Consider the following 57,671-nt stretch of genomic DNA (forward strand, 5'->3'; position numbering starts at 1 on the left):
GTCTTCCAGGTTGGTGATGATGGCCGACACGTGCTGCAGGCCGTCCATGCCCAGGAAGGTCGCACCACCCTTGAAGTCCACCAGGACGAAGTTCAACACCTCGGACGAGTGGGTCATCACCAGGCCGAGCACGAGGGTGCGCAGCAGTTCCGACTTACCGGCGCCGGTCGCGCCGATGCACAGGCCGTGCGGGCCGAAGCCGCCCTGCGCGGCCTCCTTGATGTCCAGTTCGACCGGGCGGCCCTCGGCGTCGACGCCGATCGGCACGCGCAGCCGGTTGCGCGGCGCGCGCGGACGCCAGGACTGCCCGACGTCCAGCCGGGCCGCGTCGCCGACGTTCAGCAGCCGGGTCAGCGTCATCGCCTGGGACAGCGCGTCCAGCTCGGTGCCGCCCGCCGCGGCCGACGCGCGCAGCGGCGCGAGCTGCCGGGCCAGGCCGTCCGCCTGGACGTAGCTGAACTCGTCCGGACGGCCGAGCAGCGTCGGGACGTCCTTTCCGGTGCGGTCGCGACGCATCATCGCCATCTTGTCCGGCGCGACCCGCAGCCTCAGCATCGTGTTGTCGGCGGTGTGGGCGACGTGACCGGTGATGTCGATCACGCAGACGCCCTCGATGCCGTCCGCGCCGATCTGCGAGTCCGGGGTGACCGCGCCGCCGTCCACGATGACGATGTGGTACGGCAGGTCGTTCTGGGACAGGCCGGGCGTGAACCGGGGCCGGTCCTTCACCTCGAAGGCGAGCATCGCCTCGAGCTCCGACAGCGTGTTCGCCATCAGCCGGACGGGGCCCGCCGCGTCGGTCACCTGCGGGTGCATCGAGTGCGGCAACCACTTGACGAAGTCCCAGTGCGCCATGGCCTGCGGCGACGCGCACACGCTGACCCGCATGTCGTCGGGGGAGTGGAACGAGCACAGCTGGGCGATCATCGCCCGCACCATGCCGCGCACCGCCTCGATGTCCCCGGCGGGCAGGATCCGCGAGAACGACGGCAGCGACACCGCGACCGGCAGGTTCGGCACGGTCGAGTGCGCCCGGACGAACCGGCGCAGCGCGCCCGCCGTCATGGGCTCCAGGTCCTCGATCGGCTTGGTCTCCGGCGGGATCAGCTGGACGGCCAGCTTCTGCGGGCCCGCGCCGATCCGGACGTTGCCGAAGTCGGGGTCGGTGGGGCGGCGCTCCCAGATCCGGGCGCTCATCACCAGCGACCACAGCGAGCTCGGGGCGGGGCTGTTCCACTCCAGCGACTCGCGCTGCTGGTCGGCGGCCCGCCGGACCTTGCGCCGCGCCTGCGACAGGTAGCGGAAGTAGTCGCGGCGCGCGCCGTTCAGCTTGAACTTGCGCTCGCCGGAGCCCCGGGTCAGCTGGCCGACCAGCATGCCGAGCATCGCCAGGCCCATGCCGCCGGAGCTGATCGCCGCCATCGGGCCGCGGCTGTTGCCGCCGAGCAGCATCAGCCCCATCATCAGCGGCATCACCGCCATCGGCAGGAAGGTGAGCACCGCCTGCATGCCGCCGCTCTGCTGTTCGGGCAGTTCGGGCGGTGACTCCAGCAGCAGCTCGCCCTTGGGTGCCGGGGGCGGCTGCCTGCGTTCCTTGCGTCGGACGAGGATCGTGCTCACCTGGGAGTTCCCTCCACGGATGCGCCGGTGGCGACGGACTCGGGGTCGGGCGCGGGCCGGGTTTCGGGCGCGGGGTCGGTTCGGTTCGGGCTCGGGTCGGAGTCGGGGCGCGCTCGGGCGCGGGGCGGGTCCGACTCTGATGCGGACGGGGAGGTTCTGGTTCCGGCGGGGGGCTATCTCGGTATCTGGTCGGCCCCGAGGTCGTTACGGGTGAGTCTCGGGGTGACTGTCGGTCAGCGGTTGATTTAGCGTATTGGGACCCAACATCCTAGGCTTCGCGTTCGATCCGACGATCCGGAGGACGGGAGCCCAGTGAATTCCCCCGCCACAACCGAACTGTGCAGGGTGACGATCGTCGCGCCACGGAGGCGGATCGACGTCTCGCTGCCCGCGGACGTGCCCCTGGCGCACATGTTGCCCACCCTGCTGCGCGCGGCCGGGGAGAACCTGGCCGACGCCGGGCTCGCCCACTCCGGCTGGGTGCTGCAGCGCCTCGACGAAGGCGCGTTCGACGCCGCCCAGACGCTGAGCAACCTCGGCGTCCGGGACGGCGAGATCCTGTACTTCCGCCCCCGCATGGCGCAGCTCCCGGAGATGTCGTTCGACGACGTCGCCGACGTCATCGCCGAGGGCATGAAGGAACGCTCCGACCGCTGGAGGCCCGCGTCCACGCGGCGTTTCGGCCTCGGCGCCGCCGCCGCGGCCCTGCTGGTCGGCGCGTTCGTCATCGCGATGTCCGGGCCGCCGTGGATCGCGCCCGCCGCCGCGGCGGGCCTGATCGCGGTGGTCACCGTGGTCGCCGCCGCCGCGCTGTCGCGCGCGTTCGCCGACTCCGGGGCCGGGATGATCCTCGGCTACGCGGCCCTGCCGCACGCGTTCCTGGCGGGCCTGCTCGCGCCGGCCCGCTCGCACGCCACGCTGCTCGACCTCGGCGCTCCCCACATGCTCGCCGGGTTCGGGGTGATGGCGCTGGTCTCGGTGATCGCGATGTTCGCGGTCGCGGACGGCCTGGCGACGTTCCTCGGCGTCACGGTCGCCGCGGTCGCCGGGGCGGTCGCGTCCGGCGTCGAGCTCGGCGTCGGGGGCCTGCCACCGGCCGGCCTCGCCGCCTGCGCCGCCGTGGTCGTGATGATGCTCACACCGGCCGTCCCGTCGCTGGCGTTCAAGCTGGCCCGGATGCCGCTGCCGCCCGTCCCGGCCAGCGCCGACGACCTGCGCCGCGACACCGAGACCGTGGACGGCCGCCAGGTGCTCGCCCGCACCGGCATCGCCGACAAGTTCGCGACCGGCCTCATCGCGGGCGTCGCGCTCTCGGCGGTCGGCGGGATGCTCTTCCTGGCCACCGCGCCCGGCTGGGCGCCCGCCGCGACCATCGGCGCCATGTCGGTCTCGCTGCTGCTGCGCAGCCGGGTCTTCCGGGGCGTCACGCAGCGGTCCTGGATGCTGGTCGCGGGCTTCGCCGGCCTCGGCCTGCTGGAGATCGGCACGGCCTGGCGCGGCGACTCGCAGATGATGATGCTGGCCACCGGGCTGCTGCCGCTGCTGATCGTGGTGGGCGTCGTGGTCGGCGTCTCGATCTGGCTGCCGAGCCACCGGCCGTCCCCGTTCTGGGGCCGGGCGGGCGACATCTTCGACATCATCGTCGTGATCTCGCTGATCCCGCTGGCGCTGGCCGCGCTGGACATCTACGGCCGCATCCGCGGCCTGGCGGGGTGACGCGGCGATGCAGAACCGCCGCGACCTCTACCAGGCCCACAAGCTGATGACCCAGCGGGTCGGACTCGCCCTGCTGCAGGGCGAGCCCGACATCGCCGAGTCCCCGATGCGCCGCCACGCGGTCGGCGCGTTCGCCGGGGTCATGGTCGCGCTCGTGGTCGCCGCCGTGTTCGGCATCTGGGGCGTGCTCGCCCCAGGTGGCGCGAAGGGCCTCGACCAGCCCGGCAAGCTGATCATCGAGAAGGAGACCGGGACCAAGTACATCTACGACGCGAACACGCACAAGATGTTCCCAGTCGCCAACTACGCCTCGGCGATGCTCGCGCTGAACGAGGACAAGGTCGACCGGCGCACGGTCTCCCGCAAGTCGCTGGCGCACTTCGAGCGCGGCCCGATGATCGGGATCGTCGGCGCCCCCGACTCGCTGCCCGACACCAAGCAGCTCATCCGCGGCCCCTGGTCGGTGTGCGTCCGCGAGGCCGCGGGCGCCAACGGCGTCCGCCGCCAGTTCACCGCCCTCGCCGCGGGCCGGGACGTCGGCGGCCGGAGCCTCACCGACAACGAGGCGGTCGTGGTGAAGTCCGGCGGCCAGGCGTGGGTGATCTGGAAGGACCACCGGATGCAGCTGACCGTCCCGCCGGGGCAGGTCACCGCCATCACCGGCGGCCCGGACGCGGTCGAGGTGCCGCCCGCGTGGCTGAACTCGATGCCCGCCTCGGGCAACTTCGGCGCGCCCGACGTCCCGGGCCGTGGCGCGGCGCACGCGGGGCCGGGCGGACGTCCCGCGCGGGTCGGCCAGATCTTCAAGGCCGACACCGGCGACCGGCCGCTCTGGTACGTCATGATGGGCGACGGCCTCGCGCAGATCAGCGACACGCAGGCGCAGCTGCTGCTGCGCTCCTCGGAGACGGTGAAGGCCTACGGCGGCACCGTCGCCCCGATCCCGGTGGACGCCGCGTCCGCGCAGCAGGCCCTCGGCTCCCAGAAGCTGATGGACAACAACCTGCCGCCGACGCTGCCGAAGTTCGCCACCTGGGACGCCTCCGCGCCGCTGTGCGCGGTGTTCCCGACCGGGTCGTCGGTCGCGCGGCTGACGATGGGCGGGACGCTCCCGGCGCCGTCCGCGGCGACGCTGGGCGCGGGCTCGGCCGGGTCGGCGAACGCCGTGGACCAGGTCGTCCTGCCGCCGGGCGGGGCGGCGCTGATGAGCCTCGTGCCGGGCAGCGGCGAGTCGGGCGGCGGGCAGGCGTCCGGGTCGGGCTCGCTGTCGCTGGTGAACGACCAGGGCATCCGGTTCGCGCTGCCGTCGGCGGACGTGGCGAAGAAGCTCGGCTACGACGTGGGCAAGGCCGCCCCGGTGCCGTCCTCGGTGATCCGCCTGATCCCGTCCGGCCCGGCGCTGGACCCGGCGAAGGCCCGCAACCCCATCCCGACGACGGGCGGCTGACCGCCGCTCACGACCGGGTCTCAACGACGGCCGCCGACCTCAGGTTCCCCTGGGACGGCGGCCGTCCGCATCCGGCCACTCCTGCCGCACGCCTTCCGTTCACGGAATGTGCCCCTGATCTTTGGGTTTGGGGCGGTGTGTCGGGAAGGCGTGTGATGTGACGTGAATCACAGAGGGTCCACGGGATCCGAACGATCTCCGAATGCGTCGACACCTTGACAGTAAAACCCATATGATCGCTGACATTTCGGGTCACAGGGCGTACCGCCCCGTCCGATGACGGGGTGGTGCAGAGGGGCGCCCAGCACGGTGCGGCCAGCATGCGCCTGTGACGCGGTGTCAGGACAAGCTCCCCAACTGGAGGTGACACTGTGGCCGGCCAGTCCGCAGTCGACAGAGCAGCAATGGCCCAGGCGGCTACCCGTCTCGAGGATTCCGCCAACCTGATCAAGGGCCTGCAGAGCCAGCTCGAGGGACACAAGAGCAACCTCATGGGCGGCTGGGCGGGTAACGCCTCGGTTTCCTTCGACAAGGTCTTCAACGAGTTCCAGACCGACATGAACAAGGTGCGCACCGCCCTCGAGGGCATGCACCAGAAGCTCTCGCACACCAAGATCCAGTACGAGAGCACCGAGCAGGAGCAGAACGACGCGGTCAACAAGATCAACTCGCTGCTCAACGGCGGCACCTGATCCTCTCGGAACCCCCAGTCCAGACCGGTCTCAGACCACTCGAAGGAAATCCATCGTGAGCGACAGCTACACCAAGGCCAATTTCGGCACGATGCAGCAGGCGCAGGCCGACTTCAGCCTCACCTACCGCGCCCTGGTCGACGAGCTCCAGGACCTGGAGAAGGAGCTCGAGAAGCACCTCCAGCAGTGGGAGGGCGACGCCGTCCAGGCGTACTGGGAGGCCAAGCGCCAGTGGGACGCGGCCGCCCAGCACATCGGCACCGTCCTCAACCAGCTCGGCGTCGTGATCGGCGAGGCGCACTCGAACTACAGCTCCGCCGAGCGCAAGAACCAGGGCATCTGGGCCGGCTGACGCGGTCCGCTGCTCCCCCCGGCCGCGTCGCGCGCGGGCCGCTCCCAGCTGTTGTCACGGTGGGTCCGGCCCGCGCCGCCGCGGCCGGTTCCAGGGCCGTGACACTCCGTCGCCAGGAGAACCAGCAATGAGCAAATACCACCTGACCCCGAGCCAGCTCGCCCAGGTCGACCACACCTACACCGTGGGCTACGGCGAGTACGCGCAGGTCAAGGAGCAGCACGGACTGACCCAGCAGGAGTTCGACGCGCTGCCCGAGTACCAGCAGCGCCAGTACTTCTACGAGTACGGTCCGGGCAAGCACGCCGGGCACCCCGGCGACGCCGACCACAAGCTCCCGAGAGACGAGCCGGACCGCACCTGGAAGGCCGACGCGAACCCCGGCTACAAGGTCGACCCGGAAGAGCTGCGCGGCATCGCCCGCGACATGCAGTACAAGCTCGACGTGTGGCAGCAGAAGCTGAACTCCGTCCAGGGGATCGCCGTCTCCACCGAGCACCTCGGCGGCATCAAGGGGTCCCAGGACTTCGTCGACCTGGTCAACCAGTCGAAGTCCGGTTTCGGGCAGTACATCAACGACATCGTGACCTCGTACAAGGGTGTCATCGGGAAGCTGAACGCGGCCGCGGACGCCTACGAGCAGGCGCACGACACCACCAAGAAGCAGGTGGGCAAGGTCGACACCAGCGGCACCCCGAACATGACGTGAGCCCGAGCCGGGAGACGCTAGGCAATGACTGACAACAAGGGATCGTTTCCGATCCGCGACGGGAGGGCCTGGTCCAGCCAGGACTTCTCGGACCAGGACTTCGACTCGATCAAGAAGCAGCTCAAGAAGATCAACCCGGATCCGGTCAACCACGCCTCGACGTCGTACAAGGACGCTTCCGACGTCCTGGCGGAGATGACCAAGGAGCTGAACAACAACTTCAGGCCGCGCATCATCCAGCACTGGGAGGGCGACTCCGCCCAGAAGGCGCTGGACCAGATGGGCAAGGTGCACGGCACGGCGGGCGCGCTGTCCGACAGCAGCCACACCAACGCCGAGCTGTACAACTGGTACGGCGGTTCGATCCTCAGCTGGTACAAGACCGCTGGGTCGGACATGTCGGACGGCTTCATCCACACGGGTGGGGACGACGACAACGCCCGCGACCTGATCAAGCGCTTCAGCGGCCGCATGGGCGAGGCGTTCAACCACCACCCCGTCAAGATCGACAAGGATCTTCCCGGGGACGGACGCGGTGGCTACGGCGACGATCCCAAGGGTCCCGGGCCCGGTGGCGGCCCGGGCGGAGGCCCCGGCGGCGGTCCCGGTGGTGGGCCGGGCGGCGGCCCGAGCGGCAAGTTCCCGAGCTCGGACCCGAGCAAGGGCTTCCACCCGAGCGGCAACGTGCCGCAGGACCACAACAACCCGTTCAACCAGCGGCACGACAGCACCAACCCGTTCCAGGACCCGAACAGCAAGCACCCCAGCAGCCACTACCCCTGGAACAGCGACAACCACAACCCGTTCCAGAACCCGAACCACAAGACCAACCTGTCGTCGTTCGACCCGACGGGCCTCGGCCCGGGTGGCGGCGGTGGCGGTGGCGGCGGCCTCGGTAGCGGCCCCGGTGGGTTCGGTGGCGGCGGTGGCGGTCTCGGTCCTGACGGTGGCGGCTTCGGCGGCGGTGCCGGTGGTGGCATGGGCGGCGGAGGCATCACCGGTGTCCCGGGCGGGATGGCCGGTGGCGCGGGCTCCGGTGCCGCGGCGGCGGGCCGCAACGGCATGGGCGGCATGCCCATGGGCGGCCAGCACGGCGGCGGGAACGAGGGCGAGAAGGAGCGCGAGCGCTCCACCTGGCTCACCGAGGACGAGGATGTGTGGGGCGCGGACGACGACACCGCGCCTCCAGTGATCGGCTGACCACTGCGCGAGATCGTGCGTGACCCGGGTGGACGGGGGCTACGGCCCCCGCCCACCCTCTTCGCTGTCTGGACTAAGGGAGATCAACTCATGCGACGGCTGACTCGATCGGCGGCGGCTGCGACGGCCGCGGTCGGCCTGGCCGTGATCCCGACCGCATCCGCGGGCGCGACGCCCAACCCCAGTGCCCAGGAATGGTGGTTCAAGGGCTGGAGCATCCAGCAGCAGGTCTGGCCTCTGACGAAGGGGCAGGGGGTCACCGTCGCGGTCCTGGACAGCGGGGTGAACGGCAACCTGCCGGACATGAAGCCCGCGACCCTCCAAGGCACGGACGTGGTGAGCGGCGGGAACGGCTGGAAAGACCACGACGAGCAGGGGCACGGCACCGCGATCGCGAGCGTCATCGCCTCGCGCGGCACGAGCACCGGCTTCGTCGGCATCGCCCCCGAGGCGAAGATCCTCCCCGTCCGGACACAGGCCGACGGCCCCTACCTGTCCAAGGCCATCCGCTTCGCGGTGGACCACGGGGCCAAGGTCGTCAACATGTCGGTCGGTAACCAGGGCGCGACCATGTTCCCCAACCAGTGCCCGCCGGAGGTGTTCTCCGCCATCAGGTACGCGATCGACAAGGACGTCGTCCTGGTCGGCTCGGCGGGCAACACCGGCGACGAGGACAACGCCGTCGAGTACCCGGGCTCGTGCCCCGGTGTCGTCGCCGTGGGCGCGCTCGGGCGGGACGGCCACGCGTGGAAGAAGAGTCAGCGGCAGCCCTACGTCGCCGTCGGCGCTCCGGGCGTGGACGTCGGCGGTCTCAGCCAGACCGGCCACGTCTGGACGACCGGCGAGGGGACGAGTCAGGCGAGCGCGCTCACCGCGGGCGCCGTCGCCCTGATCCGCGCGAAGTTCCCGCAGATGAAGGCCCGCGAGGTCGTCCAGCTGCTCACCAACACCACCAAGGACTTCGGCTCGCCCGACCAGCTCGGACGGGGTGTCATCAGCATCCCTCGGGCCCTGCGCACGAAGGTGCCCGCGAGCGCGCCGAACCCGGTCTTCGCGCGGTACGACAAGGCGGTCGCGCAGGCTCCGAAGGGCTCCGGCGGTGGGAGCGGGTCGTCGTCGGCTCCGGCCGAGGAGAAGAAGGGTTCGAGCTCGACGATGCTCTACGTGGGCATCGGCGTGGTCGTCATCGTCGTCCTGGTGGTCGGCGGTGTCGTCCTCATGAGGCGCGGCAAGGGCAAGGGCGGGGCCGGCGCGCCGCCGCCCGCGCCGATGGGGCCGCCGTCCTTCGGGCAGCAGCCGGGCGGGCAGACGGGGCCGCAGCGGTCGCCGTACGCGAGCCCGCAGCAGCCCGGCGGCTTCGGGCAGCCTGGTGGGCAGCCCGGCGGCCCGCACCTCGGCGGGCAGCCCGGAAACGGAGCCCCGCAGTTCCAGCCCCCGGCAGGCGGACAGGACCCCCGCCAGTAGCCGTCGAGGTCGCCGTACCCAAAGCGGGGTGGTGTGGTCCGTGAAATCGGACCACACCACCCCGCTTTACTCGTCCTCGGCGAGTTCGCCGGACATTCCGTGTATTCGGCTTCGCCCTTACGTCCTGGGAGCTCCGCGGCATTGCAATGAGGCAGGTCTTCCCAGCTCCGAACATGGATCTCCGCGCTGGCCGTGAGCGTGATCGGACGCATTCGGCCACAATCGGCCATTTGATGCGGCGGACCGTGCGTTGTGCGCTACCTGGCCGGACGTAGGGAAGGGGTTGACCATAAGAGACGGCAGGCGATAGCCTTTCCGCAATTTGCTCCTTGTGCAGGAGGAAGCGATGGCTGAGAAATCGGACCACTCAAATCGAATTTCTGACCTGCTCAACAGCTCGACCCCATTTGCTCCGGGGGATAACGCGGAGATACGTGAACGCCTGGTCGTGCCCGCATCGCGGCCGGACGCAGACGGAGAGCGCGCGTTCGCCGAAGCCGACATCCCGGCCCCCCAGGAAGCGGGGGACGACGGTGAGAGGCAGGTGGCCGTGAACGAACCGGCCCCGCCGCCGCCTCTCGTTCCCGCCGATCCGATGGCGGCTCTCGGTGGCCTGTACGAGCTCATCGCCGAAGTCGACGCGTTCAGCTCGTCCCTGCGCATGGCGTCGATGCCGGAGGCGGGGGAGGTCGAACACGAAGGGCGGGACGCGTCCGAGACCGTCTCCGTCGCGATCGCATCTGATGGCGGCCCACTCCGGCTGAGTTTCCTCCGGCCATGGCGGAGGAGCATCACGCCTGAGACCTTCGACGCCGCCGTGATGGAGGCCTATGCGAACGCCTCCATTTCGCGAGTGACAGCCCTCATGTCGGGCTTCGAGGCCGTTGACTCCTCGGCTGTGGCGCCCGGTGCCCCGGGTGTGTCCGCGCCCAGAACCCACGGCGCGCCCGGGTCCGGTGTCCCAGGCGCGCCCGCCGCCAGGCCGAGATCGACCGGGCCGGAGATCGATACCGAGTCGGCGCTCAGGCATGTCAATCTGCTGGCCAACGAGTTCAACGACGCGCTCGCACGGGCGGAGGGCGAACTCGGGTCCATGGCGTCGGAACCGCCGGGCCTCACCGTCCAGAGTGAGAAAAGGCGCGTCACCCTCACCCTCGCCGGGGACGCGATCACGGGAGTGGCCACCCATCAGAGCTGGCTGCGTGACGCCGACGAGTCGCGCATCGCCGAGGAGTTCGCGTCCGCCTTCTCCGCCGCTCGCGAGGCGATCGACAGGGTCCCCGGATTCGCACCCGCCGTCGCGCCGGGGATCGAACAACTGCAGAGGGTGATCCACGAGCTTCAGGAAGTTACCGCCGGGATGGTCCGAATTCCATGGGGTGAAGGTCGATGAGTGAGCTCGAGGCACGACTGAAGGAAATGCGCGAGGACGTCACCGGCTGGGACCAGATCGCCGGTGAGATGCGCAAGGCGGCGCACAACGTCGCCCAGGTCAAGGACCTCAAGGAGGCTTTCGGGTACCTCGGGGAAAAGGCCGGAGTGCCCAGCGCCTACACGACGCTGAACGACACGCTTCGATCGCTCGCCGAACAGGCGGACGCCGCGTTCCGTGACGTGGAGAACAAACTCGAGACGGTCATCAAGGTGTACGAGGGGAAAGAAGAGGAGAATCGGGAACTGGTCAAGGGCGTCAAGGAAGGATGGAACTTCTGAGATGGGTGAGTTCGCGGCGCTCATGACCAATGTCGGCGGCAGCCTGACGCAGCTGAGCTCGATCATCGACGCGATGACCCGCAAGGTCAACAGCGTCCTGTCGAAGGTCCCCGGCTGGCTCTCCTATCTCTTCGGGCCGATCAAGACCGCATGGAACAAGTTCGCGAGCATGTGCAGCAAGGTCTTCAAGGAGATCGGTGACTTCATCGCTCACACGGGTGACTCGGACCGTCTGCGGCAGGTGAGCAAGGACCTGAGCAACAACGTCCAGGCTTCCGTGTCCGCCCAGGCGGGCAAGATCACCGACACCTACATGCACGTCGACGACAAATGGCGGGGCGACGCGGCCGAGCAGTACAAGAAGGTGTTGGAGCCCAACGGTGAGCAGGCCTCCGCCCTTCGCCAGTACGCGAGCACGGTTCAGGAGCTGTGTGGGGCTCTTGACAAGTGCGCCGGAGCGCTCAACCTGTTCTGGATCACGTTCTTCGTCGCTCTCGGAACCCTGATCGGCGCGCTGGTCGCGGCGATCGCGGGCTTCGTCACGATCGTCGGCGCGATCCCGGCGCTCCTCTACTCGGCGGGCGTGATCGCGGTCTTCCTCGGAGCCGTCGCCACCGCCGGTGTGATCGCCTATGACGACATGTCGGACGCGACCTCGACCATGCGGACCCAGAACAACGGAAACGATCACTTGGCCAACGGGAAATGGCCGCCGACCGGAGTGCCTCAGTCGTGACGGCCCGAATCGCGTTCCGTCGTCGCACGCCCGTGCCTCGACGCCGCTATTTGTGGTTCTGTCTAGGCCGGTATGGGATGTTCGCTTCGATCTATGCGGTCTTCTTCCTGCGGGGTGACATCCCCACGGACTCTGAGAAGCTGCCCTTCGCCGTGGCATGCGCCGGATCGTTCACGACCTGCCTGGTGCTCATCCTGGCCGTGGGTTTCGGGTTCGCCGGTCGCTCCCCGGCCGTCCCGACCACGGTGGCCTGGCTTTGCTGGGGGGCCACTGTGGCCGCCGTCATCATCACTGCGGCGACCACCGGCGGCGGTGCCCTGCTGTTCCTGTCGCTGTTCCTGCTGCCAGGAGTGATGCCCGGTTGGCACCTCCGTTCGCTGCCGTCGCGCTGAGGCGGCGAAGGGGCCGCCCGCGTCACCGCCTCGGCTGGACGGCTTCGGGGCGGTACGTTCGCGTTCAGGCGTGAGGACGGCTTGAACTCAGGTCGCCGATCGCGTCGGCGTAGTAGGCCGACTCGGCCAGATGAAACGCGATCTGCCGGAACGTCCAGCCGGTGCCGGGGGAGTCGTCCAGCTCGCTCTGGGAAAGGGAGCCCAGGCGGGCCGACCAGATGAGGCCAAGGCGTTCGAGGCGGCTGTGGGCCTCGTCCAGGTCCTCCTGTGTGAACAGGGCCAGGTCGGCCGGGGTCGTGCTGGCCGAGGCGTGCCAGTGGTCGGGGACGGTAGCCCGGCCGACCAGGCGCGCCTCCAGTTCCGCGAGGTGGTCCACGAGGTGGTCGCCGACGCGGCGGATCGCTTTGTGCGGGGTGTAAACGCGGCCGTCGGTGTGGAACGGACGGCCGTCCCAGACCGTCCAGGTCGCGGCCAGGGCCAGGACGTGCCCGACCATTCCCGTGACGATTTCGGCGGGGTCGCGGTCGTCGGTGACCGGCACTTCATCGGACATGGCCGAACCTCCTCGGAAAGGGCGTGGCCCAACCTAGGCGGCGGGAATCTCGGCGGTCGTCGAAATGTGCTCGTCCCGGTGGACGGCGTCGGGACGGCGCGTCCGGCGGAGGTAGTAGGCGGTGGTGACGATGGCGAGGAGGGGGCCCCAGGCGAGGAGCGGCGCGTAGCAGGCGGTCATGACGGCGGCGGCGACGCCGTGCGGGGCGTCGGGGTCGCCCATCGCGCCGGGGTCCGTCCAGGCCACGGCCCCGATGAGGGTGATCGCGGTGACGGCGAGGGCGCCGAGGGAGGCCGGGACGACGGCCGCGAGCGGGGGAATGTGCCGTCCGCCCAGGAACGGGATCCAGGACGGGACGACCTCGCCCCACGGCCGGACGAGCCCCAGGGTCAGCATCGCGAGCCCCTCCGCGACCAGGCTCAGGACGATCACGTACGGCGTCAGCGTCCAGCCCGGACGGTACAGGTCGGCGAGCTCGCCGGAGAACCCGACCGGGACGCCGACGCCGAGCGCGATCCGCCAGAGCCCGGAGGGAAGCGTGGTGAGGCTGGCGGCGCGGGCCGCCCGTTCGATCCAGCGGGGCGCGGAGGCGTCCATGAGAACTCCCAGGTCGGGGGGTGTTTCGTCATGGACCATGCTGCTGGGAGGAGGTGGCGCGGCACTTCCCCCGCCGGGCCCTGGACCGTCCCCCCGAACGGGCATCTCCCGATCCCCCGCGCGGGGGATCAGACGCGGTGGCGGCAGGTGGAGCAGGCGTTGAGCGCGTTGACGGCGTCGTGGGCCAGGGCGTCCGCGCCGGGACGGGCCGTCGCGGTGTCGAGCGGAGTCTGACCCTTCGGCGCGGGCGTGCCCAGCTCGTCGGCGGGGGCGTTGAACCCGTTGAGGGTGACGGTGAGGATCAGGTTGCGGACGCGGATCGTCTCGCCGGACTCACCGGACCTGCCCAGCGCCGTGGTGCTCGTGCGGTGGTAGTAGTACGCCTGGTCGCCGAGCCCGTTGATCGGCTCGGAGGCGTCCCCGACCAGCTTCCCGCCCCCGATGGTCGAGTTGGACCCGGAGAACGAGACGGCCGTCCGCCAGGCGGAGTCGTACGCGGACTTCGCGGACGCGATGTTCTCGTAGGCGACGATGTCGACCCGGGCCGTCCGGTACACGACCCGCTTGCTGCCGGGCTGCGCGCGCATCGGCCCCGTCCACAGGCACCAGGAATGCTCCTTCGACCCGGACTTGTCGCCCACGGGTGCCTCCGCACGCGGGACGAACTGGTCGAGCGTGGGCTTGGTGACCGTCGCACAAGCCGCGGGGAAGGACGTGTAGCGCTCCTCCTTCGGCTCACCGCCGGACGACCCGCTGACCGCCCAGGCCGCGCCACCGAGGATCGCGACGGCGGCCACACCCGCCGCACCGGCGATCAGAAGGCGCCGTTTCCCCCGTGGGACGGGCGCCGGAGGGACGTTCGGAGCGACGACGTCCTGTGCGGGCGGCTCCGTCACGGGCGGGAGGAACTGGGGGCGTGGCGGCGCCGACGGCCTGGCCGCCACGGTCTCCGCCGGTTCGGGCTCGGCGGGCAGGAACTCCACAGCCGGTGCGCGCGACGTCGTGGGTGGCGGCGGATCCTCCGAAGGCGCGGCCTCCGCGGACGGGTCGTCCGGGGACGAGTCGTCCGGGGAGACGGAGGACGGGGCGTCGGTCATGTGATCGGCGGGGAGGTGAGGAGGCCGTTGGACTTCAGGGTCCGGAGGGCGGCCGAGAGGGAGTCCTTGGAGACCTCGGGGACGTGGCCCGCGTTGGCGCGGATGTGGGCGACGAGGTCCGGGTCCGGGGAGACGGCGTGGGCGCGGAGGTAGTAGGCGGTGGCCTCGGGCCAGACCCAGGTGCCGTCGGTGCGGTAGCCGGACGGGACGACGGCCGGACGGGCGGCGTCCTCGAGGTCGGGGCCGGGGGCGCCCGCCGGGAAGGCGACCGAGGCCTGCTCCAGGTAGGCGAGGACGGTGTCGCGCTCGGCGGGCGCGAGCGGCGGGCGGGGCGGCAGGGCCGGGTCGGGCAGCGGGAAGGTCAGGCGCAGGGACTGCTCGTACCGGGACGCCAGGGCGATCAGGTCGTCCAGGGACGGGGCGTGGGCCTCGTCGGCGTCCGGGGCCAGGGAGCGGATCGCCTGCACGGCCGGGACGCCCTGGGCGAACGCCTCGCGCAGGGCCGGGTAGAGGACGACCGACCGGTTCGTCCCGTCGAGGCCCGCGTCGGGGCGCGCGACGTAGGACGCGGCGTCGCCGGACGCCCACAGGTAGCCGAGGATCAGGCCGCTCTCGGCGACCACCGCGCGGTACACCACCGGCCCGGCCGTCTGCGCGGGGTAGCTCGCGGGCATCTCCACGTGGAGCGGGCCCCAGCCCCTCGAACGGTCGACGGGGGTGCCGTCGGGGAACTCGCCGTCCTGGATCAGCGGGCCCGTGGACGGCGCGAGGTCCGGGTTCGCGAGGCGCTGCACGACGGCGGGCGAGTCGGCCCGCTGCGGGGTCACGCCCGCCGGGACGGCGCCGGCGCGCGGGTCCTCCGGGGCGCCGATCCAGCGGCGGATCGCCTCCCGGGCGGGGAGGTCCTGCTCGCCCGCCTCGGTCAGGCGCTCCGACCAGACGAGCGGGGCCTCGAAGGCGAGCCGGGCCGTCTCCAGGCGGCGGACGAAGCTCGCGGCCGTGTCGGTCTCGCTCGCCCACAGGTAGCCGATCGTCTGGCCGCCGAGGACGACGGGCAGGTACTCGACGGGCTTGCGGGTGAAGGGCTCGTACTTCGGCATGGAGTCCTCTGCCAGATCAGGTTCGGATCAGCGTGACCGCGGCGCCGCGCGTCGCGTCGTCCACCTCGGGCGGCCGGAACCCGTTGCCGCGCGCGTGCGCGACGAGGTCCGGGTCGGGCGCGACACCGTGCGCCCGCAGGTAGTAGCCGACCGCGCCCGGCCACACCCACGTCCCGTCGGTGTGGAAGGTCAGCGGCACGCGCGCGGCGCGCTCGGGGTCCAGCTCGTCCACGTCCAGGCTACGTGCCGCCAGGACGATCGGCGCCTGCTCCAGGTACCGGACGAGCGCCTCCCTCTCGTCCTCGGGGACGTTCGGACGCGCCTCCCCGTCGGTCGGCAGGGACACCCCGGCCATCCGCAGCCCGTCCGCCGCGTCCTGCCCGGCCTGCGCGGACGGGGCGCCCTGCTCGGACGGAGCGGCCTGCGGCGGGGCGGCGTCGTAGGTGATCTCGTGGGTGTCGGGGAAGGTGAGGCGGAAGGACGCCGCCGTCCACGGCTCGGCCGAGCCCTGCCGGAGGACGGTGAACATCTCGTTCAGCGCCGGAGGCCCGGCGAACGCGTGCGTCCGGCCGTCCAGGCCGGTCACCTGGACGGACGAGCCCTCCGGGGTGAAGCGGGCGGTGCTCTCCGCCCATCCGGACGGCAGGAACATGCCGAGGAGCTGCGCGAGGTCGCCGAGGAGCTGGGCCTGCTCGTCCGGGGCCAGCGCGCGGTCGGTCGACCGGGGCGCGCCGCCGAGCCAGACGGGACGCCAGTCGCGCGGGAAGGCCGCCAGGTCGCGCTGGTACGCCTCGCCGCCGAGACCCGGGTCGAGATCGGCGTCGAACCACGTCCGGTACGCGCCGGGCGGCTCCAGCATGAACCGCATCCCGAACCAGGTGCCCTCGCCGGGCCGGTACATCATCGACCGCAGCTCGGCCGCGACCCCGAGGAACTCGCGCGGGGCCTGGTACTCGCGCACCGAGCCGTCCGCCATCACGACCGCCAGCGCGGCCCGCGAGGCTCCGCCGGCCATCGCGACGCGCAGGTCGACGCGCCGCCATCCGCCGGGGGCGAGCGCGGACATCGCCGTCCCCATCCACTGCACGAGCTGGTCGTACCGCGCCTGGTCGTACGGCCACGGCCCGTACCCGGCCGGCGGCCGCTCTCCGGGCCCCTGAGTCATCGCTTCAGCCTCCTCGATCCGCCCGATCCTAGTGCTTTCCCGACAACTCTCCGCAGGTCCCGGACCGTCCTACCGGGCGGGGACCTGGGGCAGGCTCAGGCGCGCGAGGGTGACGGGGGCGTTGGCCTCCCGCTCGTTCCAGGCGCGGTACCGCCACCCCTCCGGGGATGCGATGCCGTAGCCGTCGCGCAACGCGACGACGATCGCCTCGGTGAGGTGCCGGTACGCCGTGCCGGACGCCGGCCAGGGCAGTTCCTGCCACCAGTCGTCATGGGCGCGCCCCGGCTCCGCGCGGTGCCAGCCCGCCTCCTCGATGACCCGCTCTCCCTCGGGCGTCACCTTGTCGGCGGGCGTCATGTAACGGTTGTCGGCCACATAGGCGAGCAGCTTGTCGTCCTCCTGAACGAACTGCGCGTACCGCCCGTCCTCCGGCCTTTCCTCGATGACCAGAAGAGTTCCCGCGGAAAGCAGGGATAGGTCTTCCGCGAGTTGTTCGGCGAATTCCTGCCAGTCCATGCGGCTACGCTTCCTCGGCCCAGTGTGCGAGATAGTCGTTGGGTGCGACGAAAAGGTTGACGCGGACGCGCGTGCGCCAGACGGCGACCGTGGTCTCCGGCCCTTCCCAGCTCACCTGCGCGCGTTCACCGGGACGGCGGTGGGTCGGAGGGCCGAGCCGCTCGGTGCCGATGGTGACGACGCGGGCGAATTCGTCCTGGAGCCATGCGCGCTGCTCGGCGGATTCCTTGTCGATGAAGGCGGAGGTGCCGGCCGACACCATCACGGCCCGCCCGCCGTCGCCCAGATCGACCGACGCGCTGGCCGGGCCGAGCCCGTCGTCCAGCCACACGCTGGTGTCGGTCGCCATGTAGACGCTCCAGCCCAGGCGGTCGGCGAGGTCGCCGACGGCGCCCGCGGTCCAGTCCCAGCTCAGGTCCCGGAAGGCGGTCGCCAGATCGGCGATCTGCTCGTCGGAGAGTCTGGCAGGTGTCATGGTCTGATCCTATCCGCGTGGGTCCAGGCCGGAGACGCGACGGAAATCGAAGTCGATGCCGTTGCGGCGGAGGTCGAATTCCGCCCAGCTCGCCTTGCCGTCCTTGTTGGAATGCGCGTAGAGATATTCGACCTTGAGCGTTCCGGCGGCGAGGTGCTCCTGGAGCTGAGCCTTCAACACCGGGTCCGCCTCGATCGCCGCGCGGAGGTCGGCGTCGAGCGACATCACGAAGTCGAGGTACTCGGGGCTGCCCTGGTTCGCCCTCTTGAAGTCCTCGATCCCCCGGTCCTTGAGGGACGCGCCGACGCCCTTGGCCTCCACCGCGGTGATCGTCGCGGAGTCCGGCCTGATATCGACGCCGGTCAGGTCCAGGGTGCCGGGCGTTCCGGGGCCGTCGTGCGTCGGGGTGAGGATCCGGCGGCCGAGGTGGTGCTCCAGCAGGTCCTTTCCGACCGCCATGCCGAGCTTCTCGCTGACCTTGCGCATCTCGTGGCCGCGGTCGTTGAACGTCTTGCCCTGCTCGGTCAGCCGGCTCGTCTTCTCGAGCACCTCCGGCGTGGGGCCGCGGTCGGCGATGATCTCGTCGACCTTCGCCTTGATCTTGTCGGTGCTGTTGATGTCGTCGAGCTTCTTGATGCCGAACTCGTCCATCAGCGGGCGGAGTTCCTTGAGGATCAACTGCCGCGCGTCGTCGAGCTTCGCGCGTTCCTCGGCGAGCGTCTCCAGCTCCTGCCTGGCCTCCGGGCTCGGCTCGTAGGGCTTCTTCTCGCCCATCTCCTCGCGGAAGTCGACATGCCGGTTGGAGTTCGGCTCGGCGAGCCACCGGCCGTTCTCCCCCTTGATCCGGTAGGGCGGCTCTTCCAGGCGGAAGCTTCCCCGCGGGTCGTTCGGGTGGTGGAGCTTGCCGTCCTCGGTGCGGTAGAAGCCGTTCGGGTCGCCGTCATGGTGGAGCCTGCCGTCGTCGGTGCGGTAGGAGCCCTCCGGGTCGCCGTCCTTGTGGAGCCGTCCGTCCTCGCCCTGCTGCAGGTCGGGGTCGTTGCCGTTGTTGCCGTTGCCGTTGCCGTCGGGGTCGTCGTCGGCGCGGGCCCGGGCCTCGTCGGGGGGCGGCTCCTCGGACGGGTGGCGGACGGGGTCGGAGCCGGGGGCGTGGCCCTGGCCCGCGGGGTCGTGGCTGCCGTCCGGGTAGTGGGTGTTCCACCGGCCGTTCGGGGGCCAGTCGGGACGCAGGCGGCCCTCGGGGTCGTGGTGGCCGGACGAGGCGAACATGTTGCCGTTGTGGTCGGACCACGCGAGGCCCTCGGGGGCGGTCACGCGGACGCCGAGGTGGTGGGCGAGCTGGGACGCGAAGTCGCCCTCGCCGGTGCGGCAGGAGAGGAGGAAGATCTCCTTCCCGTTCCAGTTCGGGTCGTGGTAGATCAGCTCGGCCAGGTCCCTGGCGGAGATCCTGTGGCCGTTGACCGTGATGCCGTCCGGGCCGCCGTGCGCGTCGATCACGTAGCGGTTCGGGTCGGCGGCGATCTGGCGGGCCAGCTCGCGCATCGCGTGGTCCTCGGGACCGTAGAACGAGCGGCCCGACGGGGTCTCGTCGCTGCTGCGCCACACGTCGTGCAGGTGCTCGGGCAGGTTGCGCGGGACGTCGTCGGACGTGTCGTGCGGCTGCCCGTCGTGGTCCGGACGCGGCTCGCTCTCGTTCTCGTGCGGGCGGTTCGTCCCGTCGTGCTCCGAGTGGGGCGACGTCCGCCGGTCGTTGCCGCCGGGGCCGCCGGAGCCCGGACGGTCCCGGTCGGGGGCCGACGACGGCGTCCGCTCACGGTCCGAGGTCGGGGACCTGTCGGGCGTGCGGTCCGAGGTCGGGGACCTGTCCGGGGTGCGGTCCGTGGCCGGGCGGCGGTCACCGCCGGGCGTCCGGTCGGACGCGGGGGTGCGCTCGGTGGTCGGCGTTCGGTCGGTGGGGGTGCGTCCGGAGGGGGTGTGGTCGGTCGTGGGGGACGGGTCGGCGGACGGGGTCCTGTTCGTGGACGGGGTCCGGTCGCCGGCCGGGGTGCGGTCCGTCGGGGACGGGGTGTGGTCCGCCAGGCTCGTGCCGCCGTCGCCCGGGGCGGGGGTGCGGTCGGACGTGGGGGTGCGGTCGGACGTGGGGGTGCGGTCGGACGTGGGCGTCCTGTCCGTGGACGGCGTGTGCTCCGTGGACGGGGTGCGGTCCGTCGGGGTCGGCGTCCTGTCCGTGGGGGACGCGGGCGTGCGGTCCGACGGGGGCCGCTCCGAGGACGTCGGGGTGTGCTCCGGGGGCGTCCGGTCGGAGGGCGTCGGAGTGCGGTCCGTGGCCGGGCCGGGGGTGCGGTCCGGCGTGGACGTGGGTTCCGTGGTCCGGTCGGTCGGACGCGTCGTCGGCGTGCGGTCCGGGGGCGGCGTGTGGTCGCCGGCCGGAGCGCGGTCAGGCGTGGCCGTCGGCTCGGTGGTGCGGTTGGTCGGGGTGCGGTCCGTGGACGGGCTGCTGCCGTCCGCCGGGGTGCGGTCGGCGGGCGGCGAGTGGTCCGTCGTCGCGGTGTCGCGGATCGTGGGGGTGCGCTCGGGGGCCGCCGACGAGTGGTCGGGGACGGTCGGGGTGCGCTCGGGCGTCGCGGACGTCGGGGTGCGGTCCGTGGACGGAGTGTGGTCCGTCGTACCGGGCGTGGGCGAGCCGTCCGTCGTTCCGGACGTGGGGGTGTGGTCCGTCGTCCCGGCGGAGGGCGTCCGGTCCGTCGTCCCGGACGAGGACGTCGGGTCGGGCGTCGCGGACGTGGGCGTGCGGTCCGGGGTCGGGGTGTTGTGGTCGGTCGAGGAGTCCGTGCGCGCCGTCGGGTGGGACGTGCTGGGCTCCGGCGGCGGGCCGTGCGGGACGACCCGGGCGTGGACGTCGAAGGTCGGCCTGCCGTTGTGGTCGTAGCCGGTGTGCGTGACGTCGGTGATCTCGTAGCTGGTGCCGCGCGGGAGGATGAGCTCCCGCTGGTCGTTGTAGTGGCTGTTCTGGCCCATCCAGACGCCGTGGGTGCCCTCGGGCAGCTCGAGGTGCAGCTGGATGCCGAAGGGGCTGTTGTCCACGACGGCGGGGCTGTTGCCCAGGGACGTGGACATGTAGGCCGGTTCGGTCTGCGTCGTCCCGATCAGTTCCCTGGGGTCGCGCGTGCCGAGCGGCGTGCCGTCGCCGGTCTGCATGAACGACATGTCGTGCAGGCCGCGCCGTGCCTCGATCGGCTCGGGGAGCGGGTTCGCGAGCGCCTGGTCGATCTCGTTGAGGCGCTGGTTGAACACCTCGTTCGTCGGATGCCCGCCGAACATCTCGTGGTAGAAGCCGTAGTACCCGGCGTCGTGGTGGATCCCGTTGAGGGTCGCGCCCGGGTCCGGCGAACTGACGATGTAGTCGACGAGCTGCCGCTGGTAGTTGTCGAGGTGGCCCGGGTTGTTCGCCATGTCGAAGACCTGGCGGAGGTTCGGCGGGTACCCGCCGTTGGCGTGGGCCAGCGCGCTCTGGGCGTAGTGCTGGCTGGCCAGGTGGTTGAACATGGCGGCCGGGTCGCCGCCGCCCGGCCGCAGGAAGCCGTTCTGGACCGACTGGACCGTGTACTGGTAGAGCGCGTTGCGGTGCTCGGGCGACAGGTTCTCGTAGACGTCGCGCAGGTGGTTCTCGCCGTACCGTTCGCCGTCCTCGTCGGTGTCGAAGCGGCGGACGCCGTCCTCGTCGACGCGTCCGGGACGCGGGTCCGGCTCCGGCTGCGGCTCGGTGTGCGGCTGGGCGGACGGGTCGTGGCCGCCCGGGGCGTTCTCGGAGCCGCGCGGCTGCGGCTCGTGGGTCGTCCAGCCGGGCGAGGTGGGGGTGCCGTGCTCGTCGATCCGGACCGGGCCGTTCGGGGTGACGACGTTGCGGCCCAGCTCGTTCGCGACGTGCTGGCCGAAGTCGCCGGATCCGGCGTTGTCCGAGAGGAGCAGGACGTCCCGGCCGTTCCACCTCGGGTCGCTCCGGACGCTGTCGGCGACCTCCCGCGGCGTCAGCTGGTGGTCGCCGACGGACGGGCCGTGCTCGTTCCCGGGGGTGTCGACGACGTAGTGGTTCGGGAGCTCCGGGATCCGGTCGGCGTTCTCGTGCCCCGGACGTCCCTCGGAGTCGTGGAAGGACCGTCCGGACGGCGTCTCGTCGCTCTGCCGGACGTGCTCGCGGAGGTGCTCCGGCACGTTCTCGGGAACGGGACGCGGCTCGTTCTCCCCGCGCGGCGTCGCGTCACGCTCGTCCGGCGTCGCCGGGTCGCGGTCCGGGCGCGGGCCGCCCTCGTGCTCTTCGGGCGTGGACGGGTCGCGGTCGGCGCGCGGGCCGGACTCGTGCTCCTCAGGAGTGGACGGGTCGTTCTCGCGGCGCGGCCCGGCCTCGTGCTCCTGCGGCTCCCGCGAGGTGGGCTCGTGGTCCTGCGGGTCCCGCGTGCTCGGCTCGTGGTCCTGCGGGTCGCGGGAGGTCGGCTCGTGCTCTTGAGGGTCGCGCGAGGCGGGTTCGTGCTCCTGGGGGTCGCGGGACGTGGGCTCGTGGTCCTGCGGGTCCCGCGAGCTGGGGTCCTGCTCCTGCGGGTCGCGCGTGGACGGGTCGTGCTCCTGGGGCTCGCGCGTGGACGGTTCGTGCTCCTGGGGGTCCCGCGTGGACGGGTCCTGGTCCTGCGGCTCGCGGGACGTGGGGTCTTGGTCCTGCGGGTCGCGCGTGGTGGGTTCGTGCTCTTGCGGGTCGCGCGTGGAGGGGTCGTGGTCCTGGGGCTCGCGGTTCGTCGGCTCCTGGTCCGGGCCTGGGCCGGACTCGTGGTCCTGCGGGTCGCGGGAGGTCGGCTCGTGGTCCTGGGGCGCGGCCGGGTCCTGCTCGACACCGGGAGCGGACTCGTGCTCCTGCGGAGCGCGGTCCTGTGGCTCCTGCCCGCCGGGGCCCTGCTCCTGCGGACTCTGGTCCTGCGGGTTCTGGTTCTCGGGGAGGTGTTCGACCGGGGGCTGGTCGCCGTGGATGAGGCCCTGGTCGTCCATGCGCGGGCCGGACGTGGGCTGCTGGCCGTCCTCGGACGGCGGGGTCGTGCGTCCGTCCTCGCCCGGGGTGCGGTTCTCGGGCCGGACGGTCGGCTCGTTGCCGGAGCCGGTCGGACGCGTCGAACCGTCGCCCGGCCCGCCGGACGCGCCCGACGGCCCGGACGCACGTCCAGACGAGGGCGAGGACGACGAGGACGAGCCGCCGCTCGATGTTCCGCCGTCGCCGCCCGGCATGAAGACCGGCATCGGCGTGACCGACGGGCCGTTCGCGTTCTGCGGGTCGGTGCCGTTGCCGGTGTGGTCGCCTTCGCCGTCGGCGCCGCGGTTGCGCGTGCCGTCCGCGGACGACGTCGACGGGGAGGCCAGGTTCGTGTTGCGCGGCCCGGAGCCGGACCCGCCGCTCCCCGGCGCACCCGTCGGGTTCGACGACCCTGTGGGCGACGAGGACGGCCCGGACGAGGGCCCGGACGACGAAGGACCGGAGGAGGACGGGCCGGAGGAAACGGGCCCGGCGCCGGACGGCCCCGAGGAGACCGGCCCGCCCGAGGACGGCCCCGAAGAGACGGGCCCAGAGGAGACGGGTCCGGACGAGGACGGTCCGGTGCCCGAGGGCGCGCTGCCCGAAGGGCCGCTGTTCTGCGGCGACGTGGACGGTCCCGGGCCGCCGTCGTTCGGCATCCCGGACGGCGAGGGTCCGGAGGACGAGGGCGACGGCTGCGACGAGTGGTTCGACGACGGGCCCGAATCGCCCTCGGGGAAGGACGAGAGGCTGGTGTGCGGGTTGCTGCCGCCGCCGTTCAGCATCGAGTCGATGCGGTTCCCGCCGCCCGAGTTGTTTCCGCCGGACGAGGAATCCCCGCCGCCACCGTGCGACGGAGACGACGAGTAGTCGCCGCCACCACCGTTGTGGGACGGAGCGGAGGACGGCTCGCTGCTCGGCCGCGAGGACGGCGAGGGCGAGTTGTCGCCGCCACCGTTGCCGTGGGACGGCGAAGGGTCGGACGAAGGCGAGTTCGACGGCGAGTTCGAGGGGGAGTTCGACGGCTCGGACGAGGGCGAGTGCGAAGGCGAGGACGACGGATCCGACGCCGACGATGTCGTCGGCCCGGTGGACGACGGCCCGTTGTCCGAGCCGGACGTGCCCGGCTCGTGCGTGCTGGGCGTGTTCGTGGTGACGGGGTCGGCGGTCGGGGTCGTCGACGGGTCGGTGGACGGCTCGGTGGACGGTTCCGTCGACGGGTTGTTGTCGGCGCCGGGCGGGTTGAGGCCCTGGTTGAACTCGTTGAGGCCGCCCTTGGCGCCGCCGATCGCGCCGCCGAAGCCGCCCGAGGTGCCGCCCTTCGCGGCGGCCTCCAGGTCGATGTCGCGGCCGTGCGCGAGGTCGGTGGCCATGGAGCCGAGCGCGCCGCCGGCCGCGCCGCCGATGCCCTCGCGGGCGGCGCCCTTGAGCATGCTGCCGACCGCGGTGTCGGCCGCGCCGGACAGGCCGGGGATCTTGCCGACGCCGTGCCCGACAGCGCCGCCGACCGCTCCGCCGATGGCGCCGTCCAGCATGGAGGTGCCGACCTGCTTGAGGTCGATGCCGTCGCGGTGGCCCTGCGCGACCTGGATGCCCTGGATGAGCAGGTCCAGGCCGCCGCCCTGCAGCAGGCCCATGATCGCGCCCTTGGCGATCGAGGACAGCAGGTTCTGGCCGAGCCGCTCCAGCAGCTGGGTGGCCATGGTCCGGGCGGTGGCCCACGCGCCCGCCTCGACCGCCGGGATCGCCGCCGTGGACGCGCCGAACGTGGCGAACGCCGCCGCGATCAGCCAGGCGATCTGCGCCGCCGTGATGATCAGCAGCGCGATGAACATGTACTTGCCGTACTCGATCTCGGTGGCGCCCTGCTCGAGCACCTTCCCGAGCGCGTCGCACGCCTCCGCGAGCTTGGGCAGGATCTCCGGGTCGACGGTGGTCCACTTGTCCCAGTTCAGGCGGAACTTGTCGGCCGCGGCGCTGTCCAGGGCGCCGACCACGTCGGCGGCGGCCCGGTTCAGCTCGCCGATCAGGGAGGTCACGTCCGAGGACGCCGAGGCCCAGGCGTCGGCGGCGCGCCGCATGGCGGTCTCGTCGCCTTCGGGCCAGTCCGTGCCGATGAGCCAGGACAGCCACTTGACCTCGTCGGGGATCTCCATGCCCACGGGAAGGCCACCTCAAGGGGAGTTCGGGGGAGCGGGGGGGACGAACTGGCCCATGATCGGCGGGCCGGGGTGGCCCTTTATAGGACCCTTGTCCAGCGGGGTGCAAACCGGCCGCGAACCGTTGCGACCGGCGCGAACCGGCACGACGACCGGTCGCGGATCGGCCGTGCCCCGGGGAGGCGGACCGGCGCGAACCCTGCACGCCCCGTCCGCGTGGACGGGACGGCGAGGTCAGCGGATCTTCGAGTGGTGCTCGGCCTTGTCGTAGTTGTCGGCCATCTCGTCGACGCCGTCCTTGATGTTGCGCAGGCCCTTGCCGGTGTCGCCGAAGGACTTGAGCATGTTCTTCGCGCCCGGCTCGTAGTTCTTGCCGAACTCCTCGCCGGTCTTGTCGTTGCCCCAGCACTTGCCCTCGGCCTGGAGCTTGCCGTTGAGCCGGTCGAAGATGTCCTTCAGGTGGTCCGCGCCCGTGTCGAAGCCGCCGCCCGCCTTGCGCAGGGCCTTGGTGTCGACTTCCAGGTATCCGCCGTCGCTCATTTACCCAGCAATCCGTAGTGCTCGCGAATGGAGTCCATGTCGAACTTCTCGGGCAGCAGCTTGCCCAGGTCCGGGATGCCGCCGGTGGCGCCCTCGCCGGACGGGCCGCTCGGGACCAGGTCCTGCATGGCCTGGCTGATCTCCTCGGCGACCTTCGAGGACGCGTCGCGGGACGCCTCCAGGACGGCCTCGGACAGCTCGCTGGACGCCAGCTTCCGGTACACGCGGGGGTCGAGTTCGAGCGCGGTCAGGCGGCCCTGACGGTCCACGGTCACCCGGACCATCCCGTCGGCCGCCTCCGCGGACGCCTCGATGCCCTCGAGCCTCTCCTGCAGCCCCTTGAGCCGGTCCCGCTGCTCGCGGTACTGGCCCAGCAGCTGGTCGATGTGCGCCTGGTACTCAGCGCGCATGCCGCTCCCTCCGCGTCGTCCGCCCAGATCGTCCCGAAGACGTTACATCGGCACGTGTCGGACTTCGACCTTATGTGTCTCTAGTTCTTCCAGAGCAGGGTGGTCTGCACCTCGACGCCCAGCTCCGACGCCGTCAGGTTGACCGGTCCGGCGGAGCTGCCCGCCGCTCCGCCGCGCGCGTTGTAGGACTGCACGAACACGACGCTGGCGCCCTGCGAGTACGTCCGCGTCCACCGCTCGGGGTCGCCGCGCAGCACCGGGATGCCGCTGCTCCTGGCCGGGCCGAGCAGCTTCGGCTCGGCGTGCAGGTTCACCGACCGGACGACCGTCCGCGCGTCCGCCGCGCTGCCGAACTTCGCGATCGACACCACGGTCACGATCGTCCGGGCCGGGTTGAGGTACACGCCCGACGCCATCCGGCCGCTGCAGGGGTGCGTGCGCAGCGTCGTGAGCAGCCGCGTGTTCGCGCGCAGGACGCACGACTCGTAGCGGGTGCCCGCCTGCGTGAAGGTGTTGCCCTTCGCCGTCTTGATCGTCCGCGTCAGGACGCTCCACGGGTCGACCGGCCCGCCGCCACCGCCACCGGTGGACGGGGAGGTCGGGACGGTCCCGCCCGGAGCGGACGACGGCGGCTTGATCGGCGGCGGCAGGACGGTCGTGTGCCGCTTCGGCTTGTCGTCACCGGACAGCAGGAGGAACGCGCCGATCCCGCCGCCGAGCAGGACCACGGCCGCGACCGCGATCACGATGAAGACCACCGCGCCGCCTCCGCCGCCGCCTCGCGGCGGTCCGGGCGGCGGGAATCCGGGCGACCCCATCGGCCCGGGCGGACCCATCGGCCCGCCCATCGGTCCACCCGGGGGCGGTCCCATCGGCCCGCCCGCCGGTCCTGGGGGGAACGCCTGCTGCGGCCCGCCCATGGCCTGGTTCGGCGGGAATCCCGGCTGGCCAGCGGACGGCTGGCCGGGCCACTGAGGGTTCAATGCGCACTCCGGAGGAGGGTTGGGGGCACCGGGGCTGGCGGGGTTCGGCAAGAGTAACGGCAGACCCTCGGCATGTTCGTCCTGTTTTCGACGGACGGGAGGTGAAATCGGTGCCGTCCGAATTCCGGTGATTCCCGACGTGGACGGGCCGGACCCGGCCCGCACGTCCCCCGGGCTCTCGCCCCGACCTCCCCCGGGACGGCCGGGGGCCGAGATCACGCGATCTCGGGGACCGCGCGCGGTGCGTTGGGCGACGGGAGTCTCGTAGGCTTGCCGATCGAGGGAAGGGAGGCAGGTGACCGACTCCACCTGGCAGCTGGCCGTACTGCGCGACCTCGGCGCGACGCAACGGGGCTTCGCCGACACCGCGCCTGCCGAACCCCGTCCCGCCCCGGTCCAGGGCCAGGATCCGGCCGAGATCGCCGGAACCGCGCAGGTGCCCGCCCAGGTCCCGCCGCACGACCCCGTCACGGGGACGGGCGGTTTCCTCGGCATCCCCTCGTCCGGCGAGTCCGCCGCGTCCGCTTCGTCCATGCCCGCCGCGGGGTCCGGATCGTCCGGAAGCGGCGAGTACCCGACCGGAAGCCGTCCCCTGCCCACCCCGCACGCCGACGCGCCCGTCGCGGGCCCCGCCGCGCAGCCCGACCTCGGCACCGCCACCGGCCCCGCTCCCACGCCCGGCCCCGCGACCACGCCGCACGCCGACGCCCCGGTCGCCGGTCCCGCCGCCGCTGACCTGGGCACCTCCACGGGCCCCGCCCCCACCCAGGGCCAGGACGCGCCGTGGGGCACCCCGCCGTCCACCGGCGACGGAGCCCAGCCCGCCACGAGCAACACCCAGGGCGGATCCGGCCAGTGGGGCGCGCCCACGACCTCCAGCGGCCAGACCGAGAACACCTCCGGCGGCGCACCCCCCGACAACTCCTGGGGCGCGCCAGAGAGCAGCGCGCAGCCCGCAAACGCCTGGGGCGCGCCCGCCGACGGCGGTGCGAAGCCCGACAACACAGGAGGCGCGCCCGCCGATGGCGGCGCGCAGTCCGACAACACGTGGGGCGGCCAGCCCGCGAGCGCGTGGGGCGCGCCCGCTGACGGCGGTGCGAAGCCGGACAACGCAGGTGGCGCGTCCCCCGACGGCGGCGCGCAGCCCGACAACACGTGGGGCGCGCCAGAGAGCGGCGCGCCGCCCGCGAACGCCGGAGGCGGGGAGCCGCCCGCGCAGGACGGGTTCCCCGGCATCGCGGCCCAGCAGAACGCCGAGCCCGCGCAGCCGCTCGGCGCGCCGCCCGCCCCGGACGCGTCGTGGGGCCCGGCCACGGGCGGCGAGGGCCCGTCCGGCTTCCCCGGCATCCAGGGACCGGCCCAGGGCCCCGGACCCGAGAACGTTCCGGGGCCCGGCTTCGAGGGCATGCCGGGCGGTCCCGGGCTCGAGGGCATGCCCGGTCCCGCGCTCGACCACACGATGGGCGGACGGCACGACGGCGCGTCCGCGCAGAGCCCGTCCCAGGACGAGCCGATGTTCAACTCGGACTTCGCCTGGGAGGCGGCGATCAACCCCGTCCTCGGCGGGGGCGGACAGCAGGACGAGGCGCAGGCCCAGGGCGAGCAGCCCGCGCCGTCGCAGCCCGAACAGCCCGTGCCGGACCCGCAGCAGCAGGCCCAGCGGGCCGCCGCCGCCGGGCCGCACCCGGCGGACGAGCTCGTCCGCAAGAACGTGCACGGCGACCGGCTCGGCAAGCGCCTCGGACGCGGCGTGCGGAAGGCGGTCGGCGGCGGGTCCGCGATGACCGCGCAGCAGCAGGCCGCGTTCGCCGACCTGATGGCGCGCGCGGTGCCGAGCTTCCGGCAGATCGCGATCGCGAGCGTGCGCGGCGGCGCGGGCAAGACCACGATGGCCGCGCTGGTGGCGAGCGAGCTGGCCCGGCACCGCCAGGACCGGGTCGTCGCGATCGACGCGGACGCCGAGCTCGGCTCCCTGCCGCTGCGGCTCGGGATCGTCCCGCAGCTGTCGCTGTTCGAGCTGGCGCAGGCGAACCCGACCACGTTCGACGAGGTGGCGCGGTTCCTGTCCCAGACGTCCGAGGGACTGTGGGTGCTGTCGTCCACGCGCGGCGGCCGGATGTCGCGGGAGTTCGACGTCCCGACGTTCCAGCGGGCGCTGAGCTCGGTGAGCCGGTTCGTCAGCGCGGCCGTGGTGGACTGCGGCGCGGGCATCCTGACCGAGGTCAACCAGGGGATCATCGCGCAGACGCACGCGCTGGTGCTGGTCACGCCGGGCACGGTGGACGGGGCGCTGAGCGCGCGCGGGGCGCTGGAGTGGTTCGCCAACAACGGAAGGCAGCACGTGTTCCAGCGCGCCGTGGTGGCCATGGTGTCGCACGCCCCGCAGATCAACGCCGACCTCGGCCGGGCGCAGGAGATGCTCACCCAGTGGGGGCTGCCGGTGGTGCACGTCCCCTACGACCGGCAGGTCGCGACCGGCGCGGCGCTCGACCTGGACAAGGTCGGCGGGGCCACCCGCCAGGCCGCCACCAAGATCGTCTATCAGGCGTTCGCGCGCTCGCTCGGCCTGCCGGGGGTGCAGTGATGAGCGTGGACTACGTCGCCCTCGCCCGCCGCCGCCCGGACGTGTTCGCGGTGGCCGACGGCCTGGCCGCGATGGGCGAGCCGATCCACATCCGGGGCGGCGAGAACGAGCCGCCGACCCGCCTGTTCGACGCCGCCGGACGGCTGCTGGTGTCGATCGAGGAGCCGGTCGAGGTGACCGTCGCCAGCGAGATCGCGCGCCTCCTCGGCGCGGACTTCGCCGCCCGCGTCGGCGCGCCCGTCTGGTGGGTGGACGTCCGCGCCGTCGCCGACATCCCCGAGGCCGCCCGGGTCGCGCGCCGCTTCTCGGACGCGCTCGTCCACTGGGTCGGCGGGACGGTCTACCCGGAGGGCGAGTCCGACGGCCCCGCCCGCAGCTGGCGCGCCGACGACGCCTCCACCCCGGCGTGACCGGCGGCCCCGCCTGACCTGGTCCGGCGGTCTGGGGCCGGCTGCGCGGCTTGGTCGGGCGGCCGGGGTGGGGCGGGTCGCCGGGAGCGTCTGAAGGGCGTGGCCGGGGGGTGTGATCTGTGTCGCGTCCCGCATGGGCGCCGAGGGGGCGGGTAGTTGCGGCCCGGGGTCGGATGTTGGACGAGGGCCGTCACGGAAGTCCGTGACGGCCCTCGGTGTGCCCAGCCCAGCCAGCCCGGTCCCGACCCGTCCGCCGCGTCGCCGGTGGGTGTCAGCGGCGGTCGAGGGACGCGCGGAGGGTGGCGAGCAGCTGGTCGGCGCCGCGCAGGTCCTCCTGGAGGACGTCCGTCGCGTTGCGGAGGCGGTCGCCGATCTGGGCGCGTTCGCGTTCGCCGAAGACCGAGCCGTCCGCCGCGAGGAGTTCGGCGGCGCGGGCGCGTCCGGACTCCTCGGCCTCGGCGCGGGCGCGGCGGATCAGGGCGAGCAGCGTCCCGGCGAGGTCGGCGGCGGGCATCCGCATGGCGCGCGGGTCGATGTCCAGCGCGCGGACGCCCTCGGCCGCCGAGTACTCGACGCGCAGCCGTCCATCCTCGGACGCGGCGGACGCGACCGCCCCGGCGTCCGCCTCGTACACCTCGCGAATTCCGCCGAACAGCCGGTCGGCGTCCGCCGCGAGGCGCTGCGGGTCGAAGCCGAGGATGCGCTTGAGGTCGTCCATCGAGGTCACTCCCATGGATACGTGTAGGACCCGTCCGCCTTCTGGCCTGGGGTGAGGCCGCCGGTGACGGTCTGGCCGCCGGTGCGGACGTCGTTGACGCCCTTCGCCCCTGCGGCCTGGGCGAGGCCGGGTGGCAGGGACGTCCCGGCGCGGTCGCCCGCGACACGTCCCGGCACGCCCTCCTCTGGGAACCTGCCGCCGAGGCCCCAGGCCGTCGCGTCGCGCTCGATCCGGTTGGCGGTGCCCCAGACGAGCAGCGGGCCCTGCGCGATCGTGCCGTCGACGAAGTCCTCGAGGCCGCTGAAGTCGCCCTGCGCCGCGCCGAGGAACACGTCCCCGGCGACGAGGACGCCGAGAATGCCCGCGCAGGCGTGCAGCGTCGTGTTGAGCACGCCTTCGACCGATTTCAGCGTCGCGGTCATCTCGATGATCGCGTTGAGCGCGGCGATCCGGGCGAACGCGGCGCTCAGCGGGAAGACCGTCGCGACGGCGACCCAGGCGGCGAGCGCGACGAGGACGGCGGCGAGCAGCGCCATGAAGAGGATCATGGCCATGGTGAGCATCGCGGTCAGGAACAGCACGGTCGCGACCGCGACCGCGCGGATCTCGATGCTCAGCAGTTCTCGCAGGTAGCGATCCATGCGCTGGTCGAAGGCGCGGCCGTCCTCGCTGTGCCAGGCGTCGCCGTGCGTGACGTCCCCGACGGTCTTCTCGACGTCCGTCCGGGCCTGCCGCATGTCGTGGGCGACCCTGGTCCAGGCCATGCCGCCGTCCCAGAACGCCTGCGGGTCGTACTGGTGGACGTAGAAGGACGGCACGAGCGGCCACGCGGCGGGCAGCCCGAGCGCGGAAAGCGCCAGCGCCGCGCCCGTCGCGGCCTCCAGGCTGTATCGCGCGACGTCTGCGCCCGCGCCGAGGACGGCGGTCACCGGGTCACCGCCACCGCACCGAGTTCCGCTCTTCGGCGGCCTTCCACGACTCGGCGTTCAGCCGGACGCCCTCATGGATCTGGACGGTCTCCTCGGCCTTGTGCCTCAACTGCCGGATCGTGAACGCCTCGACCTCGTTGTAGGCGATCGCGAGCGAGTAGGCGAACGAGGTGTAGGACGCCTCGGAGATCGTCAGCCCGACGAGCCGTCCGGACGCCCGGCCGACGGGCTCGGCCGCGTCGGGCAGCCTCCTGGCGAGGTCGGCCAGCCGGTCGTGCTCGATCCGGACCTCTTCGGGCGAGGCGGGCGGAGGCGGCTGGAACGGGCTCCCGGGCGGCCACGGCGACCGGCCCGGCGGCGGCGTCGTCCCACCCCCGACGCCTGGGGTGTTGATGATGTCGGCGATGCGGTTCACGCCGCCCATTCAAGATCGTCCGCGCGCCGGCGCGAACCCCTCTTCACACGACCTTGACGCCGCTTCCGCCCCTTTTCCCGCCGCTTTTACGCGTGGGGGGTCTGGAGGTGCTGCAGGAGGCGGCGGTGGCGTTGCCAGCCCTCGGGGGAGCGGCCGTCGCCGAGCGCGAACAGGGTCATCGGCGCGCGGGGCGGGCCGACCTGCTGGCCGGGGATGCCCTGCGGCGACGGGACGGCCCCGGCGACGGCGAGCGCGACGGGCGAGGCGGTGCCGGTCCACCGGGGCTCGGTGGTGAGGTCGGCGCGTCCGGGGGTGAGCTGCACCAGCAGGGACGCGACGGGACGGTCGGCCGCGATCGCGCCGACCAGCTGGGGCAGGTGCGCGAGGGGAGGGGGATCCTGCGGGGCGTAGCCGACGGTGACCGTGGTGGCCTCGTTGACCGCGCCTCCGCCCGCCGCGGTGAACGCGCAGACCGCCTGCGCGGGGCGCGGGCCGTCCCCGGCGACGACGACGCGCGCCGACTCCCGGTTGCGGACGTGCTCGGTGAACCGGTCCGGACGCCAGGGCTCGGCGACGGGCTCGGAGGTTCCCCAGCCGAGCGGGGACTTGCCGGTGAGCAGCTGCAGCATGCGCTCGACGGTGCCGCCGACCTCGGGATCGGCCGCGCCGTGCCGGACCCGGTAGGTCAGCCCGAGCTGCGCGCCGACCGGACCCGCCGGGCGGGCGGTGAAGCCGGGCGCGTAGTCGCGCGCGTCCGGGACGGGCTCGAAGGTCGCGCCGTTCCAGCGCATCGGACGTCCGCTGAGGCCCTCGTAGTAGGCGTCCCCGTCGCGGACGACCCAGTGCGGGCCGGAGGCGGCGGCCCCGAGCCGCAGCGGCAGCGTGATCCGGGACTGCGGAGGCGTGACGAGCTGGACCGCGCGCCCCGACGTGGTGGCGTCGGCGAGCGCGTCGACCAGCCAGGCGGAGAGCGGTACCACGGGCCGGTCCTGGAGGACGATCATCGCCCGTTCGGTCAGTGCGTCCACGGTGCTCATCGTTCGCGCAGTCTAATCCCGCCGGGGCACCGTGCCGTGCGGCGGATACCGGTGCATCGGGGGGACGGCACGAATTTCCCGTGATTCGAGGGATGAAAGTCGAAGATGTGCTGAAATGTCCGCGATGTCGGAGGAGAGCCGCGCCCGCCCGGGGACGCGCGCGCAGCCACCCGGCGCGCGGACCGGGACGCATGCGCTGCCACCCGTCCGAATGTCCTCACGCCCGCAACCGCCCCCCTCCGCCGAGCCGCGCGCGCAGGCGTCCCCTTCCCCGGGGGCCCGCCCGCAGGCGTCCGCCCACCCGGGAGCCCGAGCGCAGGCGCCCGTCCAGCGGGAACGGGCGTCGGCCCGGCCCGGGACGCGGCCACCGCCGCCGCCCGTGCGGGGGGCGGCGCGGTCGGTGTTCGAGAGCCCGCCCCCGGGCGCGGAGCAGGAGGAGTCGCCGCGTGCGCGGACGGGACGGGCCTGGCGGGTGCTCGGCGTCCTGTCGGTGATCACGTCGCTCGTCCTGGTGGCCGGGAGCATCACCGCGTACATGCTCTGGCGCCGGATCGACGGGCAGATCGGGCGCGAGGACGTCACCGCGCAGCTGCCGCCGCACCGTCCGCCGAAGCTGAACGACGCGATGAACATCCTGCTCATCGGCTCGGACTCGCGGATGGGCGCGAACTCCCGGTACGGGACCGAGGTCGGCGAACGCTCTGACACCACGATCCTGCTGCACCTGTCCCCGGGCGGGAACCAGGCCCTCGGCATCAGCTTCCCGCGCGACTCGATGGTCCGGATCCCCGACTGCAGGCGCAGGAACGGGTCGGTGATCCCGGGCCGCCTTGACATGATCAACTCGGCGTTCGCGCTGGGCGGGTCCGCCTGCACCTGGGCCACGGTCGAGTCGCTGACCAGGATCCACATCGACCACTTCGTGAAGGTCGACTTCACCGGCTTCAAGCGCGTCGTGGACGCCCTCGGCGGCGTCGAGATCTGCGTCCCGCGCCGCATCGACGACCCGAAGGCCGAACTGCACCTGCGCCGTGGCCGCCAGACCGTGCGCGGCGACCAGGCCCTCGGCTACGTCCGCACCCGGTACGTCCTCGGGGACGGCTCGGACCTCGGCCGCATCCGCCGCCAGCAGCAGTTCATGGCCTCGGTCGTCAAGAAGGCCACCGACAAGGGCATGCTCAAGGACCCGGGCCGGGTCTACGCGTTCCTCTCCGCGGTCGCGAGGTCCATCAAGGTGGACCGGGAGTTCACCATGCAGGCGATGGAGAAGACCGCGAGCGGCCTGCGCGGGATGAGCGCGGGCAAGGTCCGCTTCGTGACCGTCCCGGTCGAGGCGTACCCGGCCGACAGGAACCGCGTCCAGTTCAACGCCGCCCAGGCCGAACCCCTCTTCCGGGCGATCCGCGACGACAACGCCCCACCCGCCCCGCCGGCGCCCGCCCCCGGAGGCCCCGGCAAGCCGGGCGGCCCGCCGAAGCCCGTCACGCCCGCCCAGGTCAGGGTCACCGTCCTCAACGCGACGACCGAACAGGGCCTCGCCGGACGCGTCGGCGACCGCCTCAAGGCCCGCGGCTTCCAGATCGTCCGGACCGGCACGAAGAAGAGCGGCTCGCACGCGAAGACCGAGATCGTCTTCGGCCTGGGCGCCCGCGACCAGGCGGCCGTCCTCGCCGCCGCCGTCCCCGGCCATCCGCCGCGACGGGACCTGCGCCTGAAACCCGGCACCGTCTACCTGGTCATCGGCACCGACGGCGCGACCGTCGGCCGGACCGTCCACCGCCCCGTCCCCAAGATCGCCGGCGAGATCCGCGCCGACCGCGACGCCTGCGGACAACAGGGCTGAGTTCCTGGAAATTGACTCACAAGGTTCACTCCCGACACGAACCGGAACAGCCGTTTGGGGGTATCTTGTCCGCGCGCCCCACTCCTCACCCCCGTCGCGAGAGTCATGCCCATCGAGCCCTTCTGCCTGCTCATGACCGTGTACGGCGGTGACCGTCCGGAGTACCTCCGGGACGCCTTCCGCAGCGCGGTCCATGACCAGGTCCTCCGACCGGACCAGGTCGTCCTCGTCCAGGACGGTCCCGTCGCGCCGGACCTGGCGGCGTGCCTCGAGGAACTGGTGACGACCAGCCCCGTCGAGGTGACCTTCGTCCGCATCGAGGTCAACCGGGGGCTCGGCCCCGCCCTCGACCTCGGGCTCTCCGCCTGCAGGCACGACATCGTCGCCCGCATGGACGCCGACGACGTCGCGATGCCGCACCGTTTCGCGGTCCAGGTCCCGATCGTCCGGGACGGCGCGGACCTGGTCGGCGCGGGCCTGCTGGAGTTCGGCGCGTCGCTGGAGGACGTCGTCGGGCTGCGCACGCCGCCGAGCAGCCCGGCCGACATCAGCCGCTACGCCCGGCTGCACGACCCGTTCAACCATCCGACCGTCGTGTACCGGCGGCGCGCGGTGAGCGCGGCGGGCGGCTACGGCGACCTGCCGCTGATGGAGGACTACTGGCTGTTCGTCCGCATGATCGCGAACGGCGCGCGGGTGGTGAACGTCGCCGAGCCGCTCGTCTACTACCGGGTCGGGGACGGCGCGTACGAGCGCCGCGGCGGCCGTGACCTGCTCCGGTCCGAGCTGCGCCTGCAGCGCGAGATGTACCGCGCCGGACACCTCACGCGTCCGCAGTACGTCCGCAACCTCGTGGTGCGCGGCGGCTACCGGTTCGTTCCGACCTCGATCCGCCGTCCGGTCTACCGGCTGGTCGTCGCCCCCTACGGCGCCCGCCGCAACCGTGCGCGCGCGAAGGCGGACCAGGAGACCTCGCCCGCCATCAACCCCGCACCGCAGTCCTCGCCCCCGGCCGATCCCGTCCTCTGAGGCTGACGCCGGACGTCGCGGCCGGGGCGCGGCCCGGGGCGGACCTCAGTCCTGAGTCCGGGTCCAGAGGACGGGCTGGTCACCGGAGTCGTTCACCGAGCGGCCGACGCCGACGAGCCTGTCGCCGACCGGCGCGAGCCCGGTGATGCGCTGGTCGCCGGCACCGCTCAGACCGGAGCCCTTGGCGTCGCTCGCGGTCCAGCTCTTCCCGTCGGCCGAGCTCAGCGCGATCACGTCGCCCGAGCCGTCCGAGCCCATGGTGCCGGTTCCCGCGAAACCCTTCGGACCGGCGGTGAGCGCGGTGACGACCAGCCCGGCGCGACCGCCCGGAGCGGGCAGCGGGCTCCAGTTCGCGCCGCCGTCGGACGACACGAACCCGAGCCATTCCTGACCCTTCGGCGTCTTCGCGAATCCGGTCGCGACGAGCGTGGCGCCGTGCGCCGCGACCTCCTCCAGGCGCCCCTCGGCGATCCCGGACGGGAGCGGCAGCTGGCGCAGCCGCCACTGCCTGCCGTCGGACGAGGTCCACACGCCGGGCCGGTCGCCGCCGTTGGCCAGGTGGACGCCGCCGACCGCCGTGTACCCCGACGAACCGGCGGTGACGTCCGCCATCCAGCGGCTGTCGCGGCCCGCCGTGAGGTCCCAGCGTCCCGCGCCGCGTCCGCGCTCCCAGCGGGAGAGGTCGGCGGAGAACCAGGTCGCGGCCGAGGTGCCCTCCGCGCCGACGATCACATAGCCGGACGGCCCCGCGGCCACGGCGGCCGTCGCCGGCTGCGCCGACCCCGCGCCCCGGAAGGCGGGAGCGCCGTCGGCGGCCGTCCATCCGGTTCCGTCCGTCGAGGTGGTGACGAGCGGGTGGTTCTGGTCCGAGCCGACCGCGACCCATCCCTTCGCGCCGCCCGCCACGCCGTCGAGTCGCTGCGAGCCCGTCCGGGTGAACGCCGAGCCCTGGCCCGTGGCGGTACGCCAGGTGGAGCCGTCCGTGGAGACCCACGCGGCGGCGTCCCCGCCCGAGCTGCCGACCGCGACCGCGCGGCCGGACCCGGCCCCGATCGCCGTCACGGTGCGGTCGCGGTGCAGGGCCCCGGGCACCCTGGCCAGGTCGATCTCCCGGGCGGTGCCGCCCTCCCAGACCGCCAGCAGCGCGTCGCCGTCACCGCCGTCCGGGCGGCGGCCGACCGCGACCGCGTGCCCGCCGACCGACGCCGCGTCCTCGACGACCTGCCCGGACCGCGCGGCGAGCGGCCCGGCGTCCTGCCAGGACATGCCGTCGGAGCTGCGGGACACCAGCAGGCTGCCGCCCCGGTCGATCAGCGCGGAGTAGCCCTGCGCGTCGCCGAGCAGCCGGATCGTCTCCTGGTAGCCGCCGGGCGCGAGCCGCCCCGCCTGCTTCCAGGACGTCCCGTCGGGCGAGGTGAACACCTGGCCGAAGTTCCGGCCGCCCTGGTTGACCTCGCGGACGGCGACGAACCCGGCCGGGCCGCCGCCGACGACCAGGCCGTGCGAGCCCTTCGGCGCGGGGGCGTCGGCGGCCGTCCAGGTCCGTCCGCCGTCGCTGGAGCGCCACAGCCGCCGGATGCCGCCCTTCTTCGGGTCGGGGGTGACGAGGCTCTCCATGACGACCGACTTGTCGGTGGCGACCGCCTCGAGGAGCCGCACCGCGCCCTTGCGGATGGTCATGCCGATCTGCCGGACGCCCCGGCGCGCCTCCCAGGACGTGCCGTCCGACGACACCCACACCACCGGCTGGGCGTCGGACTGGTCGCCCTTCACCGAGGTCTCGCCGACGGCCACGTAACCGGTCGCGGTCGCGGCAATCCGCTGGACGTGGGCGTGCGGGCCGAACACGTCGCCGACCGCGTCGGGACGGCGCTGCCAGGTCCGGCCGTCGGCGCTGGTCCACACGACGGCGGCGCCGCCGGGCCGGGTGCCGACGGCGACCCAGCCGCGGGCGGACCCGCCGACCACGCGCGGGACCTCGCCGCGTCCGGGCGTCGCGCCGTCCGAGCCGCGGACCGTCCCGGGCGCGAAGGTCCTGCCGCCGTCCGAGGACACCAGGAACAGGCCGCGGGCGCTCCGCGGGTCGCTCTCGCCGCCGACCGCGATCACGGTCGACCCGGACGAGGCGACCCCGGCGAGCTCCTGGTCACGGCCGTCCGATCCGGCGCCGCCGGACAGGGGGAACGCCGCGTCGCCGACGCGCGCGCCGTCCTTGGCGTCGTCACCGCCACCGCCGCCGAATTTGACGAACGCGAACACGCCGCCCGCGGCGACGGCCGCCAGGGCCAGACCACCGGCTCCGAACACGAGCGCCTTGCGGCCCGCGCCTCCGCCCTCGGACTTGGTCTTGGACTTGTTCTTCTTCTGCTTCTTGCCGCTCTTCTCCTTGCCCGGGGCGCCGCCGGCGGCCGGGTTCAGCCAGGGCTCGTCGAACTGAGGGGGCGGAGCGGCGGCGCCTTCGGGACGGGCCATGTCGAAGCGCGTGGCGTCCGGCCGGGGGATGTCGTTCTGCGTCACATCGCGCGGCGGGGACGACGAGAGCGCGCCCGGCGACGGACGGCGGTCCGGGATCTCCTGCGCGAAGGGGAACGGCTCGGCGGCCGTGGGCTTCGCCGCGGGGATCTCCTGGGCCCAGGGGAAGGGCTCGGCCGCGGGCGTCTGGGGGGACGGAGTCTCCGGCGCGAGCGGGAACGGCTGCGCCGCGGGGATCTGCTGGGCGTACGGGAACGGGTCCGACGCGGCCGGCGGCGCGGTGGGAGGCTGCGCGGCGGGCGACGGCGCGGCGGCGTGGGGCGCGGCGAGAGGCTGCTCGGGTTGAGGGTGCTGGGCCGGGGGCCGCTGCGCGGGAGGCTCGGGCGCCTGGGGCGCCGGTGGCACTTCCTGCGCGTAGGGGAAGGAGCCGGGCAGATCAGGCAGCAGCCCGGCGTCCGGACCCGCGCCCGGCCCGAACGGGTCCTGCGGGTCCTGCCAGTGCGGGGGAGGAGGGGCGTCCGGGGCCTGCCAGCCGGCCTCCTCGCGCTCCCGGTCGTCGTCCGGCCGCTGGTTCGGAGTGCCGGGTGAAGTCACGCCCATCTCCCTGGTCGCCTCGGTCGTCGCCCCCGGATCATAGCGAGGCGATCCGGATGAACGGGCATGGCTCGGGCGTGGTCAGCGACGTCGGGCGCGCTCAAGCAGCGTCAGGACGACCCCACCCGACCGCCACTCCCCGGCGTTCCGCCAGGGGCCTGCCCCGTCCAGCGCCGCCTTCCGCCGCGCGATGGGATCGCCCGGCCGCGAGCGGACGGCCCGCGTCGTCATCACCCACACCCGTCCGGCGGCCCGCAGCGCGGCCCGCGTGTCCTCGGGGCCGCGTTCCAGCCCCGTGTAGTTCCCGGCCCGCACCGGATCGACGACCAGCCCGGCGTCCCGCAGCCGCCGGAACGCGTCCGGGTACGCCGACGCGCCGAACCGGACGATGCCCGACATGTACAGGACGGCGTCCCCCGGCCTGGCCTGCCGCCGCACGACGTCCGCTGCGGAGCGCAGGTCGAGCCTGCTGTCCTCGCGCCGGATCTGCCCCTCCCGCGGCACGGTCAGGACGGCCAGCAGCACGACCATCGCCACCAGCGCCGTCACCCCGAGCCAGGGTCCGCACGTGCGGCGGCCGAAGCGCGCCAGCCGGGCCAGCCCGAGGCCGAGCAGCAGCGCCAGCGCGGGCACGCAGAAGAACACGTACCGGGTGAGGAACAACGGGGTGCCGACCAGCGACCACGCCACCAACGCCACAGGCGGAAGCACCAGCCACGGGACGGCTAGCGCCGTCGCGGGCACACCGCCAGGCCCCGGGCGGCGTCCGGTGACGGCCCCCGCGCCCGCGAGCAGCAGGACCGGCAGGATCATCGACGTGGACCCGGCGAGGAACTCGACCAGGTCGACCAGCGTGGCCGCGTCGGGCCGCTGGAGCCAGTCCACCTGCTGCCGCTGGTCCGCCGCAGCCAGGATGAACGGGGTCAGCCCGGTGAACGCCGCGACGGCGGCCGTCGCCCAGCGCCACCACAGCGCCGTGTTCCGGCGGCGTGTGAGCGCGAGGGTCACCAGATGCGCCGGAACCAGCAGCAGCGCGGCCAGGTTCAGCAGGCCGAGCAGCAGCACCGCCGCCGTGTAGGCCGCGAGCCAGGGCCCGCGCCGGCGGACGTCGTCCGACGCCGCGCGGACCAGGAGATAGGACGCAAGCACGGCCACGGCCGCGACCAGCGCGAAGGGCCGCGCCTCCTGCGCGTACCGGGAGACGGTGGCGAGGCCGCCGAAGGCGAGGCCGGACGCCAGCCCGGCGGTGGTCCCGGCGAGCCGGCGACCGAGCGCCACCAGCCCGGCGGCGGTCGCGGCGGCGGCGAGCGCGCTCGGCGTCCGCAGGGACCACTCGCCGAGGCCGAACGCCTCCGCCCAGGGCCTCATCAGCAGGTAGTACGCCGCGTGCACCAGGTCCTGCCGGTCGAGGACGCGCGTCATGTCCGGAAGCGGACGTCCGACCGCGCTCACCGTCGCCGCCTCGTCCGTCCAGTAGGACGGCCGTCCGAGCCCGACGAGCACGACCCCCAGCGTCACGACGGCGGCGGCGAGCGGAGCGGCCAATCCGGTGAGCGAGGAAACGAACCCGGGGGTCGTCCGCGCGCCGGTGACGGGGAGTTCCGCCGCGTCCGGCGGGCGCGTGGTCAGTGTCATCGTGACCTCAATCGGAGCCGTCGGCGCTGCCTGGATCGTCCGTGCCGCCTCGATCACCCGCGACGCCCGCCTCGCGGAGCACCGCGCCGGTCGGGCGGGGACGGCCGAGCACCCCGGCCCGGACGCCCCGGGCCAGGGCGCGCCCGAGCACCGCCCGGTCGGAGGACCCGGCGAAAGTGCGCGACCAGCGGCGCAGGGTCGCCCCGGCGTACAGCGCCCGCTCCGCCGGGGCGAGCCCCGCGCTGCCGGTGAACAGCCAGATCTTGTTGCGGACCTCGTAGAAGAACCGGTCGCCCGGATCGTCGGACGCGTCGCCGAACGTCCGGGTCTTGTGCACCGCGACGCTGTCCGGGCAGTACAGCCCGCGCCGTCCGCGCAGCAGGCGGGTCGTGAACTCGAAGTCGTCGTTCCACAGGAAGTAGTCGGCGACCGGCAGCCCCCGCTCGCGGACCACGTCCGCGTCGACCAGGACCGACACGAACGACGCCGACCTGACCGGACGGCAGCCGACCGCGGCCGCGGCCTCGCGTTCGGCGGCCGAGACGCCGGGCTTGTCGCGCGGGGTGTTCATCGGGTGGTCGCGGCCGTCGGTCCACACGACCCGTCCGGCCACCAGCGCCGGCGCGTCGCCCGCGTACCGGTCCCGCGCCGCGACCAGGGCCGAGAGCGCGTCCGGCCGGGGGACGGTGTCGTCGTCCATCAGCCAGACCAGGGCGGCGTCGCGGGCCAGGGCGCGGGCGATCCCGGCGGCGAACCCGCCCGCGCCGCCGATGTTGCGCCCCGTCCGGACGACCTCCAGCGGGAACGGGTCGCCACCGGTGTCCCGGCGGGCGCGCAGGAACGCCTCGGTGTCGTCGGACGAGGCGTTGTCCACCACGATCACCGCGTCCGGCGGACGGGTCTGCGCCGCCACCGCGTCCAGCGCCTCGGCCAGCAGCTCCCGGCGGTCGTGGGTGACCAGGACGGCGACGACGGACATCAGCCGGCCGCGCGGCGCGTGAGGCGGGGCCTGACGCCGGGCTCGCCGGCCTCGCCGTCGGCGGGCGGGGGCGGCGGCTCGATGCCCTTGAGGCGTTCCACCATGTGCCAGTAGCCGACCCGGAGCCGCCAGACCGCCGGATTGCGTTCGCTCATGCGCCGGGCCGCCAGCTTGGGCAGCGCGGTCCCCCGCTGCTCGCGCAGTTCGGCGCTGAGCACCCCGACCTCCTGCCGCAGCCCGGCGATCCGGTCGAGCAGGGTGAGGATGGTGTGCGACGCGGCCTCCACGATCGCGTCCCGTTCCGGCGGCCGGTTCTCCTCGTCCGTGACGGCCTGCTCGGGCGGCAGCAGTTCGGCGAGGTCGCCCACGACGTGCCATCCGGCCCGCCGGACGGCCTCGACCAGCTCCTTGGCCTGCACCTCGGCCCAGGCGCGCCGGTCGGCGGGCAGCCGGACACGGCCGGACGGGCCCTGCCCGGGCAGCACCTGCAACGCCAGCAGGTCGGTGACGAGCCGGTGGTACAGCCACATCGGGACGTCGTCGTCGACCGCGTTGTTGACCGCGCGGAGCAGTTCGGTCTCGGTCCAGCTCAGCGAGGAGTTCGGCCGTCCGGACCCGACGTCCACCGAGTCCGGGTCGATGCCGGTGAGCCCGGCGAACCGCTCCCACAGCAGCGTCCGCGGAGCGTCCGGCCGGGGGACGGTCAGCACGTGCACCCGCTCCGGCGGAACGTGCGCCGACCAGCGGCCGAGCACCGCCGGGATGTCGTGGACGAGCCAGAACCACTCCGCGGCGGCCTCGTCGCGCGGGCCGTCGATCACCTCGTCGAGCCACTGCCCGAAGTCGTAGTGGAAGCGGTGCTTGACGTACTCCTGCCATTCCGAGGGCAGCAGTCCGGCCAGATCGCGGGCCGAGTAGACGATGTGCACCGGCAGTGGGGCGAGCGAGCGCACCACGCGGGCGGCGGCGTCGGCGTCCGCGGCGCAGATGACCTCGTTGGAGATCACCGCGATCCGGGCGTCCGAGTCCTTGATCTCGGCGGCCATCGCGTCCCACGCGCCGGTCCAGTCGCCGCCCGGCTCGCCCTCCTCGGGGACCAGGCCGCGCAGGTCGCGGGTGGCGCGCACCTGCGCGTCGAACGATCCGCCGGGCAGCAGGACACCTTGTTCCGCGAGCACGCCGGGGTTGTCCCACAGCAGGCTCTGCAGGAACGTCGTGCCGCTCTTGGGCGCCCCGATGTGAAGGAAGACCGCGGGTCCGGACGCGTCGGAGGTGCCCTCGGCCACCGGAGTCTCCCCATTCCATACCGACAAACTTGGACGATTCTGTATCTTAACTACGCATCACTGATCGAGTGAGCAAAGCCCTCATACGTCGCATGCGGCACGTGAACCGCCGTGGAAAGACGAGCCGTGAACGCTGATCTTGTTGTGGTGGGCTCCGGATTCTTCGGGCTCACCGTCGCCGAGCGCTGCGCCCGTGACCTCGGCCTACGGGTCCTGGTCCTGGAGCGCAGGCCCCACCTCGGCGGCAACGCCTACAGCGAGCCCGAGCCCGAGACGGGCATCGAGATCCACCGGTACGGCGCGCACCTGTTCCACACCTCCAATGAGCGGGTGTGGGAGTACGCGAACCGGTTCACGGCCTTCACCGACTACCGCCACCGCGTCTACTCGACCTACAAGGGCCGCGTCTACCAGATGCCGATCAACCTCGGCACGATCTGCGAGTTCCTCGGGCGGGCGGTCGGCCCCGACGAGGCGCGCGCCCTGGTCGCCGCCCAGGCCGCCGAGGTCACCGACCCGGCGAACCTGGAGGAGAAGGCGATCTCGCTGATCGGGCGCCCGCTGTACGAGGCGTTCATCCGCGGCTACACCGCCAAGCAGTGGCAGACCGACCCGCGCGAGCTGCCCGCCGAGATCATCACCCGGCTGCCCGTCCGCTACACCTTCGACAACCGGTACTTCAACGACCGGTACGAGGGGCTGCCGGTGGACGGCTACACCGCGTGGCTGGAGCGGATGGCCGACCATCCGCTGATCGAGGTCCGCCTCGAGACCGACTTCTTCGACCTGCGGGACGAGATCGCCGGATCCGTCCCGGTCGTCTACACCGGCCCGCTCGACCGCTACTTCGGCTTCGCCGAGGGCGAGCTCGGCTGGCGCACCCTGGACTTCGAGACCGAGGTTCTGCCCACCGGCGACCACCAGGGCACCCCGGTGATGAACTACGCCGACGAGGACGTGCCGTACACCCGCGTCCACGAGTTCCGCCACTTCCACCCCGAGCGGACGCACTACCCGGACGACCGCACCGTGATCATGCGCGAGTACTCGAGGTTCGCCGGCCGCGGCGACGAGCCGTACTACCCGATCAACACCCCCGCCGACCGGGAGCGGCTGCTGCGCTACCGCGCCATGGCCCGCCGCGAGGACGGCGTCCTGTTCGGCGGACGGCTCGGCACCTACCAGTACCTCGACATGCACATGGCGATCGCCAGCGCCCTCGGCCTGGTCGACAACCGGCTGCGCCCCCACTTCACCGAGGGCGCGCCGCTGATCAGCGGAGGAACCGACGAATGACCGACCCCATCGACACCACGGCGGACACCACCACGGCCGCCGGCACGGCCGCCGCCATCGGGACGGCCTCCGGCGCGGACGGCCTGCGGGTGCTGCACCGGGTGATCATGCCCGCCGAGCGCGACCTGGACGTGCTGCGCCTGTACGTGGACGGGAACGTGGTGTTCGGCCGCCGCTCGGCCGACCTCGCGGACGCCGCCGAGCAGCCGGCGGCCGAGCGCGACACGGTCCCGGCCCGCGACGGCGCCGCTGGGTACAGGTCGTCCTCCAAGGACGACAGCGCCGAGATCATCGGCCGCCGCGGCATCGCCGTGCCGTCCGGCACGCGAGTGTCGTTCTGCACCTACTTCAACGCCTTCCCCGCCGGGTACTGGCGGCGCTGGAGCACGGTCGAGACCGTCCGGCTGCGGCTGGCGGTGCGCGGCGAGGCGACCGTGCTGGTCTACCGCTCGTCCGGCAAGGGCCACCTGGAGCGGATCAAGGCGCTGCGGTTCGACTCCGAGGCCTCGGTCGAGCAGACCGTGGACCTGCCGCTCGCGCCGTTCATCGACGGCGGCTGGTACTGGTTCGACATCATCGCCGACGGCCCGGCCGCGGTCCTCGACCGGGCCGAGTGGTGCGCCGTCACCGAACCGGCGACGCCGGGCACCGCCACCATCGGCATCACCACCTTCAACCGGCCGAAGTTCTGCGTCGAGCAGCTCACCGCGCTCGCCGCCGCGGGCGACGTGCTGGACGTCGTCGACGAGATCATCGTCGTCGACCAGGGCACCGACCGCGTCGAGGACCACCCCGACTTCGCCGCTGCCGCGGAGGCGCTCGGCGACCGGCTGCGCGTCATCGACCAGGCCAACCTGGGGGGCTCCGGCGGCTTCGCGCGCGCCATGCACGAGACCGTCGAGGCCGGGCGCAGCACCTACACGCTGCTGCTGGACGACGACGTCATCCTGGAGCCCGAGGGCATCGTCCGCGCCGTCACCTTCGCCGACCTCGCCCGCGCCCCGATGATCGTCGGCGGCCACATGCTGGACCTGTACAACCGGTCGGTGCTGCACGTGTTCGGCGAGACGATCGCGCGCTACCGCTGGTGGATGGAGCCCGCCCCGCACACCTTCCTCGGCCACGACCTCGCGCACGCGCCGCTGCGGCACACCCCGTGGCTGCACCGCCGCGCCGACGTGGACTACAACGCCTGGTGGATGTGCCTGATCCCGGTCGAGGTCATCGAGAAGATCGGCCTGTCCCTGCCGTTCTTCATCAAGTGGGACGACATCGAGTACGGCCTGCGCGCTAAGCAGGCGGGCATCACGACGGTGTCGCTCCCCGGTGCGGCGGTCTGGCACGTCCCGTGGCACTCCAAGGACGTCATGACCGACTGGCAGGCGTACTTCACCGAGCGCAACCGCATCGTCACCGCGCTCATCTACTCGCCGTACGAGCGCGGCGGGAACATGCTCAAGGAGAGCCTGTTCATCACCATCAAGCACGCCCTGGCCATGCAGTACTCCACGGCCGAGCTGATGCTGACCGCGATCGAGGACGCGCTCAAGGGCCCGTCCGACCTGCACCCGTCGATCGTCACCAAGATGGGCGAGCTGCGCGACCTGCGGTCCCGGTTCGTGGACGCCCGCGCCGAGTCCGACCTGGACGCGTTCCCGCCGGTCCGCCGCCGCAAGCCGCCGCGCCGGGGCCGCGGCGTCGCGGCGCCCCACGACCGCAAGGCGATGATCCGGACCGCCCTGCTCGGCGCGGCCCGCCAGCTCAGGCCGGTGGACGAGCACCCGCGCACCTACCCCGAGGCCGTCGTGCCGCACGTCGACCAGAGCTGGTGGCTGCTCACCAAGTTCGACAGCGCCCTGGTCTCCTCGGCGGACGGCACGAAGGCCGCCTGGTACCAGCGCGACCCGCGCCGCTTCTGGTCGCTGGTCCGCCGCGCCAACACGCTGCACGCGCGGCTGATGAAGGACTGGGACGCCCTGTCCGCCCGCTACAGGGCGGCGCTGCCCGAGCTCACCTCCCCGGACGCCTGGCAGGAGACCTTCGCGAAGGCCGGCAAGCCCGCTCCCGTCGCCAAGTCGGAGGCGGCCGCCAAGGCGGCGGCCGAGGTCGAGGCCGCCACGTCCGCCCGGGTGGACGTCCCCGCTGTCTCCCTGGACTCGGCGGCCGACGCGGCCCCGGGGGTGGATGAGAGCGGCCGGGCCGGCTGATGTCCGACGCCTCGGGGGAGCATCCGGACGTCGCCTCGCCCGGACCGGGCGCGGCCTATGCGCCGCGTCCGGTGTCCGGCATGGCGTCGGACCCGTTCCCGGACGCCCCCACGCGGGACGCCTTCAGGCAGGACGCCCCCACACCGGGTCCACGCGACCCGGGTCCGGATGAGCCGGGTCTCCGTGAGCCGGACGCGTGGCAGGCGGACGCCGGGCTGGTCGCGCCGGGCCGGGGTGGCGGGCTCGGGGACGTCCTCCAGCGGCGGTACCTGCTGCGACTGGTCGTCCGGCGGGAGCTGCGCGCCCGGTACCAGAGCTCGCTGCTCGGGTTCGGATGGTCGTACGTGCGGCCCGCGGCGCACTTCGCGGTGTTCTACTTCGTGGCCGGGAAGTTCCTCGGGATGAGCCACCGGGTCGATCATTTCCCGATCTTCATGTTCTCGGCCCTGGTGCTGGTCTCGTTCTTCAACGAGACGCTGATCAACGCGACCCACGCGGTGCTCGGGAACGCGGCGCTGGTGCGCAAGGTGTACCTGCCGCGCGAGCTGTTCCCGGTGGCTTCGCTGCTGGTCTCGCTCGTCCACCTGCTGCCCGGCCTCGGGATCGTGGTGGCCGTCGCGGCGGCGTGGGGCTGGACGCCGTCGCCGGCCGCGCTCGGGTCGGCGCTCCTCGGGTTCCTCATCGTCGCGACCCTCGGCCTCGGTCTCGGCCTGGCCTGCGCGGCGCTGCACGTGTTCTACCGGGACACCGACAAGGTCGTGGACATCGCGACGCTGGTCGTCACGTGGTCGGTGCCGATGATCTACCCGTGGCACGTCGTCGAGGACACCGCCCCGCACTGGGCGTCCGAGCTGTACCTGGCCAATCCGCTCGCCGAGGCCGTGCTGCTGTTCCAGCGCGCGTTCTGGTGGCCGACCACCGACGGGACGTTCCTGTTCCCGCCGCACCTCACCCGGGACGCGGTGGCCGCCCTCGCCGGGTCGGTGCTCGTCCTGGTCGTCGGGCAGTACGTCTTCGCCCGCCTGCAGCGCCGCTTCGCCGAGGAGCTCTGACGTGACGCGAGCAGCGAGGTGACGCCCGCGCTGGTGCTGGACGGGGTGAGCAAGCAGTTCACGCTCCGGCACGCCCGGTCGATCAAGAACATCACCGTCCGGGCGCTGCGCCGCGAACGGCTGCGCGACCGGTTCACCGCGCTGGACCAGGTCTCCGCCGAGGTCGCGGTCGGCGAGTCGGTCGCGCTGCTCGGCACCAACGGCTCCGGCAAGTCCACCCTGCTGAAGATCATCTCCGGCGTGCTGCCGCCCGACTCGGGACGCGTCCTGGTCCGCGGCCGCGTCGCCGGGCTCATCGAGGTCGGCGCGGGCCTGCACCCCGAGCTCACCGGACGCGAGAACGTCTTCCTCAACGGCGCGATCCTTGGGATGGACCGCGCCGAGACCGTCGCCAAGTTCGACTCGATCGTCGAGTTCGCCGACATCGGCGCGTTCCTGGACCAGCCGGTGCGCTTCTACTCGTCCGGCATGTTCATGCGCCTGGCGTTCTCCATCGCCGTCCACACCGACCCGGACGTCTTCCTCATCGACGAGGTCCTGGCCGTCGGCGACCCGCTGTTCCGGGACAAGTGCATCGCCCGCCTCACCGAGTTCCGCGACAGCGGCCGGACGATGGTCATGGTCGCCCACGACGTCGCCCTGCTGCGTTCGCTGTGCTCGCGCGGGATCTTCCTGGAGCGCGGGAAGGTCGTCTGGGACGGCGACATCGACACGGCGGCCGATCTCCTCGTCCGTAAGCGCAGGCAGCGCCGTGCGGCCCTGGCCGCCGGGAGAGCGCCGAAGCTGGGCTAAGTTGATGGACGGTCTGCGCCGTCCGAAAGATGGGAGAGTGTTCCGGTTGAGGGTGCGACGTCTGATGTGCGCCTTGGTCGCCGGAGCGCTGCTGCTGAGCGGGTGCGGGGCGGACGGCAAGGAGCGGAACAAGGCCGGGAAGCCGAAGGGCGGCGTCACGGCCTCCCAGCCCGCCCGCAAGCCGAACATCCTCTACGTCCTCACCGACGACCTGTCGTGGGACCTGGTCGACCACATGCCGAACGTCAAGCGCCTGCAGCAGCAGGGCATGACGTTCTCGAACTACTTCGTGGCCGACACGCTGTGCTGCCCGTCCCGCGCGTCGATCCTGACCGGCAAGTACCCGCACAACACCGGCGTGCTCAGCAACGACCCGCCGACCGGCGGCTACGACGTGTTCAACTCGCGCGGCAACGAGCAGAACACGTTCGCCGTGGCGCTGAAGAACTCCGGCTACCGGACCGCCCTGATGGGCAAGTACCTCAACGGCTACGAGGCCACCAAGAAGCAGGGCTCGTCCCGCACCTACGTCCCCCCGGGCTGGACGGAATGGGACGTCACCGGCCTCGGCTACGCGAACTACAACTACGACCTCAACAGCAACGGGACGCTGACCCACCACGGCTGGAAGCCGGGCGACTACCTCAACACCGTCATCACCGGCAAGGGCGTCGACTTCATCAACCGCTCGGCGGAGGCGAAGCAGCCGTTCCTGCTGGAGATGTCCACCTTCTCCCCGCACAGCCCCGCGACCGCCGCGCCCGAGGACACGCGCAGGTTCGGCTCGCTCAGGGCGCCCCGCACCCCCGGGTTCAACGAGCCGGACATCGCTGACAAGCCGGGCTGGCTGCGCGGCTACCCGGCGCTCAGGAAGAAGCAGATCGCCGCCGTCGACGCGGCGTTCCGGGACCGCGTCCGGGCCGTCCAGTCGGTGGACCGCATGATCGGCAGGCTGCTCGACACCCTCCGGGCACGCGGCCTGGCGAACGACACCTACGTCGTCTTCAACTCCGACAACGGGTACCACCTGGGCCAGCACCGCCTGGAAGAGGGCAAGCTGACCGCCTACGACACCGACATCAAGGTCCCCCTGATCGTCGCCGGTCCCGGCGTCAAGGCGGGGGCCACCGAGCCCCGCTTCGCCCAGAACACCGACATCTGCCCCACCTTCCAGGACCTGGCGGGCCTGACGCCGCCCGAGTCGGCGGACGGTCGTTCGCTGGCCCCCCTGCTGCGCGGTGAGCCGGTCGCGTCCTGGCGCAACACGGCCTACATCGAGCATCTGGGCCCGCGGTTCCAGGCGGACGACCCGGACCTGCCCACGCGGTTCGGCGGCAACCCGCCGACCTACCATGCCGTCCGGACCCAGAACGAGCTCTACGTCGAGTACGAGAACGGCGACCGCGAGTACTACGACCTGACCAGGGACCCGTGGGAACTGGCCAACATGTACCCCCAGGCCCCGCCGTCCCGCAAAGCCGAGCTGAGCGCCCTGGTCAACGAGTACCGCACGTGCGCCGGTCCCCGTTGCCGCAACCTCTGACGGCCGCCGCCGCGCCGGGACCCCACCGGGCCGGGCATTAGGGTTCCGGTGTGTATTACCTGGTCGGCACCACCGGATATCCCAACTACGGGGACGAACTGATCGCGGCGGCCTGGCTCCGGCATCTGGCCGTGGTCGCCCCCGACAAGGACGTCTGGCTCGACTGCCCGAGTCCGGGGAACGCCGCCGTGCTGCTCGACGGCCTGCACCCGAGGGCGCGGTTCACCGACACGTTCTGGCGGTTGTGCTGGGAGGCGCCGTCGGACGAGGCGTGGGAGGTCGCACACTGGGTGCGGCGGGCCATGCGCGACCCGTGGACGGCGGTCCGGTTCGCGGCCGGGATCGAGCTCGCGGCGACCGCGGAGATCGTGCACCTGATCGGCGGCGGATACGTCACCGGAATGTGGCCCCGCCACTACGGGCTGCCCGCCGCGGCGGCGGGCGCGGTCGAACGGTCGGGTGGACGGGCCGTGATGACCGGCCAGGGGCTCTGGCCGCTGCCCGAGTACGGCGAGGGGCTCCTGCCCTGGCTGGTTCCGTCGTTCGAGCTGGTCGACGTCCGGGACGAGCCGTCCGCCCGGATCCTCGGCGACGCGACCGCCGTCAGCCGGACGGGCGACGACGTGTTCCTGGACCTCGGGCCGCACCTGTACCGGTATCCCGGCGAGCCGCTGCGCGAGGTCATGCTCTGCCTGCAGTCGGACCTGCTGGCCATGCCTCGTCCCGCCTTGGCGGCCTTCGTGCGGAGCACCCTGCGCGACTGGGGCGTCACGCCGGATCAGGTCGGCGTCGTCGAGGGCATCCCGGGCGTCGACCGCGCGGTCTTCGACCTGCTGGAGCCCGACCTTCCTGGGGCCCGGTTCTATCCGTTCGCGGGCGTCTGGAAACACGGACTGCCCGCGGAAGCCGGGCAGACCTGGATCTCCACCCGGTTCCACCCGCACCTGCTCGCCGCCGCGGCGGGCGCGAACGGCGTGGCCGTCACGATCAACGAGGAGTACTACCCGGTCAAGCACCGCTCGCTGACCGACCTCGGGACGGCCTGGACGGTCACCGACGGCCGGACGACCCCGTCGCGTCCGTCCGGCGGCGGCCTCGACGCCGGGGTCACGCGCCGGATGGGACGGGAGAAGGCCGGGCTCGCCGCCAGGATCTACGGGGCCTAGGGCTTCCCCGTCTTGAGCCGGGAGCTCATCCACTGGAGCACCTTCGGCAGGACGCGGTTCCAGGTCTCGAAGTTGTGGCCGCCGACCGGGAGGGTCAGGGCGTCGGCCTGCATCGGGGGCTTGACGAGGGAGAGGAACCGCTTGGTCCCCGCCTCGTTCCTCTCGCCCTGCTCGCTGGTGGTGACCAGGGCCGAGACCGGGGGAGCGGGGAGGTTCCGCAGCCGCCAGAACAGGTCGTTCTCGTTGCGCACGGCGTCGCTCCCGCCGTACAGGTCCCCGGTCGTCACGTCCTTGACGGCGTTGTAGTAGCCGGACATCGACGCGGCGGCCGAGTAGACGTTCGAGGCGCGCATGGCGAGCTTCAGCGAGCAGTAGCCGCCGGTGGACAGGCCGAAGACGCCCCAGCCCGAGCGGTCGGCCGCCACCGGATAGGTGCCGCGCACAGCCTCCGGGAGGTCCTGGGCGAGGAAGGTCGCGGTCTGCGGGCCGCTCAGGACGTCCATGCACTCGGTGTCGCGCCCCTGGCCGATCGTGGGACGCAGCAGGACATAGACGGTCGGCTGGACGCGGCCCGCGTTCATCTCGTCCAGGGCGGTCTGCGGGACCTTCACCCGGTCGACCAGGTTCCGGACGGCGCCCGGGTAGCCGCTCAGCCCGACCGCGACCGGGAAGCGCCGCTCCTTGCCGCCGGGCTGGAAGTACTGCGGCGGCAGGTAGACGTAGGCGCGGGCGTGCAGGCCGGACCGGACGCCGCGGATGTCCACGGTGTCCAGGCGGCCGTCCTTCTCGGGGACGTGACCGAACGAGGGATCGGGATCCCGGCGGATCAGCTGGGACACCGCGGTCGGGGAGCCCTTCGCCGACGTGACGATGCGTCCGCCGTCCTCGCCCGCGGCGCCGGCGAGTTCGCCCCAGGTCGCGTAGAAGCCGAAGTTCCGGTTCACCAGGACCAGCACCAGGCCGATGACCAGGGCCTGCGTGCCCGCGAACGCGCCGAGGCGGGCGATCGTGAACAGGGGGCCGGGACGGCCCAGCCGACGCCAGCCGGCGATGGTGCCGGTCACCGCGGCCAGCACCGCGGCGGTCAGCAGGATCAGCAGCGGCCAGCCGGTCAGAGACACGGGCGCTCCCGGGGCTGTTGTCCGAAGGTGGTCAAGGGAGATTACCGGCTTTGTGGATCTTTCGATGCCGCCGGTTGGAGATCCCCTAATATGCCGGGTCCTGAAGCGATCCAGAGGAAGCGCCGGGCGGCTCCCCTCCCGTCGCGTCCCCACCTTCGACGAAGAGGACCTATGCGCAAGTCCCTGATCGCCGCCTCGGCCGCCGCCGTCGCGGTGGCCGCCACCGGCACCGCCGTGTGGGCGTCCGCCGGCGGCGGGCACCGGTCGTCCGCGCTCCCCGCCGCCGACTCGGTGAACGCCGCCGCCACGCCTCGCACCCCGACCAAGGTGATGTCGCAGGGGTTCGCCGACCCCGGTGCGCTCAAGGTGGGCCGGACGTACTACGCCTACGGGACGCGGGGGGCGGTGCGGCACATGCCGGTGGCGTCCGCGCCGTCCGCGCGCGGGCCGTGGAAGCTGAACGGCACCGACGGCCTGCCGAAGCTCGGCGCGTGGGCGAACCCGGCCAAGCCCGTCTGGGCGCCGGACGTGTCGCGCCGCCCGGACGGTTCGTACCTGCTCTACTACACGGCCTGGAGCAACAGGTACCGGCACATGTGCGTCGGCGCGGCCACCGCCAAGAGCCCCGCCGGGCCGTTCAAGCCGGTGGGGACCGGGCCCCTGGAGTGCGTCGCGCCGAAGGCGGCCCGGCACAAGGGCCTCGCCCCCGGCGAGATCATCGACCCGTCCGCGTTCACGGTCGGACGCGACCACTACCTGCTCTACAAGGTCGGCTACAACGGAGCCAAGCCGTGGAAGCCGTCCTTCCTGGTCATCCAGAAGATGACGGCGGACGGCACGCGCAAGTCCGGTGCGGCCAGGGTGATCCTGACCGAGACGAGCGAGCCGTACACGGTCGAGGCTCCGTACATGGTCAAGCATGGCTCGGCCTACGTGCTGTTCTACTCGGCCGGGTTCTACGGGAACGACACGTACCAGACGCGCTGGGCCACCGCCTCCAGGCCGACCGGGCCCTTCAAGAAGGGCGGCGTCCTGATGTCGACCGCGAGCCTCGGTAAGAAGGTGCGCGGGCCGGGCGGCGCGACGGTCATGAACGACGGCGGGACCTGGCGTCTGTTCTTCCACGGCGCGATCACGCTGAAGCCGCTGTCCCGCACCCTCTACACGGCCGAACTGGGCTGGTCGGGAAACCGGCCCCACGTCCGCTGAACGGACGGCCGCCCTCGGCGACGCGGGACGGTGCGGCGTCCTCCTCCCCCTGGCCGGATGTGGTCAGGGGGAGGGGATGGGTGATCTTCGGTGCTGGTGGGGGTGGGGGGTTCGAGTCGGGCATCGCGGGGCGTGTTCGGTTGAACGGGGCGCGCGGGCGGGGGAAGGTCTTTACTCTGGGCGGGGAGGATCCACAGCCGAGCCTGCCCTGAAGTGTCCGCACCGTCCTGTGACCTGGGGTCTGCCGACGTGACCGATGTGCCGAGCGGTTCCGTGGGCGCGCGCATGGTCCAGGCGGACCGGCTGTACGTCGGGTGGCGGTACGCGCAGGTCCACCAGGATCCGGGGCCTCCGCCGAGCGAGCCGGAGCCGGTGCGTCCGGAGGGCGGACGCGCGGCGTACGCGGCCACGGGGCGACTGAGCGCCGACCACCTGACCGGACGTCCGCTGCGCGTCATCGCGGCCGGAGGCGGCCTGTTCGCCCTGCTCATCCTGCTGTGCGCGATCCTCGGGGTGCTGCCGTGGGCGTTCGCCGGGACGGGCCTGGTCGCGTGCGCGGTGGTGCTCGGCATCACCGGGACGCCGCTGTGGCGCAGCCAGCAGAACGCGCGGGCGCGCATCGAGGCCGAGGCGGCGCTGGCCGAGCGCGAGCGGGTCGCGCGGGAGAAGGAGCGTGCGGCACTCGCGCGTGCGCACGAGGACGCGCGCCGGGAGTGGGAGCGGAAGCAGTCCGCCTACGAGGCGCAGCGTGAGTGGTACCCCGTCGCCGTCCCGCCCGGGGTCGACCGGGTCGACGTCGTCGGCGGGACGCTCGCCGGGTGGACGGCCGCGGTCACGACCATGGGCGCGGCGCGCCTCGCGGTCGGCGCGCGGGTCACGGTCATCGACCTCTCGGAGGGCGCGGTCGCGCGGGACCTGCTCGGCGTCGCGGCGCAGCGCGGGGACGACCCGCTCGTGTGGGTCCTGCCCGGCGACCTGCCCCGGCTGGACGCCACGCGCGGGCTCGCCCCCGAGGCGCTCGCCGACGTGCTGTCGCTCGTGGTCAGCGCCGGGGAGGAGGAGGGCGGGACGCGCGACCTGTCGTTCGACAACTCCATCCTGGAGCGGATCCTCGAGGTGCTCGGCCCGGACGCGACGATCCCGCGCGTCACGGCCGCGCTGCGCGTGCTCGCCCAGGTCGGAGACCCGCGCGACGACCTGCGGCGGGGCCTGCTGACCGACGAGGAGCTCGCGCGCGTGGCGTCCCTGTTCGGACGCGACGCCACCGACCGGATCGTCATCAAGCGGGCGTGGGCGCTGGAGGCGCAGCTGCGGAAGCTGGAGCGCCTCGCGGCCGAGCCCGTGCGCCTGCCGCCCTCGCGACTGCACGTGATCTCGATGGACCGGCGGGCGGGCGTCCTCACCAACCGCGTCCTCGGGACGTACGTGGCGACCGCGCTGACGCACCGCGTCCGGGAGGCCCCGCCGTCCGGACGCTGGGACCACACGCTGTTCCTCACCGGCGCGGAGAAGCTGCGCGGGGACGTCCTGGACCGGCTCATCGACGCCTGCGAGGCCACCGGCACCGGGCTCGTCCTGATGTACCGCTCCATCACCGCGCACGTGCGCGAACGGCTCGGACGGCGCGGGCACGCGGCGGTCGGGTTCATGCGGCTCGGCAACACCGAGGACGCGCGCGTCGCCGCCGAGCACATCGGCGCGGGCCCGCCGCTGCTGGTCGCCGAGATCACCGACGTGGTGGGGGAGAACCTCACCGACCCGTCCGACGGGTACGCCAGCACGGTCGCGTTCGCCCGGCGGCGCGGCGACGGCCTGACCGACCCCGCGTGGACGCCGCTGCCCGGCCCCGCCGCCGACGACTCGGTGCTGGTCGAGCAGATCAGCACCGCCACGTCCTGGGGACGGAGCCTGCTCGGGACGCCCGGGGGCAAGCAGCGCCACCGCGAGCTGGTCGTCGAGCCCGCGCAGCTCCAGGAGCTCCCGCCGACCGCGATGGTCTTCACCCACGCGGGCGGCTCGGGCCGCCGGACGCTCCTCGTGGACGCCAACCCCGGCATCATCACGCTCCCGACCGCGCACACCATGGAGTTCGAGGAGTACCTCCGCGAACAGCAGGCCCTCCCCGAGGACGAGACCGAGGACGAGGACGAGGACTAGGACCCTGCCCGTCCCGTCCGCTGCGGTGATCACGGCGGTCACGTCGGCGCCAAGGCAGTGGCGTCCGCGCCGGACGGGGAGTAAGGATGCACGGGTGACCTTCCCACCGGGTACCCCGCCACCGAGCTTCTCGTCCGGGCACGTCCCGCCCGGCGGGCACGCCCCGCACGAGCACCTCCCGCCCGCCGGGCATGTTCCGCCCGCGGCGGCCTCGGACGAGTGGACGAGCGTGGACGCTCAGCACCGGTACGAGGAGCCGCGGCCGAAGGCGGTGCTGCCGGGGCCGTGGTTCCGGATCCAGGCGATCCCGGCGCCCGAGCGCGGCGCGTCCGCCGAGGGGGACTTCGTGAGCGTCCTCCCGGCGGCGCTGTCCGCCGCGGGGCTCGGACGGCCGTTCGTCGTGGGGTGGATGTCGCGCGGCGGCGGCGCGCCGCTGGAGCTGGTCACCAACGCGGGCCCGGTCGGGCCGGGCGGCGGGCTGCTGTTCCCGTCCGGCGGGCGCGGCGTCGCGGTCGGCGAGGAGTGGCTGGACCGAGCCGAGCGCATGGTCTGGACGCGCTGCCCCGGACGCCTCGCCCCGCCCGGACCGTCCGCCACGGGTGATCCCGGAACCGGCCCCGGGCTGTTCGAGTCGACCCTGGTCACCCTCATGGAGCGGCCGTTCGGCTGGTTCGTGGTCGCCGACCCGTGCGACGAGCGCGAGGTCGACGCCGAGATGCGCGAGCTCCACCACGAGCTGCGCATGCTGCGCCGCGGCGAGGACGAGCAGGCCCGCCTGGCCGTGGCCCGCGCCGACCGCCGTCTCGCCGAGCTGGACGCGTTCCGCGAGGCCGGGCTGTGGCGGGTGCGGGTCCTGGCGGGCGCCGCGTCCGAGGCGGAGCTCGCGCAGATCGCGCCCGTCCTGGTCGGGTCGCTGGAGCTCGGCCACCACCCGTACCGGCTCCGGTCGGGGCACGCCACCGGGGGCTTCGCCGAGACGCTCGCCCCGGAGGCGGCGCCCGACCGTTTCGACGCGTCGCGGGAGCGGTTCGGCGTCGCGGCCGTCCTGCCGGACGCCGAGCAGCGGTTCGGGTTCACCGCGACCGCGGGCATGCTCGCCGCCCTCGCCGGGCTGCCCCGCCGCGAGGTCCCCGGCCTGCGCGTGCTCGACGCGGGCTACTTCGACGTGACGTCCGAGACCGGCGAGGAGACCGGCGACGGAACCGGCGAGCCCGGCGCCGAGGCCGCCGGGGACGCGATCGGCCTCGGCGACATCCTGGACGGCCAGGACCGCGTCGTCGGCCGGTTCGCCGTCCCGCGCTCGACCGTGAACCGGCACGTGTTCGTCACCGGCGCGACCGGCGGCGGCAAGTCGCAGACCGTCCGGCACCTGCTGGAGCAGCTGACCCGCGCGGGCGTCCCGTGGCTGGCGATCGAGCCCGCCAAGTCCGAGTACGCCTCGATGGCGGGCCGGATCGCCGACCTCGGCGCGAAGGTCACCGTGGTCAACCCGTCCGACCCGGGCGCGGTGCCGCTGTCGGTGAACCCGCTCGCGCCCGAGCCGGGCTACCCGGTGCAGGCGCACATCGACATGGTCCGCGCGCTGTTCCAGGCCGCGTTCGACGCCGAGGAGCCGTTCCCGCAGATCATGGCCCAGGCGCTGCAGCGCGTGTACGAGGCGTGCGGCTGGGACGTGGTGACCGGCGGCGGCGTGCCCGGTTCGCTGATCGAGCCGACCGTCCCGACGCTGGAGCAGCTGCAGACCGCGGCCCTCCAGGTGATCCAGGACGTCGGGTACGGCCGCGAGCTGATGGCCGACGTGCAGGGTTTCGTCGACGTCCGCCTCCGCTCGCTCCGGATCGGCTCGGCCGGACGCTTCTTCGAGGGCGGCCACCCGGCCGACATCGGGGGGCTGCTGCGCGACAACATCGTCCTCGCCATCGAGGACGTCGCGAACGACGAGGACAAGGCGTTCCTCATGGGCACGCTGATCATCCGGATCGTCGAGCACCTGCGGATGCGGGCGCGCGAGCACGGCCAGGCCAAGGGCCTGCGGCACGTGATCGTGATCGAGGAGGCGCACCGCCTGCTCCGCAACCGCGGCCCCGAGCGGACGTCGTCGCACGCGGTCGAGCTGTTCGCCGGGCTGCTCGCGGAGATCCGCGCCTACGGCGAGGGGATCGTGGTCGCCGAGCAGATCCCGACCAAGCTCGTCCCGGACGTCATCAAGAACACCGCGCTCAAGGTCGTGCACCGGCTGCCCGCGTTCGACGACCGGCACGTGGTCGGCGCGGCGATGAACCTGGACGCCGACCAGTCCCGCGAGGTGGTGTCGCTGCGTCCGGGCGTCGCGGCCGTGTTCGCCGACGGGATGGACCGTCCGCTGCGGGTCCGGATCCCGCTCGGCGAGGGCCGCGAGGAGGTCCGGCCCGGCCCGCCGCCCCCGGTGGACGGCCGCCGTTCGGCCGCGTGCGGCGGCGAGTGCCGGTCCGGGCGCGCCTGCACCCTGTACGAGCTGCGCGAGGCCGACCT

Annotated in this window: 45 protein-coding genes (1 of these 45 running past the window's edge); 24 read left to right on the forward strand and 21 right to left on the reverse strand. The window is 72.9% G+C overall.

What is annotated here, in order from left to right; all coding sequences use genetic code 11:
• On the reverse strand, window positions 1-1,620 hold a 1,620-nt coding region (gene eccCa, locus P696_RS0126960; RefSeq protein WP_026414758.1), incomplete at its 3' end, for a type VII secretion protein EccCa.
• A 345-nt stretch (window positions 1,621-1,965) separates the two neighbouring features.
• Here eccCa and eccD point away from each other — a divergent pair.
• From eccD to P696_RS0127015, 11 genes are all read left to right on the forward strand, one after another.
• Window positions 1,966-3,336, forward strand: coding sequence for a type VII secretion integral membrane protein EccD (gene eccD, locus P696_RS0126965; RefSeq protein ID WP_245627820.1), 1,371 nt, complete (start codon window positions 1,966-1,968; stop codon window positions 3,334-3,336).
• Window positions 3,337-3,343: 7 nt separating this feature from the next.
• A complete protein-coding gene (gene eccB, locus P696_RS0126970; protein ID WP_026414760.1) occupies window positions 3,344-4,783 on the forward strand; it encodes a type VII secretion protein EccB in 1,440 nt (479 codons plus the stop codon).
• Window positions 4,784-5,154: 371 nt separating this feature from the next.
• Window positions 5,155-5,475, forward strand: coding sequence for a WXG100 family type VII secretion target (locus P696_RS0126975; RefSeq protein ID WP_281174993.1), 321 nt, complete (start codon window positions 5,155-5,157; stop codon window positions 5,473-5,475).
• Between the two features lie 55 nt (window positions 5,476-5,530).
• Entirely contained in the window at window positions 5,531-5,827 is a 297-nt protein-coding gene (locus tag P696_RS48390; protein WP_051468228.1) for a WXG100 family type VII secretion target, read from the forward strand.
• A gap of 127 nt (window positions 5,828-5,954) precedes the next feature.
• Window positions 5,955-6,536 (forward strand): WXG100 family type VII secretion target, encoded by a 582-nt coding sequence (locus P696_RS0126985; protein WP_026414762.1) that lies wholly within the window; start codon window positions 5,955-5,957, stop codon window positions 6,534-6,536.
• Window positions 6,537-6,560: 24 nt separating this feature from the next.
• Window positions 6,561-7,736 (forward strand): hypothetical protein, encoded by a 1,176-nt coding sequence (locus P696_RS56230; RefSeq protein WP_051468229.1) that lies wholly within the window; start codon window positions 6,561-6,563, stop codon window positions 7,734-7,736.
• A 90-nt stretch (window positions 7,737-7,826) separates the two neighbouring features.
• Window positions 7,827-9,200: a S8 family serine peptidase gene (locus P696_RS48400; protein ID WP_051468230.1), complete on the forward strand. Its 1,374-nt coding sequence runs from the start codon at window positions 7,827-7,829 to the stop codon at window positions 9,198-9,200.
• Window positions 9,201-9,546: 346 nt separating this feature from the next.
• Complete coding sequence (locus tag P696_RS0127000) at window positions 9,547-10,593, forward strand: hypothetical protein (RefSeq protein WP_157429934.1); 1,047 nt, start codon at window positions 9,547-9,549, stop codon at window positions 10,591-10,593.
• Window positions 10,590-10,913, forward strand: coding sequence for a type VII secretion target (locus tag P696_RS0127005; protein ID WP_157429935.1), 324 nt, complete (start codon window positions 10,590-10,592; stop codon window positions 10,911-10,913). The genes P696_RS0127000 and P696_RS0127005 overlap by 4 nt, the downstream gene beginning before the upstream one ends.
• A 1-nt stretch (window position 10,914) precedes the next feature.
• Window positions 10,915-11,649 (forward strand): hypothetical protein, encoded by a 735-nt coding sequence (locus P696_RS0127010; protein WP_026414765.1) that lies wholly within the window; start codon window positions 10,915-10,917, stop codon window positions 11,647-11,649.
• Between the two features lie 77 nt (window positions 11,650-11,726).
• On the forward strand, window positions 11,727-12,041 hold the full coding sequence (locus tag P696_RS0127015; protein ID WP_026414766.1) for a hypothetical protein: 315 nt from the start codon (window positions 11,727-11,729) through the stop codon (window positions 12,039-12,041).
• Between the two features lie 64 nt (window positions 12,042-12,105).
• Here the strand turns inward: P696_RS0127015 and P696_RS0127020 are convergent, their stop codons facing one another.
• The 11 genes from P696_RS0127020 to P696_RS0127070 form a co-directional block, all read right to left on the reverse strand.
• Entirely contained in the window at window positions 12,106-12,594 is a 489-nt protein-coding gene (locus P696_RS0127020) for a hypothetical protein (RefSeq protein ID WP_034487166.1), read from the reverse strand.
• A gap of 33 nt (window positions 12,595-12,627) precedes the next feature.
• Entirely contained in the window at window positions 12,628-13,191 is a 564-nt protein-coding gene (locus tag P696_RS48405; protein ID WP_051468231.1) for a hypothetical protein, read from the reverse strand.
• Between the two features lie 128 nt (window positions 13,192-13,319).
• A complete protein-coding gene (locus P696_RS0127030) occupies window positions 13,320-14,288 on the reverse strand; it encodes a hypothetical protein (protein ID WP_026414768.1) in 969 nt (322 codons plus the stop codon).
• Window positions 14,285-15,388, reverse strand: a complete 1,104-nt coding sequence (locus P696_RS53015) for a hypothetical protein (protein WP_051468232.1) — start codon at window positions 15,386-15,388, stop codon at window positions 14,285-14,287. Before P696_RS53015 ends, P696_RS0127030 begins: the two co-directional genes overlap by 4 nt.
• A 16-nt stretch (window positions 15,389-15,404) precedes the next feature.
• Window positions 15,405-16,553: a hypothetical protein gene (locus P696_RS57555; RefSeq protein ID WP_026414769.1), complete on the reverse strand. Its 1,149-nt coding sequence runs from the start codon at window positions 16,551-16,553 to the stop codon at window positions 15,405-15,407.
• A gap of 69 nt (window positions 16,554-16,622) precedes the next feature.
• Window positions 16,623-17,069: a TY-Chap domain-containing protein gene (locus P696_RS48420; protein ID WP_051468233.1), complete on the reverse strand. Its 447-nt coding sequence runs from the start codon at window positions 17,067-17,069 to the stop codon at window positions 16,623-16,625.
• A 4-nt stretch (window positions 17,070-17,073) separates the two neighbouring features.
• Window positions 17,074-17,544 (reverse strand): DUF6301 family protein, encoded by a 471-nt coding sequence (locus tag P696_RS0127050; protein WP_026414770.1) that lies wholly within the window; start codon window positions 17,542-17,544, stop codon window positions 17,074-17,076.
• A gap of 9 nt (window positions 17,545-17,553) precedes the next feature.
• On the reverse strand, window positions 17,554-24,750 hold the full coding sequence (locus P696_RS48425; protein ID WP_245627839.1) for a WXG100-like domain-containing protein: 7,197 nt from the start codon (window positions 24,748-24,750) through the stop codon (window positions 17,554-17,556).
• A 237-nt stretch (window positions 24,751-24,987) separates the two neighbouring features.
• Entirely contained in the window at window positions 24,988-25,293 is a 306-nt protein-coding gene (locus tag P696_RS53020; RefSeq protein WP_051468234.1) for a WXG100 family type VII secretion target, read from the reverse strand.
• The gene (locus P696_RS53025) at window positions 25,290-25,703 is read right to left on the reverse strand and encodes a YbaB/EbfC family nucleoid-associated protein (protein ID WP_026414771.1); all 414 of its coding nucleotides are present in this window, start codon (window positions 25,701-25,703) and stop codon (window positions 25,290-25,292) included. Before P696_RS53025 ends, P696_RS53020 begins: the two co-directional genes overlap by 4 nt.
• An 80-nt stretch (window positions 25,704-25,783) precedes the next feature.
• Window positions 25,784-26,461, reverse strand: coding sequence for a flagellar basal body-associated FliL family protein (locus P696_RS0127070; protein WP_026414772.1), 678 nt, complete (start codon window positions 26,459-26,461; stop codon window positions 25,784-25,786).
• A gap of 520 nt (window positions 26,462-26,981) precedes the next feature.
• Between P696_RS0127070 and P696_RS48440 the strand changes: the two genes are divergently transcribed.
• Window positions 26,982-29,270 (forward strand): nucleotide-binding protein, encoded by a 2,289-nt coding sequence (locus P696_RS48440; protein WP_051468235.1) that lies wholly within the window; start codon window positions 26,982-26,984, stop codon window positions 29,268-29,270.
• Window positions 29,270-29,680, forward strand: coding sequence for a hypothetical protein (locus P696_RS0127080; RefSeq protein WP_026414773.1), 411 nt, complete (start codon window positions 29,270-29,272; stop codon window positions 29,678-29,680). The genes P696_RS48440 and P696_RS0127080 overlap by 1 nt, the downstream gene beginning before the upstream one ends.
• A 271-nt stretch (window positions 29,681-29,951) precedes the next feature.
• Here the strand turns inward: P696_RS0127080 and P696_RS0127085 are convergent, their stop codons facing one another.
• The 4 genes from P696_RS0127085 to P696_RS0127100 all read right to left on the reverse strand — a co-directional run bounded on the left by P696_RS0127085 (window position 29,952) and on the right by P696_RS0127100 (window position 32,779).
• Complete coding sequence (locus P696_RS0127085; protein WP_157429937.1) at window positions 29,952-30,398, reverse strand: hypothetical protein; 447 nt, start codon at window positions 30,396-30,398, stop codon at window positions 29,952-29,954.
• A 5-nt stretch (window positions 30,399-30,403) separates the two neighbouring features.
• Complete coding sequence (locus P696_RS0127090) at window positions 30,404-31,327, reverse strand: hypothetical protein (RefSeq protein ID WP_026414775.1); 924 nt, start codon at window positions 31,325-31,327, stop codon at window positions 30,404-30,406.
• 4 nt (window positions 31,328-31,331) lie between these two features.
• A complete protein-coding gene (locus P696_RS0127095) occupies window positions 31,332-31,742 on the reverse strand; it encodes a hypothetical protein (RefSeq protein WP_157429938.1) in 411 nt (136 codons plus the stop codon).
• Between the two features lie 86 nt (window positions 31,743-31,828).
• Window positions 31,829-32,779: a DUF6177 family protein gene (locus P696_RS0127100; RefSeq protein ID WP_026414777.1), complete on the reverse strand. Its 951-nt coding sequence runs from the start codon at window positions 32,777-32,779 to the stop codon at window positions 31,829-31,831.
• Between the two features lie 400 nt (window positions 32,780-33,179).
• Here P696_RS0127100 and P696_RS48445 point away from each other — a divergent pair, with 400 nt between their 5' ends.
• Complete coding sequence (locus P696_RS48445) at window positions 33,180-34,622, forward strand: LCP family protein (protein WP_034487237.1); 1,443 nt, start codon at window positions 33,180-33,182, stop codon at window positions 34,620-34,622.
• A gap of 105 nt (window positions 34,623-34,727) precedes the next feature.
• Window positions 34,728-35,651, forward strand: coding sequence for a glycosyltransferase (locus P696_RS48450; protein WP_084338206.1), 924 nt, complete (start codon window positions 34,728-34,730; stop codon window positions 35,649-35,651).
• A gap of 45 nt (window positions 35,652-35,696) precedes the next feature.
• Here P696_RS48450 and P696_RS56245 read toward each other — a convergent pair whose 3' ends face one another.
• The 4 genes from P696_RS56245 to P696_RS48465 form a co-directional block, all read right to left on the reverse strand.
• A complete protein-coding gene (locus P696_RS56245; RefSeq protein WP_157429939.1) occupies window positions 35,697-38,717 on the reverse strand; it encodes a sialidase family protein in 3,021 nt (1,006 codons plus the stop codon).
• An 81-nt stretch (window positions 38,718-38,798) separates the two neighbouring features.
• Window positions 38,799-40,352, reverse strand: coding sequence for a glycosyltransferase family 39 protein (locus P696_RS48455; RefSeq protein ID WP_157429940.1), 1,554 nt, complete (start codon window positions 40,350-40,352; stop codon window positions 38,799-38,801).
• A gap of 7 nt (window positions 40,353-40,359) precedes the next feature.
• Window positions 40,360-41,331, reverse strand: a complete 972-nt coding sequence (locus tag P696_RS48460) for a glycosyltransferase (RefSeq protein WP_051468238.1) — start codon at window positions 41,329-41,331, stop codon at window positions 40,360-40,362.
• Complete coding sequence (locus P696_RS48465; protein WP_051468239.1) at window positions 41,331-42,617, reverse strand: hypothetical protein; 1,287 nt, start codon at window positions 42,615-42,617, stop codon at window positions 41,331-41,333. Before P696_RS48465 ends, P696_RS48460 begins: the two co-directional genes overlap by 1 nt.
• 126 nt (window positions 42,618-42,743) lie before the next feature.
• Between P696_RS48465 and glf the strand changes: the two genes are divergently transcribed.
• From glf to P696_RS0127160, 6 genes are read left to right on the forward strand one after another with little or no spacing between them, the layout of a single operon-like run.
• Window positions 42,744-43,913, forward strand: coding sequence for a UDP-galactopyranose mutase (gene glf / locus P696_RS0127135; RefSeq protein WP_051468240.1), 1,170 nt, complete (start codon window positions 42,744-42,746; stop codon window positions 43,911-43,913).
• Entirely contained in the window at window positions 43,910-46,120 is a 2,211-nt protein-coding gene (locus tag P696_RS48470) for a glycosyltransferase (protein WP_064744128.1), read from the forward strand. Before glf ends, P696_RS48470 begins: the two co-directional genes overlap by 4 nt.
• Window positions 46,120-47,172, forward strand: a complete 1,053-nt coding sequence (locus tag P696_RS57560; protein ID WP_245627821.1) for an ABC transporter permease — start codon at window positions 46,120-46,122, stop codon at window positions 47,170-47,172. The genes P696_RS48470 and P696_RS57560 overlap by 1 nt, the downstream gene beginning before the upstream one ends.
• A gap of 18 nt (window positions 47,173-47,190) precedes the next feature.
• Window positions 47,191-47,964: an ABC transporter ATP-binding protein gene (locus tag P696_RS57565; protein WP_026414781.1), complete on the forward strand. Its 774-nt coding sequence runs from the start codon at window positions 47,191-47,193 to the stop codon at window positions 47,962-47,964.
• Window positions 47,965-48,016: 52 nt separating this feature from the next.
• Window positions 48,017-49,507, forward strand: a complete 1,491-nt coding sequence (locus P696_RS48475; protein WP_245627840.1) for a sulfatase family protein — start codon at window positions 48,017-48,019, stop codon at window positions 49,505-49,507.
• Between the two features lie 50 nt (window positions 49,508-49,557).
• Window positions 49,558-50,673, forward strand: a complete 1,116-nt coding sequence (locus P696_RS0127160; RefSeq protein ID WP_026414782.1) for a polysaccharide pyruvyl transferase family protein — start codon at window positions 49,558-49,560, stop codon at window positions 50,671-50,673.
• Here the strand turns inward: P696_RS0127160 and P696_RS0127165 are convergent.
• Window positions 50,670-51,794: an alpha/beta hydrolase gene (locus P696_RS0127165; protein WP_026414783.1), complete on the reverse strand. Its 1,125-nt coding sequence runs from the start codon at window positions 51,792-51,794 to the stop codon at window positions 50,670-50,672. The two genes, P696_RS0127160 and P696_RS0127165, sit on opposite strands and share 4 nt — an antisense overlap.
• A 171-nt stretch (window positions 51,795-51,965) precedes the next feature.
• Here P696_RS0127165 and P696_RS48480 point away from each other — a divergent pair, with 171 nt between their 5' ends.
• The 3 genes from P696_RS48480 to P696_RS48490 form a co-directional block, all read left to right on the forward strand.
• On the forward strand, window positions 51,966-53,003 hold the full coding sequence (locus P696_RS48480) for a glycoside hydrolase family 43 protein (RefSeq protein WP_051468241.1): 1,038 nt from the start codon (window positions 51,966-51,968) through the stop codon (window positions 53,001-53,003).
• Window positions 53,004-53,252: 249 nt separating this feature from the next.
• Window positions 53,253-55,160, forward strand: coding sequence for a hypothetical protein (locus P696_RS48485; RefSeq protein ID WP_245627822.1), 1,908 nt, complete (start codon window positions 53,253-53,255; stop codon window positions 55,158-55,160).
• A gap of 94 nt (window positions 55,161-55,254) precedes the next feature.
• Window positions 55,255-57,671 carry the 5' portion of an ATP-binding protein gene (locus tag P696_RS48490; RefSeq protein ID WP_245627823.1) on the forward strand. The gene runs 721 nt beyond the window's last position, so 2,417 of the gene's 3,138 nt are visible here — the first part of the coding sequence; it begins with the start codon at window positions 55,255-55,257; its stop codon lies beyond the right edge, outside the window.

The sequence above is a fragment of the Actinomadura oligospora ATCC 43269 genome (assembly GCF_000518265.1).
Lineage (GTDB): Bacteria > Actinomycetota > Actinomycetes > Streptosporangiales > Streptosporangiaceae > Spirillospora > Spirillospora oligospora.

Excerpts from the sequence above, each read along its gene's own strand:
- eccB (WP_026414760.1), top strand. The coding sequence starts at position 3,344 with ATGCAGAACCGCCGCGACCTCTACCAGGCCCACAAGCTGATGACCCAG.
- P696_RS0126985 (WP_026414762.1), top strand. The coding sequence starts at position 5,955 with ATGAGCAAATACCACCTGACCCCGAGCCAGCTCGCCCAGGTCGACCAC.
- P696_RS56230 (WP_051468229.1), top strand. The coding sequence starts at position 6,561 with ATGACTGACAACAAGGGATCGTTTCCGATCCGCGACGGGAGGGCCTGG.
- P696_RS48400 (WP_051468230.1), top strand. The coding sequence starts at position 7,827 with ATGCGACGGCTGACTCGATCGGCGGCGGCTGCGACGGCCGCGGTCGGC.
- P696_RS0127000 (WP_157429934.1), top strand. The coding sequence starts at position 9,547 with ATGGCTGAGAAATCGGACCACTCAAATCGAATTTCTGACCTGCTCAAC.
- P696_RS0127005 (WP_157429935.1), top strand. The coding sequence starts at position 10,590 with ATGAGTGAGCTCGAGGCACGACTGAAGGAAATGCGCGAGGACGTCACC.
- P696_RS0127010 (WP_026414765.1), top strand. The coding sequence starts at position 10,915 with ATGGGTGAGTTCGCGGCGCTCATGACCAATGTCGGCGGCAGCCTGACG.
- P696_RS0127015 (WP_026414766.1), top strand. The coding sequence starts at position 11,727 with ATGTTCGCTTCGATCTATGCGGTCTTCTTCCTGCGGGGTGACATCCCC.
- P696_RS0127020 (WP_034487166.1), bottom strand. The coding sequence starts at position 12,594 with ATGTCCGATGAAGTGCCGGTCACCGACGACCGCGACCCCGCCGAAATC.
- P696_RS48405 (WP_051468231.1), bottom strand. The coding sequence starts at position 13,191 with ATGGACGCCTCCGCGCCCCGCTGGATCGAACGGGCGGCCCGCGCCGCC.
- P696_RS0127030 (WP_026414768.1), bottom strand. The coding sequence starts at position 14,288 with ATGACCGACGCCCCGTCCTCCGTCTCCCCGGACGACTCGTCCCCGGAC.
- P696_RS53015 (WP_051468232.1), bottom strand. The coding sequence starts at position 15,388 with ATGCCGAAGTACGAGCCCTTCACCCGCAAGCCCGTCGAGTACCTGCCC.
- P696_RS57555 (WP_026414769.1), bottom strand. The coding sequence starts at position 16,553 with ATGACTCAGGGGCCCGGAGAGCGGCCGCCGGCCGGGTACGGGCCGTGG.
- P696_RS48420 (WP_051468233.1), bottom strand. The coding sequence starts at position 17,069 with ATGGACTGGCAGGAATTCGCCGAACAACTCGCGGAAGACCTATCCCTG.
- P696_RS0127050 (WP_026414770.1), bottom strand. The coding sequence starts at position 17,544 with ATGACACCTGCCAGACTCTCCGACGAGCAGATCGCCGATCTGGCGACC.
- P696_RS48425 (WP_245627839.1), bottom strand. The coding sequence starts at position 24,750 with ATGGAGATCCCCGACGAGGTCAAGTGGCTGTCCTGGCTCATCGGCACG.
- P696_RS53020 (WP_051468234.1), bottom strand. The coding sequence starts at position 25,293 with ATGAGCGACGGCGGATACCTGGAAGTCGACACCAAGGCCCTGCGCAAG.
- P696_RS53025 (WP_026414771.1), bottom strand. The coding sequence starts at position 25,703 with ATGCGCGCTGAGTACCAGGCGCACATCGACCAGCTGCTGGGCCAGTAC.
- P696_RS0127080 (WP_026414773.1), top strand. The coding sequence starts at position 29,270 with ATGAGCGTGGACTACGTCGCCCTCGCCCGCCGCCGCCCGGACGTGTTC.
- P696_RS0127085 (WP_157429937.1), bottom strand. The coding sequence starts at position 30,398 with ATGGACGACCTCAAGCGCATCCTCGGCTTCGACCCGCAGCGCCTCGCG.
- P696_RS0127100 (WP_026414777.1), bottom strand. The coding sequence starts at position 32,779 with ATGAGCACCGTGGACGCACTGACCGAACGGGCGATGATCGTCCTCCAG.
- P696_RS48450 (WP_084338206.1), top strand. The coding sequence starts at position 34,728 with ATGCCCATCGAGCCCTTCTGCCTGCTCATGACCGTGTACGGCGGTGAC.
- P696_RS48455 (WP_157429940.1), bottom strand. The coding sequence starts at position 40,352 with ATGACACTGACCACGCGCCCGCCGGACGCGGCGGAACTCCCCGTCACC.
- P696_RS48460 (WP_051468238.1), bottom strand. The coding sequence starts at position 41,331 with ATGTCCGTCGTCGCCGTCCTGGTCACCCACGACCGCCGGGAGCTGCTG.
- P696_RS48470 (WP_064744128.1), top strand. The coding sequence starts at position 43,910 with ATGACCGACCCCATCGACACCACGGCGGACACCACCACGGCCGCCGGC.
- P696_RS57560 (WP_245627821.1), top strand. The coding sequence starts at position 46,120 with ATGTCCGACGCCTCGGGGGAGCATCCGGACGTCGCCTCGCCCGGACCG.
- P696_RS48480 (WP_051468241.1), top strand. The coding sequence starts at position 51,966 with ATGCGCAAGTCCCTGATCGCCGCCTCGGCCGCCGCCGTCGCGGTGGCC.